This window comes from Actibacterium atlanticum, from assembly GCF_000671395.1.
Classification (GTDB): domain Bacteria; phylum Pseudomonadota; class Alphaproteobacteria; order Rhodobacterales; family Rhodobacteraceae; genus Actibacterium_D; species Actibacterium_D atlanticum.
In genome coordinates this window covers 1-57430 of the sequence record NZ_AQQY01000003.1, presented here as the reverse complement: position 1 = coordinate 57430, position 57430 = coordinate 1, and the positions used below count along the sequence as shown (strand labels likewise).

Annotated in this window: 53 protein-coding genes (1 of these 53 cut by a window edge); 33 read left to right on the top strand and 20 right to left on the bottom strand. The window is 55.0% G+C overall.

Annotation, left to right across the window (positions count from 1 at the left end; translation table 11 throughout):
* Both ATO10_RS06060 and ATO10_RS06055 read left to right on the top strand, forming a co-directional pair.
* Positions 1–985: the 3' portion of a hypothetical protein gene (locus ATO10_RS06060; RefSeq protein WP_155886704.1), read on the top strand. 38 nt of this gene lie to the left of the window's left edge; only the last 985 of its 1023 coding nucleotides appear in the window; its start codon lies off the left edge, out of view; its stop codon occupies positions 983–985.
* 18 nt (positions 986–1003) lie between these two features.
* Complete coding sequence (locus ATO10_RS06055; RefSeq protein ID WP_035249411.1) at positions 1004–2557, top strand: phosphate ABC transporter substrate-binding/OmpA family protein; 1554 nt, start codon at positions 1004–1006, stop codon at positions 2555–2557.
* A 3-nt stretch (positions 2558–2560) separates the two neighbouring features.
* Here the strand turns inward: ATO10_RS06055 and radC are convergent, their stop codons facing one another.
* The 3 genes from radC to dnaK form a co-directional block, all read right to left on the bottom strand.
* Positions 2561–3319: a RadC family protein gene (radC, locus tag ATO10_RS06050; protein WP_035249409.1), complete on the bottom strand. Its 759-nt coding sequence runs from the start codon at positions 3317–3319 to the stop codon at positions 2561–2563.
* 48 nt (positions 3320–3367) lie between these two features.
* The gene (gene dnaJ / locus ATO10_RS06045) at positions 3368–4516 is read right to left on the bottom strand and encodes a molecular chaperone DnaJ (RefSeq protein WP_035249407.1); all 1149 of its coding nucleotides are present in this window, start codon (positions 4514–4516) and stop codon (positions 3368–3370) included.
* Between the two features lie 75 nt (positions 4517–4591).
* Positions 4592–6511 (bottom strand): molecular chaperone DnaK, encoded by a 1920-nt coding sequence (dnaK, locus tag ATO10_RS06040; RefSeq protein ID WP_035249404.1) that lies wholly within the window; start codon positions 6509–6511, stop codon positions 4592–4594.
* A gap of 166 nt (positions 6512–6677) precedes the next feature.
* Here dnaK and ATO10_RS06035 point away from each other — a divergent pair, with 166 nt between their 5' ends.
* The gene (locus ATO10_RS06035; protein WP_051597979.1) at positions 6678–7319 is read left to right on the top strand and encodes an alpha-ketoglutarate-dependent dioxygenase AlkB family protein; all 642 of its coding nucleotides are present in this window, start codon (positions 6678–6680) and stop codon (positions 7317–7319) included.
* Between the two features lie 13 nt (positions 7320–7332).
* Here the strand turns inward: ATO10_RS06035 and ATO10_RS06030 are convergent, their stop codons facing one another.
* Complete coding sequence (locus ATO10_RS06030) at positions 7333–7593, bottom strand: YMGG-like glycine zipper-containing protein (RefSeq protein ID WP_035249402.1); 261 nt, start codon at positions 7591–7593, stop codon at positions 7333–7335.
* 132 nt (positions 7594–7725) lie between these two features.
* A complete protein-coding gene (locus ATO10_RS06025; protein WP_035249400.1) occupies positions 7726–8547 on the bottom strand; it encodes an ABC transporter permease in 822 nt (273 codons plus the stop codon).
* Positions 8548–8673: 126 nt separating this feature from the next.
* Between ATO10_RS06025 and cysQ the strand changes: the two genes are divergently transcribed.
* The 8 genes from cysQ (at position 8674) to ATO10_RS05985 (ending at position 17692) form a co-directional block, all read left to right on the top strand.
* Positions 8674–9471 (top strand): 3'(2'),5'-bisphosphate nucleotidase CysQ, encoded by a 798-nt coding sequence (gene cysQ, locus ATO10_RS06020; protein ID WP_035249398.1) that lies wholly within the window; start codon positions 8674–8676, stop codon positions 9469–9471.
* Entirely contained in the window at positions 9471–10271 is an 801-nt protein-coding gene (locus tag ATO10_RS06015; protein ID WP_035249396.1) for a 3-deoxy-manno-octulosonate cytidylyltransferase, read from the top strand. Before cysQ ends, ATO10_RS06015 begins: the two co-directional genes overlap by 1 nt.
* Positions 10272–10464: 193 nt before the next feature.
* Positions 10465–11361, top strand: a complete 897-nt coding sequence (galU, locus tag ATO10_RS06010) for a UTP--glucose-1-phosphate uridylyltransferase GalU (protein WP_035249393.1) — start codon at positions 10465–10467, stop codon at positions 11359–11361.
* A 15-nt stretch (positions 11362–11376) separates the two neighbouring features.
* Positions 11377–12360, top strand: coding sequence for a UDP-glucose 4-epimerase GalE (galE, locus tag ATO10_RS06005; RefSeq protein WP_035249391.1), 984 nt, complete (start codon positions 11377–11379; stop codon positions 12358–12360).
* Positions 12320–13390: a glycosyltransferase family 2 protein gene (locus ATO10_RS06000; protein WP_051597978.1), complete on the top strand. Its 1071-nt coding sequence runs from the start codon at positions 12320–12322 to the stop codon at positions 13388–13390. Before galE ends, ATO10_RS06000 begins: the two co-directional genes overlap by 41 nt.
* A gap of 205 nt (positions 13391–13595) precedes the next feature.
* A complete protein-coding gene (locus ATO10_RS05995) occupies positions 13596–14582 on the top strand; it encodes a glycosyltransferase family 2 protein (protein WP_035249388.1) in 987 nt (328 codons plus the stop codon).
* Positions 14579–16276: a DUF5927 domain-containing protein gene (locus ATO10_RS05990; RefSeq protein ID WP_035249386.1), complete on the top strand. Its 1698-nt coding sequence runs from the start codon at positions 14579–14581 to the stop codon at positions 16274–16276. Before ATO10_RS05995 ends, ATO10_RS05990 begins: the two co-directional genes overlap by 4 nt.
* 6 nt (positions 16277–16282) lie before the next feature.
* Entirely contained in the window at positions 16283–17692 is a 1410-nt protein-coding gene (locus ATO10_RS05985; protein ID WP_035249384.1) for a sulfotransferase family 2 domain-containing protein, read from the top strand.
* On the opposite strand, the gene ATO10_RS05980 is transcribed toward ATO10_RS05985, so the two are convergent.
* The 8 genes from ATO10_RS05980 to ATO10_RS05945 form a co-directional block, all read right to left on the bottom strand.
* Positions 17689–18153 carry a PTS sugar transporter subunit IIA gene (locus ATO10_RS05980; RefSeq protein ID WP_035249381.1) on the bottom strand — a complete coding sequence of 155 codons (465 nt, stop codon included), beginning with the start codon at positions 18151–18153 and terminating at the stop codon, positions 17689–17691. The genes ATO10_RS05985 and ATO10_RS05980 overlap by 4 nt on opposite strands.
* Positions 18154–18207: 54 nt before the next feature.
* A complete protein-coding gene (gene hpf / locus ATO10_RS05975; protein WP_035249379.1) occupies positions 18208–18771 on the bottom strand; it encodes a ribosome hibernation-promoting factor, HPF/YfiA family in 564 nt (187 codons plus the stop codon).
* Positions 18772–18835: 64 nt separating this feature from the next.
* On the bottom strand, positions 18836–20140 hold the full coding sequence (gene rpoN, locus ATO10_RS05970; protein WP_035249376.1) for an RNA polymerase factor sigma-54: 1305 nt from the start codon (positions 20138–20140) through the stop codon (positions 18836–18838).
* Between the two features lie 12 nt (positions 20141–20152).
* The gene (gene lptB / locus ATO10_RS05965; protein ID WP_035249369.1) at positions 20153–20914 is read right to left on the bottom strand and encodes an LPS export ABC transporter ATP-binding protein; all 762 of its coding nucleotides are present in this window, start codon (positions 20912–20914) and stop codon (positions 20153–20155) included.
* On the bottom strand, positions 20911–21414 hold the full coding sequence (locus tag ATO10_RS05960; RefSeq protein ID WP_035249362.1) for an LptA/OstA family protein: 504 nt from the start codon (positions 21412–21414) through the stop codon (positions 20911–20913). Before ATO10_RS05960 ends, lptB begins: the two co-directional genes overlap by 4 nt.
* 10 nt (positions 21415–21424) lie before the next feature.
* Positions 21425–22027 (bottom strand): hypothetical protein, encoded by a 603-nt coding sequence (locus ATO10_RS05955; protein ID WP_035249843.1) that lies wholly within the window; start codon positions 22025–22027, stop codon positions 21425–21427.
* A 4-nt stretch (positions 22028–22031) separates the two neighbouring features.
* A complete protein-coding gene (locus tag ATO10_RS05950; RefSeq protein ID WP_035249359.1) occupies positions 22032–22997 on the bottom strand; it encodes a KpsF/GutQ family sugar-phosphate isomerase in 966 nt (321 codons plus the stop codon).
* Between the two features lie 4 nt (positions 22998–23001).
* Positions 23002–23613 carry a ribonuclease D gene (locus tag ATO10_RS05945; protein ID WP_035249357.1) on the bottom strand — a complete coding sequence of 204 codons (612 nt, stop codon included), beginning with the start codon at positions 23611–23613 and terminating at the stop codon, positions 23002–23004.
* A 185-nt stretch (positions 23614–23798) separates the two neighbouring features.
* Between ATO10_RS05945 and ATO10_RS05940 the strand changes: the two genes are divergently transcribed.
* On the top strand, positions 23799–24947 hold the full coding sequence (locus tag ATO10_RS05940; RefSeq protein ID WP_035249355.1) for a tyrosine-type recombinase/integrase: 1149 nt from the start codon (positions 23799–23801) through the stop codon (positions 24945–24947).
* 107 nt (positions 24948–25054) lie between these two features.
* On the opposite strand, the gene dcm is transcribed toward ATO10_RS05940, so the two are convergent.
* Together dcm and ATO10_RS05930 are read right to left on the bottom strand one after the other, a co-directional pair.
* Positions 25055–25900 carry a DNA (cytosine-5-)-methyltransferase gene (dcm, locus tag ATO10_RS05935; RefSeq protein WP_051597976.1) on the bottom strand — a complete coding sequence of 282 codons (846 nt, stop codon included), beginning with the start codon at positions 25898–25900 and terminating at the stop codon, positions 25055–25057.
* A 305-nt stretch (positions 25901–26205) separates the two neighbouring features.
* Positions 26206–27411, bottom strand: coding sequence for an NAD(P)-dependent oxidoreductase (locus ATO10_RS05930; RefSeq protein WP_035249354.1), 1206 nt, complete (start codon positions 27409–27411; stop codon positions 26206–26208).
* Positions 27412–27721: 310 nt separating this feature from the next.
* Here ATO10_RS05930 and ATO10_RS05925 point away from each other — a divergent pair, with 310 nt between their 5' ends.
* The gene (locus ATO10_RS05925) at positions 27722–28462 is read left to right on the top strand and encodes a helix-turn-helix transcriptional regulator (protein WP_035249353.1); all 741 of its coding nucleotides are present in this window, start codon (positions 27722–27724) and stop codon (positions 28460–28462) included.
* A 285-nt stretch (positions 28463–28747) separates the two neighbouring features.
* On the opposite strand, the gene ATO10_RS05920 is transcribed toward ATO10_RS05925, so the two are convergent.
* Complete coding sequence (locus ATO10_RS05920) at positions 28748–30301, bottom strand: recombinase family protein (protein WP_035249352.1); 1554 nt, start codon at positions 30299–30301, stop codon at positions 28748–28750.
* A 457-nt stretch (positions 30302–30758) separates the two neighbouring features.
* Here ATO10_RS05920 and ATO10_RS05915 point away from each other — a divergent pair, with 457 nt between their 5' ends.
* From ATO10_RS05915 to ATO10_RS05905, 3 genes are all read left to right on the top strand, one after another.
* Positions 30759–31103: a helix-turn-helix domain-containing protein gene (locus tag ATO10_RS05915; RefSeq protein ID WP_035249350.1), complete on the top strand. Its 345-nt coding sequence runs from the start codon at positions 30759–30761 to the stop codon at positions 31101–31103.
* Between the two features lie 16 nt (positions 31104–31119).
* Complete coding sequence (locus tag ATO10_RS05910) at positions 31120–31554, top strand: hypothetical protein (protein WP_035249349.1); 435 nt, start codon at positions 31120–31122, stop codon at positions 31552–31554.
* Positions 31555–31639: 85 nt separating this feature from the next.
* Positions 31640–32170: a DUF3768 domain-containing protein gene (locus ATO10_RS05905; protein ID WP_081806442.1), complete on the top strand. Its 531-nt coding sequence runs from the start codon at positions 31640–31642 to the stop codon at positions 32168–32170.
* Between the two features lie 31 nt (positions 32171–32201).
* Here ATO10_RS05905 and ATO10_RS05900 read toward each other — a convergent pair whose 3' ends face one another.
* Positions 32202–33341, bottom strand: a complete 1140-nt coding sequence (locus ATO10_RS05900) for a type IV secretory system conjugative DNA transfer family protein (protein WP_238323409.1) — start codon at positions 33339–33341, stop codon at positions 32202–32204.
* 391 nt (positions 33342–33732) lie between these two features.
* On the opposite strand from ATO10_RS05900, the gene ATO10_RS05895 reads away from it, so the two are divergent.
* Entirely contained in the window at positions 33733–36939 is a 3207-nt protein-coding gene (locus tag ATO10_RS05895) for a metallophosphoesterase (RefSeq protein WP_035249347.1), read from the top strand.
* A gap of 318 nt (positions 36940–37257) precedes the next feature.
* On the opposite strand, the gene ATO10_RS05890 is transcribed toward ATO10_RS05895, so the two are convergent.
* Positions 37258–37860 carry a tyrosine-type recombinase/integrase gene (locus tag ATO10_RS05890; protein ID WP_035249346.1) on the bottom strand — a complete coding sequence of 201 codons (603 nt, stop codon included), beginning with the start codon at positions 37858–37860 and terminating at the stop codon, positions 37258–37260.
* Between the two features lie 285 nt (positions 37861–38145).
* Here ATO10_RS05890 and ATO10_RS05885 point away from each other — a divergent pair, with 285 nt between their 5' ends.
* The 5 genes from ATO10_RS05885 to ATO10_RS15910 all read left to right on the top strand — a co-directional run bounded on the left by ATO10_RS05885 (position 38146) and on the right by ATO10_RS15910 (position 42827).
* On the top strand, positions 38146–38478 hold the full coding sequence (locus ATO10_RS05885; RefSeq protein ID WP_035249345.1) for a hypothetical protein: 333 nt from the start codon (positions 38146–38148) through the stop codon (positions 38476–38478).
* 266 nt (positions 38479–38744) lie between these two features.
* Positions 38745–39323 carry a hypothetical protein gene (locus ATO10_RS05880; protein WP_155886701.1) on the top strand — a complete coding sequence of 193 codons (579 nt, stop codon included), beginning with the start codon at positions 38745–38747 and terminating at the stop codon, positions 39321–39323.
* A 169-nt stretch (positions 39324–39492) separates the two neighbouring features.
* Positions 39493–39852 carry a hypothetical protein gene (locus ATO10_RS05875; RefSeq protein WP_035249341.1) on the top strand — a complete coding sequence of 120 codons (360 nt, stop codon included), beginning with the start codon at positions 39493–39495 and terminating at the stop codon, positions 39850–39852.
* Positions 39852–41927, top strand: coding sequence for a type IV secretory system conjugative DNA transfer family protein (locus ATO10_RS05870; RefSeq protein ID WP_051597975.1), 2076 nt, complete (start codon positions 39852–39854; stop codon positions 41925–41927). The genes ATO10_RS05875 and ATO10_RS05870 overlap by 1 nt, the downstream gene beginning before the upstream one ends.
* A gap of 18 nt (positions 41928–41945) precedes the next feature.
* On the top strand, positions 41946–42827 hold the full coding sequence (locus ATO10_RS15910) for a replication-relaxation family protein (protein WP_081806440.1): 882 nt from the start codon (positions 41946–41948) through the stop codon (positions 42825–42827).
* A gap of 63 nt (positions 42828–42890) precedes the next feature.
* On the opposite strand, the gene ATO10_RS05860 is transcribed toward ATO10_RS15910, so the two are convergent.
* Positions 42891–43070, bottom strand: a complete 180-nt coding sequence (locus ATO10_RS05860; RefSeq protein WP_035249339.1) for a helix-turn-helix transcriptional regulator — start codon at positions 43068–43070, stop codon at positions 42891–42893.
* A gap of 355 nt (positions 43071–43425) precedes the next feature.
* Positions 43426–44238, bottom strand: a complete 813-nt coding sequence (locus ATO10_RS05850) for a DeoR/GlpR family DNA-binding transcription regulator (protein ID WP_051597972.1) — start codon at positions 44236–44238, stop codon at positions 43426–43428.
* 261 nt (positions 44239–44499) lie between these two features.
* Here ATO10_RS05850 and glpD point away from each other — a divergent pair, with 261 nt between their 5' ends.
* The 11 genes from glpD (at position 44500) to gap (ending at position 57379) form a co-directional block, all read left to right on the top strand.
* On the top strand, positions 44500–46092 hold the full coding sequence (glpD, locus tag ATO10_RS05845) for a glycerol-3-phosphate dehydrogenase (RefSeq protein ID WP_035249336.1): 1593 nt from the start codon (positions 44500–44502) through the stop codon (positions 46090–46092).
* Between the two features lie 10 nt (positions 46093–46102).
* Positions 46103–47191 (top strand): ABC transporter ATP-binding protein, encoded by a 1089-nt coding sequence (locus ATO10_RS05840; protein WP_035249335.1) that lies wholly within the window; start codon positions 46103–46105, stop codon positions 47189–47191.
* A gap of 12 nt (positions 47192–47203) precedes the next feature.
* Positions 47204–48280, top strand: a complete 1077-nt coding sequence (locus tag ATO10_RS05835) for an ABC transporter ATP-binding protein (protein ID WP_035249333.1) — start codon at positions 47204–47206, stop codon at positions 48278–48280.
* A complete protein-coding gene (locus ATO10_RS05830) occupies positions 48280–49149 on the top strand; it encodes a carbohydrate ABC transporter permease (protein ID WP_035249332.1) in 870 nt (289 codons plus the stop codon). Before ATO10_RS05835 ends, ATO10_RS05830 begins: the two co-directional genes overlap by 1 nt.
* 3 nt (positions 49150–49152) lie before the next feature.
* Positions 49153–50013 carry a carbohydrate ABC transporter permease gene (locus ATO10_RS05825; protein ID WP_035249331.1) on the top strand — a complete coding sequence of 287 codons (861 nt, stop codon included), beginning with the start codon at positions 49153–49155 and terminating at the stop codon, positions 50011–50013.
* 22 nt (positions 50014–50035) lie between these two features.
* The gene (locus ATO10_RS05820; protein WP_035249330.1) at positions 50036–50308 is read left to right on the top strand and encodes a DUF2160 domain-containing protein; all 273 of its coding nucleotides are present in this window, start codon (positions 50036–50038) and stop codon (positions 50306–50308) included.
* An 82-nt stretch (positions 50309–50390) separates the two neighbouring features.
* Complete coding sequence (locus ATO10_RS05815; protein ID WP_035249329.1) at positions 50391–52112, top strand: ABC transporter substrate-binding protein; 1722 nt, start codon at positions 50391–50393, stop codon at positions 52110–52112.
* A gap of 150 nt (positions 52113–52262) precedes the next feature.
* Positions 52263–53750 (top strand): glycerol kinase GlpK, encoded by a 1488-nt coding sequence (glpK, locus tag ATO10_RS05810; protein ID WP_035249328.1) that lies wholly within the window; start codon positions 52263–52265, stop codon positions 53748–53750.
* Positions 53751–53753: 3 nt separating this feature from the next.
* Positions 53754–54911 (top strand): iron-containing alcohol dehydrogenase, encoded by a 1158-nt coding sequence (locus tag ATO10_RS05805; protein WP_035249327.1) that lies wholly within the window; start codon positions 53754–53756, stop codon positions 54909–54911.
* Between the two features lie 9 nt (positions 54912–54920).
* Positions 54921–56339 carry a pyruvate kinase gene (gene pyk, locus ATO10_RS05800; protein ID WP_035249326.1) on the top strand — a complete coding sequence of 473 codons (1419 nt, stop codon included), beginning with the start codon at positions 54921–54923 and terminating at the stop codon, positions 56337–56339.
* 38 nt (positions 56340–56377) lie between these two features.
* On the top strand, positions 56378–57379 hold the full coding sequence (gene gap / locus ATO10_RS05795) for a type I glyceraldehyde-3-phosphate dehydrogenase (protein WP_035249325.1): 1002 nt from the start codon (positions 56378–56380) through the stop codon (positions 57377–57379).
* Positions 57380–57430: the final 51 nt, after the last annotated feature.

The following is a 57430-nucleotide window of genomic DNA, read 5'->3' as shown; positions in this document are numbered from 1 at the left end:
GTTGCTGATCGCCTTTGTGGCGGGGCAGTTTGTGCAAAGCAGCGATAAGATCGTTGAAAGCGCGCATAAACCCGTGTCTGAAACGGTGACCCCCTATGCTGTGAAAACGGTTGTACCGCTGTCGACGGCCACGGCCGACGTCCATCTAGCCGCTGCACATGTTGATCAGGTTCCGGGCCTTCCCGTCGCACCGACGGCCGTGCGAAACCTGCCCGCATTGGCTGTTCAAAACGACGCCATTCGCCAACGTTTGACTGCGTTGGATGATGCGCAGGAAAAACCCGAACCCGAAGGCCGTGAACTGAACGCGTTTGGTCAGCCTTGTGAAACATCGTTCCGTGCCAAGGCTATGGACGATGCGATGGTTAAGCTAAGCCTGCGTGCGACCTGCCATTCCAATGAAGTCGTTGAGTTCTCGCAAGACCGACTGCGGTTCTCTTATCTGCTGCCCGAAACTGGCGAGATGGAGCTGATGGTGCCTGCGCTGTCAGACCTGTCGGTTTTTGTCGCTGAAATGCGCAACGGCGATGTTCTGACTGCGCCGGTACAAGTGCCGGATGCGTCGCTGTTTGAACGGGTAGCGCTGCAATGGCGCGGTGAAACTGGTCTCCAGCTGCATGCGTTCGAATATGGCGCTGCCTATGGCGAACTCGGCCATGTCTGGGCCCAAGCCCCGCAATCGGGTGATCAGGGCGGCTTTCTGACCCGCATTGGCACCGCATTGCCGTTGGGTGGCTGGCAAGCCGAGGTTTATAGCTTCCCGCAAAAGACCGACACGGTGCCTGGCGCGGTCCGTTTGAACGTCGAGGCAGAGGTCACCCAATCCAACTGCAACCGCCAGATTCTTGGCGAAACATTGCAAGTTGATGCCGCTGGGCAGATGCAAGCGGTAGAGCTGAGCATGTCTGTGCCCGCTTGCGATGCGGTTGGTGAATATCTTGTGTTGAAAAACATTCTCCGAGACATGAAGATCGCGCAGAACTGACGCGACCTTGTTGGACCTATGATCCGGTTTTTTGTTGGCGCGGCGATCTTCGCCGCGCTTGTCTTTGTACGTGCCCCTGCAGCCCAAGCGCAGGACGTAGCGCTGACGTCCCGCGATGGGACGATTTCCGTTAGCGGAACGCTGCTGTCGTTTGACGGCGAGTTTTACGAAGTCGACACTGCCTATGGCCGCCTTGTGTTGGATGGCCAAGGGGTGCGCTGCGCCGGGACGGGTTGCCCGGATTTGAACGCTTTCGTTGCAGAGTTTTCTTTTGCCGGAGCGCCCGCGATGGGCACGGCGTTGATTCCCGCCCTGCTGGAGGACTTCGCGCATCGGCGCGGATTGCGCGTGCGGCGCGTTGCGCGTTCTGACACCGAGTTCAGCTATGAGCTGCGCGCGGCTGACATCGATCAGGTCGAGGCGCGGGTTGGTTTCAGGCTACATTCCACCGGCGAAGGATTTGCGGACCTGTTAGCAGGGGAAACAAGCATCGCCATGGCGCTGCGCGAGATTCGCGCGGATGAGGCTCAGTTGATGCGCGACGCCGGGTTGGGCGACGTGACCTCGGCCGCGCAGGCGCGGATTGTGGCCTTGGATGCCTTGGTGCCGATTGTCGCGCCGGGCAACCCCTTGCGGCGGATCAGAGTGTCTGATCTTGCGCATATTCTGGCGGGGGACATCACGGAATGGCCGGGCGGGCGTGGGCCCATTACGGTGCATCAGCACGCCCGGGATTCAGGGATGCGCGAAGCCATTGCAGATTTGCTTTTGGCCCCGATCGGGCTGAAACCCATGGCTGCGCCCAAGCTGCCCCTAGATCATACCGGCCTGACTGACGCTGTGGCGCGCGATCCTTTTGGGCTTTCTGTGGCACGTTTTTCAGACCCGGGCAGCGCGCAGTTGGTCTTGCTGGAAGACAGCTGTGGTATCGCCCTGCCTCTCAGCCGTCAGGCATTGAAGGCGGAGGATTATCCTTTCACCGCGCCACTGTTTTTGTACCTGCCAAAGAAGCGGTTGCCGCTGTTGGCGCGCGAATTCCTGCGATACCTGGACACAACCGCCGCGCAGCGGGTTATCCGGGACGTCGGTTTTGTGGATCAGGGCCGTGAGCAAATCACGCTGAACCAACAGGGTGAGCGTCTGGCGGCGGCGATCTCGAAAATCGGAGAAGACATGCCCGCGCCCGAGGTGCAGCGCCTTATTGAAACTCTGCGTGGCGCGGTACGGTTGACCAATACTTTCCGGTTCCGCGGGGGCTCCAGCGATCTGGACGCGCAATCGGTTGGCAATGTGAAAGCTCTGGCCGACGCTTTGGAGCGCGGAGAGTTTAATGGAAAAACGCTGGTCTTCATCGGTTTTAGCGATGGCGAGGGCGGCTGGGAGGTCAATCGACGCATCGCGCGTGAACGGGCCGAAGCGGTGCGCGCGGCGGTTCGTAAACTGGCCAAAGCTGCTGATTTCAACGACGCGTCTTTGGCCGTTGAAGGGTTTGGCGAGGCAATGCCGGTGGCGTGCGATGACACGGACTGGGGCCGTCATGCGAACCGCCGTGTCGAAGTTTGGCTGCGTTAGAGCCTAAAGGTACCCCTGCGAGCGAAACGACAGCTCCTGCGATTGGCCGATGATGATGTGATCATGCAGGGTTAGTCCCAACGCCTGCGCCGCGTCATCAATCTGCGCCGTCATGTCGATGTCTGCTTGCGATGGCGTTGGATCGCCCGAAGGATGGTTATGCACCAAGATCAACGCACTGGCGTTCAGTTCCAGGGCGCGTTTGACGACCTCGCGCGGATAGACGGGCACGTGGTTGACGGTGCCGCGCGCCTGATCCTCATCCGCGATCAGGATATTTTTGACGTCCAGATACAAAACCCGGAACTGTTCAATTTCAAGATGCGCCATGGTGGCGCGGCAGTAATCCAACACCGCTTCCCAACCGGACAGGACATGACGTTGCCGCACCTTTGATTGCGTCAGGCGATGCGCGGCGCTTTCGACGATCTTGAGTTCCAGCGCAACAGCGTCACCCACACCGTCGACTTCTTTTAACCGCGCGACCGGGGCAGAGAGCACCCGGTTAAAGTCACCGAACTTATCCAACAGCCGCCGCGCCAGTGGTTTGACATCCTGCCGCGGGATCGCGCGAAAGAGAACCAGTTCCAGCATTTCGTAGTCCGGCAAGGCATCGGCCCCGCCGTCCAGAAATCGGGCGCGCAGACGTTTGCGGTGATCTTTGATATACGACGGAAGCTTGGAACCGGGCGTCAGAACAGGCGCAGCCTCCGCGGTAAACAGCGGCAGGGGTTGTTCTGAGAATGCATCGGGCCGGCTCATGGGCCGACCCTTGCAAATCTTGCTGAATGAATAGTTAACCCGAGGGGATTAAGGCTTCATCTGCTCCCAGAAACTTTTGACCTTGCCGAAGAAGTCCGAGCTTTCGGGGCTATTGTTTTCCGAGGCGTCGGCGAATTCACGCAGCAGCTCTTTCTGGCGGCTGGTCAGATTCACCGGTGTTTCAACGGCCAGTTCAATGAACATGTCGCCCTGACCAGCACCACGCAGGGCGGGCATGCCCTTGCCACGCAAGCGCATTTGTTTGCCAGTCTGGCTGCCCGCAGGGATTTTCACGCGGCTGCGGCCACCATCAATCGTGGGTACTTCGATGTCGCCGCCCAAGGCCGCAGTGGCCATTGGCACCGGAACCAGACAGGACAGATGCACACCATCACGGTCAAAGATCGGGTGATCGACCACCTGAATAAAGATATAGAGATCGCCCGTCGGGCCGCCACGCAGCCCGGCCTCGCCCTCGCCCGCCAGACGGATGCGGGTGCCGGTTTCGACGCCAGCAGGAATATTCACGCTAAGTGCGCGGTCTTTTTCGACCCGGCCCGCGCCGCCGCAAGAGTTGCACGGGTTCTTGATAATCTGGCCCAAGCCTCCGCAGGTGGGGCAGGTGCGTTCAACGGTAAAGAACCCCTGTTGGGCGCGCACCTTACCCATGCCCGAGCAAGTCGGGCAGGCGGTTGGCTCTGCGCCGCTTTCGGCGCCTGTGCCATCACAGACAGAGCAGGCGACCGAGGTCGGCACGTTGATGGTTTTTTGTAGCCCCTGATGGGCCTCTTCCAGCGTGATCCGCAGGTTATAACGCAGGTCCGAGCCACGCGCGGCGCGTTGACGACCACCGCCACCCCCACCGCCGCCGCGACCACCCATGAAGTCGCCGAACAGATCGTCGAAAACGTCGGAAAACGCGTTGGCGAAATCACCCTGCCCGCCGCGTGGACCGCCACCGCCCATGCCGCCTTCGAAAGCTGCATGACCAAAACGGTCGTAAGCTGCTTTTTTCTCGGCGTCTTTCAGGACGTCATAGGCCTCGTTCACTTCTTTGAACTGCGATTCGGCGTTGGGATTGTCGGAATTCCGGTCGGGGTGAAGTTCCTTGGCCTTTTTGCGATAGGCCTTTTTCAGCTCGTCGGCTGAGGCACCTTTGCTGGCACCCAGAACCTCGTAATAATCGCGTTTTGCCATTGGCTTACCCTGTAAAAAGGGGAACACATTCAACCGGCCCGGCATGTCCGGACCGGTTGATGAAGTTCCGGCGCTTTAGCGCTTTTCGTCGTCGAGATCTTCGAAGTCGGCGTCGACGATGTCATCGTCGACACCACGAGGCTCTTCAGCACCTTCAGGAGCGGATTCACCCGCATCTTCCTGCTGTGCCTTATAGATGGCCTCGCCCAGTTTCATGGCCGACTCGGTCACGTTCTGGATACCAGCTTTGATCTTGTCCGACGAAGAACCTTCGTCTTCGAGGGTTTCTTTCAGAGCACTGATGGCCAGTTCGATGGCCTCGATGGTGGTCGGGTCGACCTTGTCGTTGTGCTCTTCCATCGACTTTTCGGTCGAATGGATCAGGCTTTCAGCCTGGTTGCGGGCTTCGACCTGCTCACGACGATCCTTATCGGCCTCGGCGTTGGCTTCGGCGTCCTGAACCATCTGTTCGATGTCGTCGTCCGACAGACCGCCCGAGGCTTGGATGGTGATCGCCTGCTCTTTGCCGGTGCCTTTGTCCTTGGCGCCCACGGTCACGATGCCGTTGGCGTCAATGTCGAAGGTCACTTCGATCTGCGGCAGACCACGCGGTGCCGGCGGGATTTCTTCCAGGTTGAACTGGCCCAGAATCTTGTTGTCTGCAGCCATTTCGCGCTCACCCTGGAACACGCGCAGGGTCACGGCGTTCTGGTTGTCTTCGGCGGTCGAGAAGATCTGCGACTTCTTGGTAGGGATCGTGGTGTTGCGGTCGATCAGGCGGGTGAACACACCGCCCAGGGTCTCGATGCCCAGCGACAGCGGAGTCACGTCCAGCAGAACCACGTCTTTAACGTCGCCTTGCAGAACACCGGCCTGAATGGCGGCGCCCATGGCAACCACTTCGTCCGGGTTCACGCCTTTGTGGGGCTCTTTACCGAAAAACTTGGTGACCTCTTCGATCACTTTCGGCATCCGGGTCTGACCACCGACCAGTACGACCTCGTCGATGTCGTTGGTCGACAGACCGGCGTCTTTCAGAGCAGCCTTACACGGCTTGATCGAGTTCTTGATCAGGTCGTTGACCAGCGATTCCAGCTTGGCACGGGTCAGTTTCATAACCATGTGCAGCGGTGTGCCGGTGTTCGGGTCCATTGCGATGAACGGCTGGTTGATTTCGGTCTGCTGGCTCGAGGACAGTTCGATTTTGGCTTTTTCAGCGGCTTCTTTCAGACGCTGCAGGGCCATCTTGTCCTTGGTCAGGTCAGTGCCGTTTTCCTTTTTGAACTCGCCCGCCAGATACTGAACGATGCGCATGTCAAAGTCTTCACCACCCAGGAAGGTGTCGCCGTTGGTCGATTTCACTTCGAACAGACCGTCGTCGATTTCCAGAATGGTGATATCGAAAGTACCGCCGCCAAGGTCATATACGGCGATGGTTTTGGTTTCTTTCTTGTCCAGACCGTAGGCCAGCGCAGCAGCGGTGGGTTCGTTGATGATGCGCAGCACTTCCAGACCGGCGATTTTACCGGCGTCTTTGGTGGCTTGGCGCTGAGCGTCGTTGAAGTAAGCCGGAACGGTGATCACGGCTTGGGTAACGTCTTCGCCCAGATAGGATTCAGCGGTCTCTTTCATCTTTTGCAGGATGAAGGCCGAGATTTGGCTGGGGCTGTACTTTTCGCCGTTGGCTTCGACCCAGGCGTCGCCGTTGCCGCCATCCACGATGGAATAGGGCACGTGTTCCTGATCTTTGGTAACAGCCGGGTCGTCAACGCGGCGACCGATCAGGCGTTTCACGGCGAACACGGTGTTTGCCGGGTTGGTGACAGCCTGCCGTTTGGCCGGCTGGCCGACAAGGCGTTCACTGTCAGTGAAGCCGACGATCGAAGGCGTGGTACGTGCGCCTTCGGCGTTTTCGATAACACGGGGTTGCGAGCCGTCCATGATGGCAACGCACGAGTTGGTGGTCCCGAGGTCGATACCGATTACTTTGGCCATATTTTCTACCTCTTCATTAGGCGATATTTTGAGTGCGGACCCAGATTGAGGCTTCCGCACTCTGATCCCAAAAGGTCCGGTCAAGGATTCCCCGACCGGGGTTCTCGGCGTATATAAGGAGGGCGAATAGGCGCTGCAAGCGGTGGCCTTGACACAAATGTGAACGATGACCCCGAAAAACGACCAAGATAGCGATAAACCCCCACTGCCCAGTGCCGTGATCCGAGATTTTAAGCTCTTCGCGGGTTTTCTGGATGTTCAGGCGCAGCAGCGGATGGTCGAAGACCTGCGGGGCGTGATCGCGCAGGCTCCGTTGTTTTCGCTGATGACTCCTTATGGCAAACCCATGCGCGTGCGGATGAGTTCAGCCGGGCGATATGGCTGGTTTTCGGATCAGCGGGGATACAGGTATGAACCGCGTCACCCAGACGGGGGCCCTTGGCCGCCAATTCCTGACAGCATCAGGGCCCTTTGGCACCGGATCACCGGCTTGGAGCGGTCTGCGGATTGCTGCCTGATCAACTTTTATGGCGCTGATGCCAAGATGGGGATGCACCAAGACCGGGACGAGGCCGATTTCAGTTGGCCGGTGTTGTCGATCTCGCTTGGGGATGATGCGCTGTTTCGGATTGGGAATACCACGCGCGGCGGCAAGACCGAGAGCCTTTGGCTGCGATCAGGGGATGTGATGGAGATGGGCGGGAAGGCACGGCTTACCTATCACGGGGTGGATCGGATCAAGCCGGACACCTCTACTCTTTTACGGTCGGGTGGGCGGATCAATTTGACGCTGCGCGTCGTTGACTGATCCGCGCCAAGGCTTATTGCGGGCAATCGGCCACGTATTCCGTACCATCCGGATAGCGGTAGCGGCATTGTGGTGCCTGCTGCGTCCCGCCCAGGGCGGCGCCTGCTGCTGCCCCTGCAATCGCGCCGATCAGCGCACCTTTATCTTTGTTTTTGCCAGAGGTTTCGGCCCCAATGGCGGCCCCCGCTGCAGCGCCTAATAGGGCGGATTGCTCGGGCGTATCACAGGCGGCCAAAAGGCCTGCGCAGCTGAGTATGATCATGAATTTTTTCATGTTTTGTCCTTTCCGGTAAAGACCCCGCGACTCGGGGAGGTCATGGAAAGGGTTGCGGCTTCAGGGCCGCTATACGATAGCCGCCACCCGGTTTCGGGCTGCTATGCGATAACAGGTTGGCTTGCGGGCGGATTACCGCGCGGCGTTCCAGCTGATAGAGGCATGTTTCCGCGTATAGGACTCTCCCATAAGCCCGATCATCAGCAAAACGACGGACAGGACCAAGGGATAGACCGTGTTGGAATAATGCGGGTTGTAGTTCAGAAATGCGAAACCACGGGCCTGATCAATCGTGTGAAACAGTGGGTTCCAGTCAAACATCACCAACATAAACCCCGGAAGCGTATTGGCGACAAACATCTTGCCCGATGCAATCATATTTGCCCGTTGATAAATGGCAGACACGATGGACACAAAGCCAGGAAACCAGGGTTTCAGCGCCAGAAAGACCGTGCCGATGGCCGCGCCTGAAAACCATGCCAGCAATACCATCCCCATCGCGGGGATCGGTCGGAAGATGGTGATCGGGGTCACCACGGCATGATAAATGAACAGCACCACGCCCATGGCCAGCAATTGCAAATAGAGCGCCGATAGCGCCGCCGCTGAGATCGATACCATCGTGTTCATCGGCGCGTGTTTCATCATCGCAGAGGCGGGCCCTTCGGACCCTACGACCGCGCCAAGTGCTTTGTTATGGGTCAGGAACAGAAAAATGCCCGACATAATATAAAGCAGGAAGTCCCCGCGGATTGCGTTTCCCTTTAGGCCCAGAACGGTGAACATGAAGTAGAAGGCAATCACGAAAAGCGCGGTCTGCATGATGTTCATCAACAGACCAATCACCGCGTTCCCGTGGGTTTTGCGGACATCGCGCACCGTGGCGTGATAGATCAGCGACAGCAAATGAAGACCGCCGGTAAGATTATTTTTTGGTCTGCTCGGCTCGAACATTATGGGACTGCCTGTTGTGAAGGCTGAATAAGGGGCGCACTTGCTTGCGTTCTTGTTGCACTTGATCATAAGGGAATTGCCGAATTCTTACAACGCCCGCTACCGGGTCCGAATGGAGTGCAGAAATTGGATTTCGAGAAACTTGAACAGGTCAGCCGCCGTGCCGCTTTGTTGGCAGGCGACAAGATCATGGAAATTTACAACGCAGATGATTTTGAAGTGAAGTCAAAGTCGGACGACAGCCCGGTGACCGAGGCGGATGAAGCGGCAGATGCGCTGATCTCGGAGATTCTGGCCGAGGCCTTCCCCGATACGCTGATCGTGACCGAAGAACAGGCCGACAGCCACAAGGAAACCGCCGATACCTTCCTGATCGTTGACCCGCTGGACGGCACCAAAGAGTTCGTAAAACGCCGTGGTGAGTTCACTGTGAACATCGCCTACGTCGAAAACGGCACCCCGATCCGTGGTGTGGTATACGCCCCCGCCAAGGACCGCCTTTTCTATACCGACGCTTCGGGCCAGTCGGTCGAAGAGCTGGGCGATCTGGCCGTTGATACCGTAGGTGAGGTCAAGCCGATTTCGGTGTCCGAGCCTGATAACAGCGCGCTGATGGTCGTGGCCTCGAAATCGCACCGCGATCAGGCTACCGATGATTACATCGCCAAATACGCCGTCAAAGACATGACCAGCGCCGGTTCTTCACTGAAACTGTGCCTGATTGCCACGGGTGAGGCTGATATTTACCCGCGTCTGGGTCGTACGATGGAATGGGACACCGCCGCAGGTCACGCCGTTGTGCTGGGCGCCGGTGGTCAAGTTGTGCGTTTTGACGACCACACTCCGCTGACCTATGGCAAGCCGATCTATGAAAACCCGTTCTTCATCGTGATGTCGCCGGGTGTGGAGCTGAAAGAAGCTTAATGTCGGTTCTGGTTGTCATCCCCGCGCGCTATGCTTCGACCCGCTATCCCGGCAAACCGCTTGTCGCGCTGAAGGGCGCAAGTGGTGAGTCCCGTACGCTGATTCAGCGTTCTTGGGAGGCCGCAATGGCGGTTCAGGGCGTGGACCGCGTGGTGGTGGCAACCGACGACAACCGTATCAAGGACGCTGCCGAAGCTTTCGGCGCTGAGGTCGTGATGACCTCTGAAAGCTGCGCCAATGGCACGGAACGCTGTGCCGAGGCATTTGATAACATCGGCGGTGGGTTTGACATTGTGGTTAACCTGCAAGGCGACGCGCCGCTGACGCCGGCTTGGTTCGTCGAAGATCTTGTCGCTGGGTTGCAAGCCGATCCTGTGGCCGAGGTAGCGACGCCCGTGTTGCGCTGCGAAGGTGAAACGCTGAATGCCCTCTTGGCAGATCGCAAAGCCGGGCGTGTGGGTGGTACGACAGCCGTGTTCGATGCGAACCGCCGTGGGCTGTATTTTTCGAAAGAGGTAATACCGTTCACCTCGGAGTCCTACGCTGACGAGGCCCCGACTCCGGTCTTTCATCACGTTGGCGTTTATGCCTATCGCCCTTCTGCGCTTGCGGCCTATCCGCGCTGGGAAGCGGGCCCGTTGGAACAGCTCGAAGGGCTGGAACAGCTCCGCTTTCTGGAGCGGGAACATCCTGTTCTGTGTGTAGAAGTCGAAGCACGCGGGCGTCAGTTTTGGGAACTTAACAACCCAGAAGACGTACCACGCCTTGAAACCATGATGGCTCAGATGGGTTTGGCCTAGCGTATGCCGGTCCGGAACCCAGACTGCGGAATTGCTTAAATTTGCTGCATTGCGGCAACAAGCCGCCTGCTTTTTGAGCGCACCCGCCGATTGGTTCGAGTTTTTGCAATTCTGAAGTATAACAGGGCTAAAGACCATCCGAGTACTTCGCTGTATTCAGGCAGCCACAATTTAGAGAGGTTAGGCACAAATTATGGATCGCAGGATCACCAAGGCAATTTTTCCGGTCGCCGGCCTGGGCACACGTTTTCTTCCTGCAACCAAGTCTGTCCCCAAGGAGATCATGACCTTGGTAGACCGCCCCTTGATCCAATACGCGATCGACGAAGCGCGGGCCGCAGGGATCAAAGAATTCATTTTTGTTACCTCACGCGGTAAAAGCGCGCTTGAGGACTACTTTGACCACGCGCCGCATCTGCAGGCGGAACTGGAAAAGAAGAACAAGACCGACCTTCTGAAGGTTCTTGAAGATACCAACATGGAAAGCGGCGCAATCGCTTACATCCGTCAGCAAAAGGCTTTGGGTCTGGGCCATGCGGTTTGGTGCGCCCGTCGTCTGATTGGTAACGAGCCCTTTGCCGTGATCCTGCCAGATGATGTGATCGCTGCCGAAAAACCCTGCTTGCAGCAGATGGTCGAAGCCTATGAAGAAACCGGTGGCAATATGGTTGCCGCAATGGAAGTTCCGCGTGAAAAAGCCAGTGCCTATGGGGTGCTGGACGTGCAGGAAGACCTTGGCAGCATCGTTTCTGTTAAGGGTATGGTTGAAAAACCTAAAGCCGAAGAAGCGCCTTCAAATCTGGCGGTTATTGGTCGCTATATTCTAACCCCTAAAGTGCTCGCGAACATCTCGACCATGAAAAAGGGCGCGGGGGGCGAAGTGCAGCTGACAGATGCCATCGCAGACCAGATCAACGACCCCAGTGGCGGCGTTTATGGCTATCGTTTCCGTGGTCAGCGTTTTGACTGCGGCTCGAAGGCTGGGTTCTTGCAAGCTACGGTTGCCTTTGGTCTGTCGCGTCCAGATCTGCGCGAAGAGTTCGGCGACTATATTAAGGCGATGGCGGCTTCACAGGAAGCTGCCCAATAAGGTAACAACCATTTCATGGTGAATGTGATTGTAACGGGCGGCGCGGGCTACATTGGCTCGCACGCCTGTAAGGTGTTGCGGGACTCGGGTTTTACGCCGGTGACCTATGACAATCTGTCCACGGGTTGGGCCGATGCCGTTAAGTTTGGTCCGTTTGAGCAGGGCGACCTGATGGATCGCGCCCGTTTGGATGAGGTGTTTGCAAAGTACCAGCCTGTTGGTGTCATGCACTTTGCGGCTTTCAGCCAGGTCGGCGAAGCCATGCGTGAGCCGGGCATGTACTGGCGCAACAATGTCTGTGGGTCGCTGACGCTGATTGAGGCCGCCGTTGCCGCTGGCTGCCTGAACTTTGTGTTCTCATCGACCTGCGCCACCTATGGTGATCAAGACGGGGTGGTGCTGGACGAAAACAGCGCACAATACCCGCTGAACGCATATGGTGCTTCGAAACGCGCCATCGAGGATATCCTGACCGATTTCAAAGCCAGCCATGGTCTTGAATCGGTGATCTTTCGCTATTTCAATGTTGCCGGCGCTGATCCGGATGGCGAAGTCGGCGAATTCCACCAGCCCGAAACCCATTTGATCCCGCTGATGCTGGATGCGATTGATGGCAAACGAGCGGCATTGACGGTGTTTGGCACAGATTACCCTACGCCCGACGGCACCTGCATTCGCGACTATGTTCATGTGATGGATTTGGTCGACGCCCACGTGCTGGGTGTGAAGTGGTTGCAGGACGGGAAAGGGAGCCGCGTCTTTAATCTGGGCACCGGGAAAGGTTTTTCGGTGCGCGAAGTGATTGATCACTCGAAATCAGTGACCAACCGTGAGGTGCCCTATGAGCTGGGCGAGCGTCGCCCCGGTGATGCGGTCAAACTTGTTTCCGGTAGCACGCGTGCCGAGGCCGAGCTAGGGTGGAGCCCGAAACGATCCACTCTGGAGACGATGATCGCAGATGCCTGGCGCTGGCACCAAAACGGACATTACGACAAGTAATCCTGCGCCCGAGAGCCTGTGGCTGCGGCTAAAGCGTGCCTTCAAGGCGCGCTGGTACCGGCGTCAATTGATGTGGCGGGCATTTCGAAAACGGCGTGAGCTGACCCTGCTGAAAGATTGCACCGCGCAGATTCAGCGCTCAGATATATTGCTGTTTTCCACCGTAAGAAACGAGCGACAACGCCTGCCCTATTTCCTGACGCATCACCGCGCATTGGGCGTTGATCAGTTTCTAATGGTCGACAACGGCAGTGACGATGGAACCGTCGAGTACTTGTTGGACCAGCCCGATGTTTCGCTTTGGCAAACCAAACACAGCTACAAGGATTCCCGCTTTGGGGTGGATTGGCTGAATTGGCTTCAGACCCGTTATGGCACCGGGCATTGGTGTCTGGTGCTGGATGCGGACGAGCTGTTGATCTATCCGCAACACGATACAAAAGACCTGAACCAGCTGACTGCCTGGTTGGATGAAAATGGTCAAAAACGCCTGCGCACGGTGATGCTGGAGTTGTACCCCAAAGGCCCGCCCTCGCAGCAAAGGCACATGCCGGGCCAACACCCGGCCGAGGTATTGCAATGGTTCGATGCCGACGGGTTCGTACCTCTGGACCAGCCAGGGCTGCGCAATGAGGTTTTGACCGGCGGACCACGCTTGCGGATGTTCTTTCAGGACAGCCCGCGCAAAGCGCCGACTTTGTCAAAGATGCCCCTGATCAAGTGGCATTGGCGCTATGCTTATGTCAGCTCGACCCATTCTTTGTTGCCGCGCGATTTGAACCATCCGTCGGGGGCACCCGAGGATGCCGTGACCGGCGTTTTGCTGCACAGCAAATTCTTGCCCGATATCGTGGATCGTTCCGCGGATGAAAAACAGCGTGCTCAGCATTTTGCCTATAGTGATCAGTATGGTGACTATTACGACAGTCTGATCGAAGACCCCGATTTCTGGCATGAAAAGGCTCACAAATACCAAGATTGGCAACAATTGGTGCACTTGGGTCTGATGCGGGGGAAAAACTGGGGCTAAAACCCCGCAATTATAAGCATTTCTATGGTTTACGCAGATGGCTGGGATTCGTATTGTTGCTCAACAATTGGTCCCAAAGTGCAACTTTGGATGTTAATCATAAACAATAATTTGCTTGGGCCGGGTCTGCTTAACGCCTTCGCAAAACATCTGATATAGGCCCGAGGGGACAGGAGGCAGGTTGGGCGCGATATCATCATATCGAATGCGGCTGGAGCGCAAGCGCTGGCAATTTCGCGCCTTTCGAAAGCGGCGCGAATTGACGAGCGTTGCAAACCGGACTGCGGCAATCAAACGTGATGACCTGCTGGTGTTTTCGACCCTGCGCAATGAACGCAAGCGCCTGCCTTATTTTCTGGATTACTATCGTGACAAGGGTGTCGGACATTTTCTCATTGTCGACAATGGCTCGGATGATGGCTCGGGCGCGTACCTGAAAGATCAGGATGACGTGTCGCTGTGGTTTACCAAACGCAGCTATCGCAAGGCCAATTTTGGCGTCGATTGGCTGAACTGGTTGCAGCGAAAGTATGGCCATGACCACTGGACACTGGTTGTCGACCCAGATGAATTCTTTGTCTATCCGTTTTGCGACACCCGCCCGATTCCGGCGCTGACCGACTGGCTGGATGCTTCAGACGTGAAGTCATTCAGCGCAATGTTGCTGGATATGTACCCCCGTGGCCCGATTGATGCTCAACCGTATCAAGAAGGTCAGGATCCGCTTGAAATTGCCAGCTGGTTTGACAGCGGCAACTATATGATCTCGAAGAACCACAAGTACCATAACCTTTGGATACAGGGCGGGCCTCGGGCACGACTGTTCTTTTCGGATGATCCTTATCGCGCACCTGCGCTGAACAAGACGCCACTTGTTCGGTGGAACCGTAACTATGTCTATATCAGCTCCACACATATGATGCTGCCGCGCGGGTTGAACCACGTCTATGACGAAGGCGGGGGCGAAAAGGCGTCTGGCTGTTTATTGCATGCCAAGTTCCTGAACACCTTCGGTGAGAAAGCCGCCGAAGAGACCGAGCGCGGTGAGCATTACGCTGAATCCGCCGAATACCTTGCCTATCACGAGACCCTGAAAGACCGCCCGGTGATCTGGAACCGTTGGTCCGAAAAGTACATCAACTGGCGCCAGCTGGAAATTCTGGGTCTGATGTCCAAGGGGAATTGGGCATGAGCGTCGGGTTCATCATGCTTGTGCACACCGCGCTGAACCGTGCAGGTCAGGTGGCGCGGCACTGGGCTGAAAGCGGGTGCCCGGTGGTGATCCATGTCGACAAGGCGGTGGATCGCAGAACCTGCAAGGCCTTTACCGACAGCCTGGCCGATCTGGAAAACGTCAAGTTTTGCAAACGCTACAAGGTGGAGTGGGGGACATGGTCACTCGTCGCCGCCACCCAATCAGCGGCGGAACTGGCCTTGGAGAGCTTTCCTGAAATCCGTCACGTCTATCTTGCGTCGGGTTCCTGTCTGCCGCTGCGTCCGGTGCAGGAACTGTGCGATTATCTGGACAGCCGCCCCCAAACGGACTTCATCGAATCCGTCACCACAGACGATGTCCCTTGGACCGTGGGGGGATTGGATCGCGAAAGGTTCACCCTGCGTTTTCCGTTTTCATGGAAACGCCAGCGCCAGCTTTTTGATGGCTATGTGGCGCTTCAGCGTAAGATTCGGTTCAAACGCAAAGTGCCTTCGGGCTTGGTGCCGCATCTTGGGTCGCAATGGTGGTGCCTGACCCGTCGCACCTTGTCTGCCATTTTGGAAGACCCTGACCGGGAGGTGTATGACCGTTACTTCAAGCGCGTTTGGATCCCGGATGAGAGTTACTTCCAATCCTTGGCGCGGGTTTATGGTCAGCAAATTGAAAGCCGCTCTTTGACGCTTTCCAAGTTCGACTTTCAAGGCAAACCCCACATTTTCTACGATGACCACCTTCAGCTGCTGCGCCGGTCAGATTGTTTTGTGGCACGCAAAATCTGGCCCAAGGCTGATCATCTGTATTCGTCGTTCCTGTCCAACGATCCCGCCGTGACCAAGAACGCCGAGCCAAACCCGGGCAAAATCGACCGTCTGTTTACCAAAGCGGTGGAGCGTCGGACGCTAGGTCGTACCGGCCTGTACATGCAAAGCCGCTTTCCCCACGGCGGGTGGGACAGTGGCCGCACCGGCGGGCCCTATTCGGTGTTTGAAGGCTTCTCAGAGCTGTTTGAGAATTTCGAAACTTGGCTGGGCAAGGCTGCTGGCGGGCGAGTGCATGGGCACCTCTTTGATCCGCAACGTGCATTCTTTGCTGGCGGCGAGACCGTGTATAACGGTTGCCAGTCCGATAGTGCCGCGTTGCGCGATGCCGATCCAAAGGCGTTTGTCACCAACCTGATCTGGAATACCCGTGGTGAACGGCAATGTTTCCAGTTTGGCCCTATGGATCAGCAAGAGATCAGCTGGTTCGTCGCCACGGACCCAAATGCGCAGATTTCCGTCATTACGGGCGCTTGGGCCGTGCCTTTGTTCCAATCCAATCGGAATTTTTCGTCGATCCGACGCGAGGCAGCGGCGCTGCAAAAGGTCGAATCCCGGCATCTGGATATCCTGCGGTCGCAGAATACAAAGGCGCGGGTACGGATTTGGTCGATGGCGGATTTCGTGCAAAACCCGATGGAACCCCTGCAGATCATCATCGACGAGATCGCTCCGCGCGGCCATCGCCGACTGACAGAGGCCCCTCGGATGAAAGACCTGACCGGCTTTGGACAGTTCTTGCAGAACCTACGCAACCAAGGCATGCATCCTTACCTGATGGGTGACTTCCCTGTGGGGGATGACCCACAAAACCGGCCCGCCGCGCGGCGGCGGCCCTATTTGGTGAAATAGAGACTTATGACCGGAAAATTCGATTCTTTCGTAATTTTTGCAGCGATGCGCACGGGTTCGAACCTGTTGGAAGCACATCTGAACACGTTTGGCGATATTCAGTGCCATGGCGAGGCTTTCAATCCGTTCTTCATCGGAGATTCCGAGACAGATCATATGTTCGGGTTCACCCTCTCCAAACGCGAGGCAGACCCCAAGGGGTTTCTTGCCGCCATGCGTGCGCAAGAGGGGCATGTATCCGGGTTTCGCTTCTTTCAGGATCACGACCCCCGTGTGCTGGACCTTGTGATGGATGATCCGCGCTGCGCCAAGATCATCCTGACGCGCAACCCGCTGGAAAGCTTTGTGTCGTGGAAAATAGCCGAGCAGACAGGACAATGGCGCCTGACAGATATGAAGGACCATGTGGCCGGGCGTGCCTACTTCAGCCCGCAGGAGTTTGAGGTCTATCTGAATGATTTGCAGCAGTATCAGCTGATGCTTTTGCACCGCATGCAGTCTTCGGGCCAAACGGCATTCTATCTGGCGTACGAGGATATTTCTGATCTGGATGTGATCAACGGGCTGGGGGCGTTTATTGGCTCGCAGGAAAAGCTCGAAGATTTGCCAAAGAAGCTAAAGAAACAGAACCCGTCGCCGCTCTCGGATAAGGTCATTAACTTTGAAGAGATGCAGGAGGCGCTGTCCAAGCTTGACCGGTTTGACCTGACCCGGACCCCCAATTTTGAGCCGCGCCGTGGCGCGCAGGTGCCAACTTATGTTGCTGCGGCGAAATCGCCGGTGTTTTACATGCCGATCTTCGGTGGGCCCGAACAGGTCGCCAAGAATTGGCTGGCCGATCTGGATGGGGTGAGTGAGGATGCTCTGCAATCGGGGTTTAACCGCAAATCCCTGCGTCAATGGCGCCGAAAAAACCAGCTTCACCGCAGCTTTACCATTGTCACCCATCCGCTGGAACGCGCGTGGAACGTCTATTGCCACAATCTGGTGGCGGCGGGCGATGGGGAATACAACACCATGAAGAAACACATTGGGAAGCTGTATAAAGTTCCCTTTCCTGAACCCGATGCCGATGCCAAAGCCTTTCGCGACGGGTTTCTTGAGTTTCTGTATTTCCTTAAGGGGAATTTGACAGGCCAGACCAGCGTTCGGGTGGATCGGTCCTGGGCGTCACAGGACAATGTGTTGATGGGAATGGCGCGGTTTGCGCAGCCTGACATGATTTTGCGGGCCGAGTCGTTAGAGCAAGGCCTGGCTCAACTTTCTGAACAGGTCGGGATCGACAGTGCCCCGTTGCGCCCGGGTGACAGCTCGTTCCCAGCGTTGGCCGACATCTATGACGCCGAGCTGGAAGCCGCAGCGAAGGATGCCTATCAACGGGATTACGTGGTTTTTGGCTATCGGGCTTGGGCTTAGGCTGCCTGAGACGAGGGGCTTTCCGTCAGCAAAGCATGTAGGGTTGCGGCTTGGTCATTGGCGCGCAGCTTGGCGCAGAAGGCCTCGTCTCGCAATGTACGCGACACAAGCGCCAGCGCTTTCAGGTGATCGACCCCGGATTCAAGCGGGGCAAACAGTGCAAAAACCAAATCTACCGGTTGACGATCGACCGCGTCGAAATCCAGCGGCTTTTCCAGACGCAGAAAGGCCCCAACAACCGAGTTGACGCCCGACAGGCGGGCGTGGGGCAGGGCAACACCGTGCCCAACCCCGGTCGGTCCCAGGTTCTCACGCTCTTGCAAGGCTTCGACAACATCGTTGGGACGCAGGCCATAGGCCGTTGCCGCGATCTCGCCGAGGTCCTGAAACAGGCGCTTCTTGCTTGAAAGAGTTCCGAAAACCTTGACGGCTTCGGGCTTCAGAATGCTCGAAAGTTCCATGGTACCTTGTTTCGTTTCTGCGCAGGGTTCGCCCGCACGGGTCCGTTTAGACCATCAGGTGTCAATCCAGCCCACATTGCCGTCATCACGGCGGTGGACAACATTTACGCCCCCGGTTTTCTCATTGCGGAACACCAAGAGTGCGGCCCCTGCCAGCTCCATCTGCATCACGGCTTCACCGACCGACAGAGAAGGGATTTGAGTCTCCATCTCGGCGATGATCATCGGTTGCAGGCTGGCGGGTTCCGATTCCTCGGCGTCCTCGGTTCCGGCAAGGATATACGAGGAAGCCCCGACCAGTTCAACCGGCTGCGCGCGTTGCTGGTGATGGTCCTTAAGACGCCGCTTATACCGGCGCAGCTGTTTTTCCATTTTGTCGCGGCAAAGATCCAATGCCGCATAGATCTCGGTCGCGCTTGCCTTGGCCTGTGCGGTCAGACCGGTGGACAGATGAATCGTCGCTTCACACACATATTCATGAGCGTTCCTTGAGAATATCACACTCGCATCGGTTGGGCGCTCGGCATATTTTGATACAGTTTCGTCAAGCTCGGTTTTGACATGGTCTTGCAGGGCTTCACCAATATCAATCTGTTTGCCGGTAATTTGGTAGCGCATCACGCCTCCTCCTATGTGTTATGGCGACAAGCGGCAAAGCGGCGGGTGCCGTCTTTGTCATATGTCAGGTTGTGTTGGAAGGATCGCTGCCCGGAAGGTCCGGACGGTGCTGTTGCGTCGTCTTGGAGCGGCGACGTTCGAACGATGATGGAATGTTCATGCATCCCCTGTATTTGGCGACAGTTCGACGTGCGATGTCAACGCCCTGTGCCTTTAGAATGTCAGCAATTTGCTGATCAGACAGGATCGCGTCGGCGGATTCCCCCGATACAAGGCCACGAATCTGGTGTTGGACGGCGAAGGCGGAAACCTCTGCGCCGTCCTCCGTTCTCAGGGCGCCGGTCAGAAACAGGTCCAGCGGATAATGCGCGCCATTGAAGCTTAGGTATTTGCCCTGGACGGTGCGTCCGATGGTGCTTGGATGCAGATCAAGCGTGGTTGCCAGTGCGGCACGCGACAACGGGTTCATGTTACTGGGACCGTTGGTAAAAAAGCTGTGCTGATGGGCGACGATTGCTTGCGCAACACGCGCGATCGTGCGCGAGCGAAACGAGTACGCCCTGACCATTGCTTTTGCACGCGGGTAGTACTCTTGAGCCAATTTGGAATCCTGCTCGATGTGATCAAGCAAGGTCGTATCAATTTGCGGGGTCGGCAACATATCTGTGTTGGCTGAAACGATCAGGTTGCCGGCATTGTCCTGCTCGACAAGAATTTCTGGAATAATGTTGTGCGAAAGTTGCGCGAACCCGGCGCCGGGCAAGGGGTTGGTGGTTTTTAAAACCGAGTTCAGAGATTCGATTTCTTGCTGCGGAATGCCAGTGGCCCGGCTGGCTGCGGCCCAGTCGGATGTCGCGAAAAGGGACAGATGCGCGCAAACTGCGCGAGCTTTGTCTGCCGCGATGCCCTTGGCGACCAATTGCAGGGTCAGGCATTCCTGCAGGTCGCGGGCCCCAACCCCGACCGGATCACAGGCTTGGATCACCTCTATGGCGTCCTGGATTTTCTGTTCGGGCAGGTTCAGAACATGGGCAAGTTCGGCGTTGCTGCTGCGCAGGTAGCCATCTGGCGAAATGTCGCCCGTCAGGAAACGCGCCAGCGCCGCCAGATCGGGGTCAAGTTGCATCAAGCTGATCTGATTGTTCAGCGACAGGGTCAAGCTGTCGGGCTGGGCCACTTCTGACGTATCGTCATAAACCGGGGTGTCAGGCTGACTTAGGTCCAAAACCGGGTTTTCAGCGGCTTCGCGCTGCAAGTCGGCGATCATATCAATGGTGGGGTTTTGCAGCATGGCAAGGCCCTGACGCAGCTCGGGCGTCAGGGACAGGCGGGTTTCAAGCCGAGCAGTAAGCTGTGGCTTCATACCCATCGGGCGATGCCTTTAAGAGATGCGGAAGTTTTGCCCCAGATAGACACGGCGCACGTTTTCATCCTGAATCACCTCATCGGCCGTACCGCTCATCAGCACGGTTCCGTCATGCAGGATATAGGCCCGGTCGACGATTTCCAACGTTTCGCGAACGTTGTGATCGGTGATCAGAATGCCGATGCCCCGGTTGCGCAGGTCGGCTACAAGGCTGCGGATTTCACCAACAGCGATTGGGTCAACGCCGGCGAAGGGTTCATCAAGCAACAGATACTTGGGGTCAGCCGCAAGGCAGCGGGCGATTTCGGCCCGCCGCCGTTCGCCGCCTGACAAAGACAACGCCGAGGCCCGGCGCAAATGCCCAATAGAGAACTCAGACAGCAGTTCTTCGAGTTTCTCGCGACGTTTGTGGCGGTCTTTTTCAGAAATTTCCAACACAGAAAGAATGTTGTCTTCGACGCTGAGGCCGCGAAAAATGCTGACCTCTTGCGGCAGGTAGCCAATGCCAAGCTTGGCACGGCGATACATGGGCAGGTTGGTCACATCGCGCCCGTCGATCATCACGGCGCCGCCTTCGGGGCGGATCAGGCCTGCGATGTTGTAAAAACACGTGGTCTTGCCCGAGCCGTTGGGGCCCAACAGTGCAACGACTTCACCGCGTTTCAGCTCCATGCTGACATCGCGGATCACCGGGCGGCGGCGATAGCTTTTGCGCAGGTGTGTCACCTGCAGCCCCGGCGCGCCGGTTTCGACCTTGAGCTCCGGCTTGGTGGTCATTGGGCGTTGCCCGTCTGGAATATGGTTTTTACCCGGCCTTCCATACGGCCGGTGCCGGACCCAAGATCAACGACAAAGCGTTCCCCCGATAGGGCGTTCTGCCCCTGTGTCAGCAAGACAGAACCCGACATCACAATCGAGCCGCGATCGACCGCGTACACAGCCTTCTGGGCTTCGGCTGCTTCTGCACCGTTGACCAGCAACACATTGCCGGTGGCTACCATGTTAGAAATACGCCCGGTCGGGTCACCGTTTGAGCCAGCATAAGACACTTCGACCCGGTTGGCAGACAGGCGCATGCTGCCTTGCCCAACCAGAACGTTTCCGCTGAAAACGGCGGTGCCTGCCTGTTGGTTTACTTCAAGCTGATCTGCGGTGACTTCGACGGGAAGCGTGCTGTCATGGGTCAGGGACCCAAAGGCAACATCCAGACCCTGCGCTGTGACGGATACAGGCAGAAACGCGATGGACAAGGCAAACAAACCGGCGAGCAGACGCATGAACACTTCCTCAGTTGCCGGGCCGGTATATCAGTTTCACACCTTGGTTGAAAACAAGAACATGGCCCTTCTCGGCATCTCCGGTGATCTGCATCTGTCCGGCGCTGAGTTCCCCCAGAGGGCTTTCAACCTGAACGGCGCCCGAGGCCTTGATATCGGTGCGATCCAGCGCTGTGATGATTTCGTTTGTCGAAATCCGAAACCCATCTGAGGTGGTCATCGCCACGCCGCCGGTCAGTCGGGTAAACCATTCAGTTGTGTCGACAACGCCTGTATCGGATCGAATTGTGGCCTGGGTGCCATCTCTGAACTGCAGTTCAGCTTCGATCTTGCTGGCTTCGGCCCGTCCCGGCGTGTTCGCGCTTGGACGGGCAGTTTCGGCCGATACCCGAATTTGCATCCCATCCTGTGTGACACCCGCAAACGCTGGGGCCGTGACACGTTGATCTTCGGCCAGTTGATCTATTTCCACCTGCGAGTAAGGCAGAGAGGCCTCGGTGTCGATTCGCTTTGAAAACAGAAACAAAGTCGACAACAGCGCGATCGCGGCAAGCGGCAGGACAATCTTGGCCAGATTCACGAATCGCGAATAAGTATTGTCGGTTGCCACCATGCGGTCAGGCCACACCGGCCCGCAGACAGTCATGGATGTGCAGAATACCCTGCGGTGTGCCGCCGTTTTCTGGATCCACCACGAACAGGCAGGTGATTTTGCTGTTGTTCATCAGAGCCAACGCCTCTTCGGCCAAGGCATCCGGAGAGATGGTCAGCGGGGATTTGGTCATGACTTCGTCTGCGGTCAAATCCAGCAGCCCCTGCATGTGACGGCGCAAGTCACCGTCGGTTACGATCCCGATCAGCTTACCATCAATGCCGGTGACCCCAACAACGCCAAAGCCTTTCTGGCTGATTGTCAGCAAGGCTTCGCTCATAGCGGAACCGGTGCGGATGACGGGCATCTCGGCGGCGCCATGCATCAGGTCGCCCACTTTTGACAGTTGCGCGCCCAGTTTGCCGCCGGGGTGGAATTGGCGGAACAGTTCTGGGGTGAACTTGCGGTGCTCCATCAAGGCGATCGCCAAGGCGTCGCCCAACGCCAATGTCATGGTCGTCGATGTGGTGGGGACAATTCCGGTGTCACAGGCCTCGGGCGCATTGGGCAGCAACAGGGCCACATCCGATTCGCGCAACAAGGTTGATCCTTCGCGCCCCGCGACCCCGATCAGGGGGATGCCAAAGCGGCGGGTATAGGCGATGATATCGGCCAGCTCGGGTGTTTCGCCCGAGTTGGACAGCACCAAAGTGACATCGCCCTTGGCCACCATGCCCAGATCGCCATGGCTGGCTTCGGCAGGGTGCACAAAATGTGCGGGTGTGCCGGTCGACGCCAGCGTGGCCGCGATTTTACGGCCGATATGGCCGGATTTTCCCATGCCTGAAACGATCACCCGCCCGGGAGCGCTTAGAATCAGATCAACAGCTTGGGCAAAGGTTTCACCCAGCGCGTTTTCCAGCAGGGTCAGGGCCTCGGCCTCGCGGCGAATCGCGCGGCGTCCGGTGGTCAGGAACGTATCGTGGGTCATGGGTTCAATGCGCAAAAATGTCGATTTCAGGCCAGCCGGCCAAGTCCAGCTTGGCACGGGTCGGCAGGAAATCAAAGCAGGCCTGTGCCAGTTCTGTCCGACCTTCGCGTTCCAAGCGCTCATTCAGCTTTTCGCGCAGCGCATGCAGGTACAGCACATCCGAGGCCGCGTAATCCAGTTGGGCAGTGGTCAATTCAGCCGCGCCCCAATCGCTCATTTGCTGCTGTTTTGAGATGTCGACGCCAAGCAGTTCCTGCAACAGGTTCTTCAGCCCGTGACGATCCGTATAGGTGCGGATCATTTTGGACGCGATCTTGGTGCAATATACCGGCGCCGTCAGCGCGCCAAAGGCGTTGTACATCGCTGCAATGTCAAACCGCCCGAAATGGAACAGCTTCAGCACATTGGGATCTTCCAGCATGCGGCACAGGTTGGGGGCGTCAGTTTGCCCTTTTTCAACCTGAACCAAATGGGCATTCCCATCGCCGCCCGACATCTGGATCACGCACAGGCGATCACGATGCGGGTTCAGACCCATGGTTTCACAGTCAATCGCAACAATCGGACCCAAGTCCAGATCATCGGGTAAGTCGTTTTTATACAGGAAATTCGCCACGTTGGCCCCTTCGTCTTAGAGGGGGTTGGTGCCCAGAAGAGGCAAAACCCAAGATTTTCAGGGCGACGCATAGCAGCACTAAGTACATAAATACAAGGCGTTTTTCTTTTCACCCTTGCATCATGCTTCCACATCGGAGAGCATAGCTTCACGCCATAAAAGGTGGTTTAAAAGGTGGCTATAAAATGACGGTGCACAATGTGCTGACTTACATGAAGGCTAAGTCATTGGGACAAGGGAAGTATGCCGATGGCCAGGGCCTATGGTTAGTCAAAACTCGGAAAGACACTGGCCGTTGGATGCTGCGCTTGGTCGTAGGTGGCAAACGTCGAGAGATGGGATTGGGGTCATGGCCAGATGTATCCATTGCTGAGGCGAGAGAACGTGCTGCCCTGGCTCGGCGCCGACTTAGGGATGGCGTTGATCCAATCCTAGAGCGGCAGCAGCAAAGACATCGAACACGTCGTCTTACCCTATCTGATGCTGTTGAAGGCTGTTTTGAGGCTCGGCAAGCTGAACTCAAAGACGATGGTAAAGCGGGCCGTTGGCTTTCCCCCTTGAAACTGCATGTGCTGCCAAAACTAGGAAGAATGGCAGTTGCAGATCTCGATCAACACGAAATCAAGAAAGTTCTAGAACCTATTTGGCATACCAAGTCTGATACAGCTCGCAAAGCAATGAACCGCCTGAACCTGACCTTACAGCATGCGGCCGCGCTCGGGTTAGATGTTGATCTGCAGGCGACATTAAAAGCTAAAGCGCTTCTTGGAAAACGTAGACATGTAACCCAACACATTCCATCTCTACCCTATGCGGAGATTCCAGATTTCTATAGCTGGTTGCGCGAGAAGTCTGACTTGACGTCGGCTTTGGCTTTAAGGTTCCTCATTATGACAGTAGCTCGGACAAGCGAGGTTCGTTTCGCTACTTTTCAGGAGATTGAGGGGGACACTTGGTCAATTGCCGCAGCCCGGACAAAAACCAACCGCGATCATCGGATTCCTCTTTCTGACGAGGCACAAAACATAATTCGATCGGCGCGCGGAGATACCAGGCAGTCATTGGTATTTGAAACGAGCAAAGGAAACCCATTATCTGACGCTGCCATGAGCTCGTTCATGAAGCGGGAAGGCTTCGATGCGCGACCTCATGGTTTTCGAGCGACCTTCCGTACTTGGGTGGAGGAGCAAACCGATACACCGTTTGAAGTGAAAGAAGCATCACTTGGGCACAATGTGGATACAGGTGTCGTAGGTGCATATCAAAGGTCGGACCGATTGGAAAAGAGGGCTGTTTTGATGCAGCAATGGGCCAACTTTGTTCTAAGCAAGTAATGAACTAGCCAGCCTTCAAAAGTGTTGGAAGGCAAGAACAAACACAAAAACAAAGACCCAGCCAATATGACTGAGCCTAAGTTCATATTCACGATGTCTTGGATTCGCTACGAGACAAACAACCTAGCGCAAATTTGCCGAATGACTTCCGGGGAAACAGCGTTTCCGATGCAATGGTATCGCTGGTTACCAGAGAGACCCTCGGTCCACCCGTCCGGGAAGCCCTGAACGCGCTCGCATTCGAGCGGGGTCAGGCGGCGAATGCGGCAGTCGGCTGGTTGTCCCAGTTCAGCTTCACGGCCCGTCTTAGGACAGCTCTGCACTGATCTGAGGAAAGGAAACACTTGGGATCTGGAGCAGGCTCGAGAATGTCCGACAATGAAGATGCGTTCGCGGTTTTGTGGTAGGCCGAAATCCTTGCTGTTAAGCACTTGCCATTCACAGTCATACCCCAAGTCATCAAGGGTTTCGAAACAGCGCTTCGCCGTACGCCCGTGGTCGTGAGACAGAAAGCCTTTGACGTTCTCAAGCAGCAGATGGCGTGGCTGTTTGCTCGCGATGATCCGAGCGATTTCAAAAAACAACGCACCTCGCGGGTCTTCGAAGCCTGCACGATGTCCTGCGTTTGAGAAAGACTGGCAAGGAAAGCCGCCACACAGGAGGTCGAAATCCGGCAAGGTTTCCGGGTCGATGCGGGTGATGTCACCGAGGCACGGATGGTTTGGGAAGTGCCTTTGGTAGACTTGGAGTGCGTAGCGGTTGATCTCGCTGTAACCAACACAGACGGCGGTCGGATCGTTGCCACCAGACAGGGCGACAGGCCTTGCGCCAGATAGAGCCGCTGCGTTTGTTGCCTGGCGCCGGTGACTTCCAAGATCCGAGCAGGCTTGATGGATCCCGAGTTCAAATCCGCCGATGCCGGAGAACAGTGAGAGATACTTGATTGATCGCATGACATGAGGGGTCCTCTAATTGATGAGGTCTCTCATGATTCACATATATAAGCATCTGTAACCGTGCGGTATTTTCAGAGAATCTCACATGTGGACGGCGATGAAGCTCTATGTACATGGGGAATTTATTTGCGGTTCATGCGAAGAAATTCCGGATGTTCAGCAATGGTCACGTGTCTTGCGCCTATCGAACCGATATTTCGGGGAGTGGGAGGTGCTTTAAAGCGGGGTTATTCAACGCGTGTAGAAACCGGCCAAGAGGGTCCGGCTGCAGCTAAGCGTGCAGCCGGTAGTAAAGCCGAAATTCAGTTTCTCTCGTAAGTCCCTCTTTGGAGCCACTTCGCTGCAATTTCTTTTCGACTCTCGTCACTAAGCTCGCTTAGTACTGACTTTGGTAAGTCTGTTGACAATGTAGCCATGCAAGCAACGGTTTCGGCAAATACCAAATCCATAACTTCGTCGGGGCAACTTTGAACATGGAAATTCACGGCTTTTCCCATTCGCAGAACTTTGAGTTTTGTTCCACCAGCGTAAGTCAAACAGGATATACCGTCACTGTCTATTGCGGCGGTTTCCGCGGCATCAACTAGTCCATCAATATCAAACTCATTTGCTTTTGAGCCCACGCTTACCAAGACTAAACCGTTCTGGAAGTGTTTGAGGTCGGCAACCTCGACCGCGCGAGTTGCAGTTGCTGAAAAGACAAAATCGCAATTGCCGAGCAAATCTTGCTTGGAGCTAGACACGCCAAAACCTTCGAGTTTGGCGGCTACTCTTTTTATCGGGTCTGTATCAAATACAGTGACCAAGTGACCTTTTGAGCGAAGTGCTTTTGCTGTCGAATGACCAATCGCCCCAAATCCTAAGACACCGACTTTCGAACCTACAAAGAGATATCCGTTCTCTCTTAAAATAAGATCGGTAGCAAGTGTAGCACTTTCCCCTACTATTAGGGCTTCTGCGTTCTTCAAAGGGCTCTTTGCTAGCGAAATTACCGGGTGCGCTAGGTACTTTACCTTTGCGGAGTAACGATTGTGCCCAAAGGTAGTTACTTCGACGACGCCCTTGAAATTTGGTAACTTTTTTGGAGAGAGCCTTCTTAATGGTTCGCAAAAGTATCCTCCCACGTCCACACAAACGAGCTGCTCTTGGTATTGCACCGCGAGGGCATGTTCTTGCAGAATGGCTTTATCCAGAACTTCGGTACCTTCCATCTCGCCATAGTCGAGACAAGATACCGCGAAGCCTTCGTCAACAAGTGTTTCGAGGCTAGGTTTGTGGATGGAGTTTGGTTTCGCGAACACCTTAGCCACGTTGATACCTGCATTTCGGGCCATTCTGAGAAAGGTTACCGTGTCGGGTAGAATGTGTTGAAGGATGATCAGTCTGTAACTTTGACCAACAAGCTGCTTCTGTAGAATTTTCTTTGTTGCTTGAAGCAGTTCGTCTCGGTCGCTTCCGACATCTTTAAAGTTTACGTCTATTGCAGTTCCGCAAGACTGGATGTGCATCTTCGTCTCCTATCTTTCGTTTCTCGCGGCTGCACAGTGTCCATATTGTTGCAATATCAACAACTTATGGGTATAATCAGGCAGCTCTGAGAGCTTCGTTTAAGGTTTGTTCAGAGCCTGCCCCGCGCCCCTCCCAGCCGTCACTGGGAATTGGTCGCGGGGCTTTTCTGTATGTAAAACATTGCAGGATCGAAGGGGTGTGTCAATATAGATTGTCTAAAGGGACAATCTATACAGATACTGATAAGTGTGATTGAAATGGAGTATCTGGAAATATAAGCTGAGTCGAGAAGCCGAAAGGATAGCTGTTGTGAATGATATTCTTAAGTTCAGTGCGAGAATGCGGACGTCCGCAAACCTTGAAGAGCAGATTTCGTGCTTGCTAAAAGTTTTAAAGCAGTACGATTATCAGGAGTTCATTTTTGGCGCCGTACCTTCATTAACTACAGGTCGTGCTCCAGCATTGCTGTTTGTAGATAACGTCAAAAAAGAGTGGCGCGAAGAATACAACACCAATGGGTACGCACAGTATGACTTGGCAGTTCAGCACTGCCTGACAGAGGAAGAGCCGCTTTTATGGTCGTCAGTTAACGAAGCTGAAGATAGCGGTCTCATTCCGGCACCCTTCAAGCATGTGGGTGAAAGAGCGCGCTTTCACGGATACACCAACGGAGTCACAATTCCGCTTTTTACATATTGGAGCCCTCTACGATTTGGAATGTCGTTGATACGTCTATCTGACAATGACACAGCAAAGCACGATCGTGAGTTTCGGGCGAATTCGGACGGTTTGGTATTGATTAGTCAGATATTTTTTACATATGCGAGACTAAAAGAGACCATTACAGCTCAGTACGGGTTGAGCGACGAAGACTTGGAGCTGATGTCTCGCTTAGCTGCAGGTGAAACTCGAGCTAGCATTGCAGCCAGTGAGCGAAGTCACGCACACAATGTAAAGTATCGCCTGAATCGAATCTTTAAAAAGATGGACGCTCGCAACGCTGAACAAGCCCTTGTGCTTTTCACACTGCTTGGCCTGCATGAACAGTAGTTGAGCAGGCCTTTCAAACCGGGTATCAGTTGCAAATGCGTCCATGCTAGGTGCGGAAAACACTGCGTTGGCTCAAGATCGCACTGCCCAGATGTCTGTTAAGGCTCGCTTTCACCAAGTATAAAACAGCCAGTCGAGGAGGTGAAACCATCTCCCCATTTCAACTACCGTCTCGCTAATTGGTTATTGAAAAGAGCAGCCAATGCTTCGAGATTGTTGTGCCCATGGAAGATGGCGGGCACGGTTGTATCTTCGTTTCGATGTGACGCATAGTGGGAGAAATTCTCAACTAACATTGCCTGAATCCGGCTTACCTGAGCTTCGATTCATTATTTTCATGAGTTCGAGAAGCTGTCGTTTCTTGTCGTCACCCTTCTCGAATTCTCGAACTTCAGTTCGATCCCTGTCTCGGTGTGGGGCACCAAAGGGGACACCTGAGCCTGTTTTGGCATCCAGAAGCCAAGAATATGGCTCTAGTATTGTCTTTTTTCCGACAACCCTGCGGTTCGAGAAGGCGTTTTCAAGGAATGCCCTTTTTTCGTGCGGTTTTAGGTTTTCGTAAAGCCCTATAAGGCTTTTTAAGAGTTCGATGAACTGAATGGTGTTTGCCTTGATTTCATCGAGATCAGGAAGGTTTTGCAGCTCCTCGCGTAAATGGGCGATGGTAAGTGTCACTTGCCTTTTCTTGGCGAGATAGGTCTCGTTGTCGAGAGTACCCTCAATCAATAGGTCAGCAGCACGGCTTAGTGCCTGTTCTGCAGAGCTGATACGAAGCTCTATGGAGTTTCGCAGATCTTTTTGGGCTATTCGATCTTGTGAGTTCAGCCATGCCTTCTCCAAGGCTTCTCCCTCCTCAGGTGCAATTTGATATTTGGTCAAAGCACAGCGTACGGAGGCATTCAGAACGTCTTCGCGGATGGTTTTCGTTTCGCAGTCGCTCCGTTGGCAGCGGTAATAGACATGCTCTTTTTGCAGTTCCGGCGACATCGGGGCCTCGCAAAGACCGCATCTAAATAGCCCCTGAAATAGGTGGTTGTGTCGGGTGATCTTGGGCCCACTGCGTCCCGTCTTGATGTCCTGCACCCGTCGGAACAAAGATGGTGATATGAGCGGTTCGTGGATCCCTTGATAGACTTCACCTGACCGCTTGATCTCAATAATACCTGTGTAGAACCGATTGTTGAGAATGGTCTCAACACCACGCATGCTGACGGGCTTGCCCCCATGATTGCGTAGGCCGCGCTGATTCATCTCGGAACATAGGCTGCGCAACGAGTGTTGACCGGTTCCATAGAGCTCGAACATTTCTTTAATCAAGGGTGCTTTCTGGGGGCATGGTGTTTTGGGCTTGCCTTTGCCGTTGTTTTGATAGCCGACAGGTGCCTGGAAAGGGAAAAGCCCCTGTTTAAGACGACCGTCTATGCCTTTCTTGGTTTCTTCACGCAGATTGCGAATAAAGTCAGAAGCGATTACGGCCAACATGTCTGCTGTGAGCCGCCCGCCTCGTGTCGTGAAGTCCAGACTTTCGGTTGCGATGTACACATCAATCCCCTGGTCGGGGAGCTCAGACACGATTGACCAGTCCTTCAGGTTGCGCGCAGAGCGGTCGATCTTGTGAATAATCAGCCCGGACGCTTGCCCCCGTTTGAGTTGGCGCAGCATCTGATTAAACACAGGCCGCCCGCTCTTGGCAGCGGTCTCTTTTTCTTCAAACCAATCGGTAACATCGAGATTGTGGCGACTCGCAAAATCTAGGATTGCATCCTTTTGCTCTTTCAGGGAGACGCCCTCACCTTGCTTGAGGGTACTAACCCGGATGTAGCCAAAGCAAGTTTTCATAGGTCATTGGGAGTATTTTCAGACTCTACCAGATCCTCGGGATCTGTCGAATCCGGCTCAACCTTCCAAGGCCAGGACCCTTCTGCCAGCATGCGTTGATACACTCGGCGGCAGAGTTCAAGGTGGCGTTCCAAATGTTCATCTTTATCCATACTCCCAAGCCTACGTGGGTGCGGTAATCCAGCAAGATACCAGCCTTATGCACAGCTGGGTATCCGCGTGGGTCTTGCATGGATATGCGACTGGCGTAGGATTTCTTGCGGAAGATCTTGATGCTTGAGCTTAGCCTTACCACCGGATCGGGATCGGGGCTTGGAGGGGGTTCCCCCCTCCATCGCCTGCACCACGATCCCGATCCGGTGGAGGAAGAGGTATGAGAGAGGTTCAAGCGGACCAGCGTAGAGCAATCTGGTGACCTGCGGGTCATCGGCTTAGCAAGTTAGTTCATTTGATCTTTATGCAAGAATTTTCACAGTGCCTGGCACAGAGCCGCCACAAGGCGGGCCTGAGCCAGGCTGACTGCGCCCACCTGCTGGGCGTGTCCCAAAGCCGAATATCCCGGCTGGAGCTGGGCGAGGTGACGCCAACAGCGATGGAACTTTGCGGTGTCGCGGTGCTCTTTGGCCGTTCAATGGAATATTTGGCCGAACCCCTGTTTCAGGACCGGGCCTTGGTCATTCGACAACGCCTCCTTGACCTGCCCGAGGTTCGAACCGGTTGGCTGGGTCGTTTTGCCAGAAACAACATGCTGCATCAGCTCGAAGAGCGTGTTGAACGTATTCTCTCTGCCTATGAGACCTAAAGGACGGATCCTCGCCATGGCTGTGGCCAGTGGTCGGGTTGGGCACGTGCTGATTGAACGCGGCCAGGTGATCGATAAGGGGATGTCCTCCACAGCTAGCCAAGACATCGCAGAGGTTCGGAGGTTTGCTGCCCGACGCATTGAGCTGTTGCGACCCGATATAATTGTGACAGAGAGGCTTCCAAACGACTCCAAGAAGGGCCTTAAGACCCGCATGGTGATCACTGCGATGACGGCCGAGGCTGAAGCTTCTGAGCCGCCCAGTCTGGTGGTTGAACGTGTGCGTCGCACCCACAACCGGTTCGAGGAAGCCGCGCAACTCTGTCGCGTCTATCCCGAGATGCAAATCCTACTGCCGCGCAAACGCAAACCCTGGGAATCTGAGCCCAAAGCCCTGATCTATTTCGAGGCCCTGGCTTTGATTGAAGCAGGCTTCGCGCAATTGACCTAGGCCGGACCGTTTCAGCTGCCAACTCGCCCTTCGTGGGGTGCGTCCGAGATGGTCTCGGGCGACCACCCCATCGGAGGATTGCGAGATGGAGAAAGAAGACAAAGTAGATGCTGGCTCAATCGGGTCTGTACCGGTCTGCGCTGAGTGTGGTTCAGAGCGGGTGGTGACGGATGCCTGGGCCTGTTGGAACCGGGTGTCGGGCTTGTGGGAGCTGGAGAACAGCTTTGACGAAGCCTATTGCTATCAATGTGACGCTGCGACCCGAATACGCTGGATACGGCCTGAAGAGCCGCCAAACCGATTGGTGCGGGATCTCAATGATGCGTTCCGACAGCACGGGTCAGGCAAAGGCTCGATCATGGTGACACAAGGCATATCTCGTCTTGGAGCCGAGTTCGTTGCAAGGGTTATGAAGGCTGTGCAGCAGTACAACGATTACTCGGAGGACAATGATCCGTGGGGAGAACATGATTTTGGTGCGATTGAGATCGAAGATCTGAAAATCTATTGGAAGATTGATCCCTATGATCTTGAGCTCAAAGAGCTATCGCCCAATCCGGCTAATCCTGAGGTCACACATCGTGTGCTGACCGTCATGCTGGCCAGCGAGTATTGAAAATAGACCGCCTCTTTCGAGAGGCGGTTTTCTATTGCAAAGGCAGCGTATCCACCGTGAAGGCCCGCCGACGCTCTCCGTCCTGCATCATGCGCAGATAGGCGCGGTGATTGGGTAGGTTGATCAGATCGCTATTGGTTACTGTCTCAAGCTGTGCGGCAAAAACTAGTGCATCTTGCGGCCCCACCCGAAACGCCATCAGACTGCCCACATTGCCCTGGATGGCCTGAAACACTTCCCGCTCGACCTGAGCGACATGTTGATGCACCAGTGTCAGTCCCAGCCCGTATTTGCGGGTCTCAGGCAGCATCTCGGCAATGGCTGAGGTGGTGAAGGCGTGGAACTCGTCTACGTGTACGAAGAATGGTCGACGTGACGCGGCATCTGTTCCCTGACGACTGAAGGCGGCGTTGACCATGCTGGCCACAATCAACCCGCCCAGAATGTTTGCTAGGCCCCCACCTAAGTGCCCCTTGGCCAGGTTCACAATCAGCACCTGCCCTTCATCCATGATCCGTCGAAACCGCAAGGGGGTCTTTGGTTCACACAAGGCCTGTCGCACCGTGGGGTGGGCCAGAAACGCTCCGAGCTTGTTGGCGATGGGTGCCACCCCATCCAGGGTGGATTTGTAGTTCATCTTCGGGAACTCTTCTTGCCAGAAGAAGCGCAGCTGCGGGTCCTGCACGTTGCTCAACATCTGAGCCCGCAGATGTTTGTCCAGAAACAGCGGCAAGACGTCCCGCAAATCGGCTCTGGGCTGATCCAGCAACGTCAAAACGGCATGGCGCATCAAATGCTCCATCCGCACGCCCCAGGCATCCGCCCATTGCTTCTTGAACGCATCGATCAAACCGGAGGCGACCAACGGGCGATAGCGCGAAGGCACTGACGTGAGCGGGTTGTATCCATAGGCGCAGTCCGGGTCAGCAGGTGCCCACAGCATTGCGTGATCCCCGAGCCGCGCAGCCAACGCTTCGGCCAGATCGCCATGGGGGTCTATCAAGCAAAACCCAATCCCATTGCCTGCGTCCTGCAGGGCCAGATTGGACAGAAGCGTCGATTTCCCAGTCCCGGTCTGCCCGACCACATGCAAATGCATCAGCCGATCTGCCAGTTTCATCCCAAACGCATATCCACCCGAGCGATCCCAGGCATGACCCAGGACGCTCACCTTTGTGTACACCGAACTCATCGGGTCAAGGATCACGTCGAAACGGTTGGTCCGCTAGGTGCACGACAGGGGGTATGGGCGGAAAGTGTGAATTCGCTGCAGGCGCAACAAGGGGTCTTGGAAACCGACTAAGCAGGCGCTCAGCATGATGCGTTTTAAGCCTTATCTGACGAGAACCGGGTAGTTTGGGTAGACGCCGAACTTCTTGATTTGCTCCAACCCCGGGCTCGAACAACGATAGGCCCTTACCGTGCTCTCGGTTAGGGGTATTGGTGTTGGGACTCACACAGCCCGGCCATCTGTGAGGAATTATCTCGATAAATCAGCTTGAAGTTGTGTTTGGTTTGCTTGACCAATGGCATATCGAGACTCGTAGGCAAGGCTACTCAAATTGACCAGTTCAAACGTCACTAATATTCTTCATCTGACTGACCTCCACTACAAGACCGACCGCTCATACGATCAAAACATTGTCCTTGGTGCTCTGCTTGCGGACATTCAGCTGCTAGCGAAAAATGTGGGGGAACCTGACCTGATCGTTTTTTCTGGTGACTTGGTTCATTCTGCTGACGACACCAATACTTATGACAAACTCTATGATGAGTTTATCGAACGACTTCTGAAAGTCACAAATTGTGATCATTCCCGGCTTTTTCTAGCGCCTGGTAACCATGATTTGCATAGAAGTGCCGTCAAAACAAATCGAGACCAGCAGGAAAAACTGGTGGTTGAATTCACTGACAGAAACAGCTTGAACGCCGCGTACCTTGGAGGTCAACTAACAAAGTTTGCACAAGATAAACTGTCTGCATACTTTGACTTCTCAGAGTTCTTTGAACGACCTCACGAACTCTATTCCAATGAATTTGGAAGTGCTCATGACATACCTGAATTAGGAATAACCGTAGTCAGTTTGAACACAGCTTGGCTCGGATGGGCCGGACTGGACAAATTAAGTGACGCAGGTCTGTTAGCTTTTCCTGAAGCGGTACTTACTGAAATTATAGCTGAAATTCAGAAAGATCGGTTTGTAGTTTTCAACTATCATCACCCAGATTTTTGGCAGAACGATGCTTCCAGCTCAGACTTCAAAGACCTACTCGATAAGACTGGCGATCTGCTTCTCTTCGGCCACGTTCACGATCCTAGACCAGCAACGGTCGGTCACAGCAAACAAAGTTTGGTTCAGAACCAAGCGGGAGCACTCTATACATGGCGGCAAGATCGCTATTTGGGTTACTCTATGATCCGGGTCTCGCCGAAAGAAAAATTCGCGCACGTCATTTTGCGATCATACTTTGATAAACGAAGAGCGTTCGACGCTGCGAGCAACATCAGTGATACTGGTGGAAACTATTACTCGTGCGATAGGGCCGAAACTTTTTTCAATAGCGTAATTGATGCAGGTAGACTCGCAACATTGAAAGCTTGGGTCGCCAACGAAGTCAAAACCAAAGCTACCGAAGATTACTCTGAAGGCGTTTTGGAAAAACCGACCCATGACGTTTTCGTGCCGCCCCCACTGGTGCGTCTCGTTCTAAAAGATTTAGACAAAGAGAATGATCGCCCGATTTTTGTTGAACAACCTATTAAATTCGCTCAAATAATTGATAGTGAACATAATTTTATCGTTGAATCGCTGCCAGAACACGGAAAAACATCGTTGCTTAACCAACTCTGCATCGATACGGCGGTACAGGCAGGTCAGAAAAACAGCCATCGCCATCTAATACCAGTAGTATTGCACTTTAACGACTTTTCACCCGGTACAAAGAGAGCGGAAAAGGCTGTTAGAGATTGTCTTCCGGGCTTACCGAACGGCTGTACTATTGAGAGCCTTTTGGCTGACGGTTGCTTCACACTCTTCATCGATGACCTTGCGCGAACTGATGGAAAACGCCTTGAAGAGCTCCGTAAGTTCATCTCAAAATACAAGAAGAACCGCTTTGTAATTACAACTACGGCTGTAAAACGAAAGGCTGGACTGGTCCCCGACTTTGGCTTTAGTGCGAATTTCGAGCAAGTGGTCCTTAAGCAGTTCCGCAGAACTGACTTAAGAAAACTCGTTCAAAAAATGGACGATGGAGGTGTTTCAGAAGAAGAGCTGCTAGATCGGGTTATAGCCAAACTAAGAGCAATCAATGTCCCTGCCACGCCGATAAATAGCTCACTATTGGCTGATATTATTTCTCGTGACAAATCTTTCTCTCCGTTAAATCGACCCACTCTCATTGAGAGATTCATTGAGACCCTTCTTGAGAAAAATTCCCTCGGTGAAGTTGAGCGGAAAAAGTTCGACTTTACGAACCAGGTTCACTACCTTGGTAGTGTCGCAGAGCATATGTGCCGCGAAAATAAGTATGTATTTCAGTACGATGAAATATTTCTCTTCACTGATAGCTACCTAAAAGGTTTGGGGCTGAACTTTGGAGCGAAAGATATAATAGACAATACAATTGCGTCCAAAATCTTCCTCAGTCGAAAAGGGAGTGACTTAATATCGTTCCGATTTAGAGCTTTTCTTGAGTTCTTTGTTGCCGCTCAGATGCGCAACAAAAAGTGTTTTCGAGATTGGGTGCTGAATGACCAGCGTTATTTAAGCTATATGAACGAGATTGAATACTATGCAGGGTTGGCAAGAAATGATCTTGAGCTCCTTCAATTCGTATCAAGTAAACACATTGAATATCATGATGACCTATTTGGAGCGGACTTCCAGAACTTATTCAAGAGCATAGATACCACAAAGCTACCATTGACTTTGGAAGACAACGAAAAGTTCGCGGAAGAGTTGGCTGGGCAATTACAAGAAGCTCCTATGTCTCAGTCTGAAAGAGATGAAGTCTTGGATGCAGAGCTGCCGCGAGACGCAGAAGGTAGGCAAGAGGTCTTTCGACCTCAGGCCGACGACATTCCTTCCAAGTATATGATATCACTATTTATTTATACAGCACTGGTTAAGAATACTGAGCTAATCGAGGATACTGAAAAGCGACTACATCTTGCGAATGTGCTTAAGAGCTGGGCTTCGACTATCTTGACGTCATTTTTCCTCATACCGAACTTGGTGAAGAACAGAAAGATGACGATCAACGGACTATCCTACATCGTGTCGTATCCTCATGATTACACCGACGATCAGGTTGCAAAAAGCATCGCGATCAATCTGCCCAAAGAGGTTGGTCGTCTTGTATTCTTGCTGCTTGGCACTGGCAAGTTGGAAGTTCAGCTTTCGCAAAAGACTATGCAGGAGACCGATGAACCTGACTTAGTCGAGTTCCTAAGGTGCTGCCTCCGTATTGATCTACGGTTGGGGGAATGGTGGAAGCTTCCACGACAGTTCTCGGACCGGGTAAAAGGCAACAAGTCCTTGCAGGAGACGATGCTGAGTAAGGCGACAGAGGTGTATCGGTTGGGATCAGATCCACAACCCATTCAAAACGAACTGGAGGATGAGATTGTTGATATTTACTCGTCCGTATATGCCGTTTCCAAGGGCAAGCGTGCGGAACTTCGAAACCGAAAGAAGAAGTCCATGCAACGAAGTAGGAATCTCAAGCGCTTGACCGCGAAGTTGCCCGGCTCTGACAATGATTAAGATGCGTCACTCCAAAGACTGCCTTGCATCGATGTGAACCGTGCTGAGCTTGCCGAAGGCTGATTGATCTTCGTTACACGGCCATGTCTGACCTTTCCAGAGTTGCGTGAGAGTTCACTTCCGCTTCGGGGAATCTGCGGTGTGGCACTGTATGGCAAGTTCAAAGTCCGGAAAGGGCCGTCTGGCGCGAAGCTTTCGCAGGCGCAACGAACGTCTTCTTCCCGCCCCTGGTGTGCCGATCGTCCATGTCCGCTTCGGGCTGGGAGGTGCCATTGGGCGCGGGTCGCACGAATGTCTGCAATGGGCCGCTCCCTCCCATCACCACATCCTATCCGCAATTGCCATTTCCTCAGCTCCGACGGCGTTCGCATAGATCGCTGTGGTGCTCATGGAGGCGTGTCCCATCCACTTTTGCAGCATGTTGAGCTGAACGCCTGAACTCAAAGCATGGATGCCGTAGCCGTGGCGCAACCCCTTGGGGCAGGCCTGCTTGCCTTGGATACCGGCTCGTCGCATGACAGACTTCACCCAGCGATAGGCGGTGGCGCGATTGAGGGGATGCCCCGGAGGCCCCCAGAGGGGCCAATCGGGATACGCAATGGGAAGATTATGAGCCCGACCAATCAGCTCAGCCAGATCCGGCGGAATGGGGACTTCCCGATAAACCTGAGAGTTGCGACGCTTAAGGGTGCGGAACGTAAGGACCCGAGCCTCGAGTTGCACTGCGTTAGTAGTCAGTTCCAATGCTTCAGAGATGCGACAGCCGGTATAGAGCAAAGTTAGACAGAGGCTGGCAATCTGTGGCTCGCACGCGAAAGCAACATTCGTAAAACGGCGACGCTCTTCCGCGTTGATGTAGAGCCTACGATGGGCGTGATCATAGAGCCGCATTTGCGACGACTGATGGCGTGACGTGGACATGGAATGGCCCCGGCTGACCCCTGTTGCGAGGATCGCATTCTACGCTAAATCGCGCCTGCAACAGTATTCCCAATTCTGTTGCACGGGTTGAATTAGAACGTATTTACAGAGGCTTATGGCCGGATAGTATTCAGTTTAGCGCCGGATCTCCATCCGCACAACGCCAAATCCCGTGCAAAACCAGGGGTGTCCAAAATTGGGAATACTGGTGCAGCCCGAGAGGGGGTGAGTTGCGCGTGTTTCTGGGGCGAGGCCTTCCTTTTTGCTATCTCAATGAGGCGCCTCATGCGTGTTTATCTGCCCCTTCCTTCATTTTCTCGATCCGTCTTCAAGGCGCCTATTCCGACCATTCTTGCTCTGTCGCTCAGTGGCTGTGCCGCTGCCCCATTGCTCAGTGTCGGGGCCACCACCGCAGCTATGGTGGGTGAGCGTCAGGCTATCGTAAAGACCCATACCAGTTATAAAACTGAGGTCATGAGCATGAACTGCACGGCCCTACGTGACGAGTATGCCAAGCTAGGCCGCAATCCCTTGGGAGCCTTATCTACCTCCAATACGAACCGCAAAGTCATGGTCTATGAACGGATGCGTCAGCGTGGGTGTCGTTTGCCTAAGTAATTGGAGCGGTGCGTGTCTCTGGACTGAGCTTCAGCCAATTCACGCGTCATCCCTTTAGTACGCAATCTGCTTTTCAGATGAAGTGTTGTGGCGAAGGTCGCGAGCCGACCGTCACTGTGACCGCGTCGATAGAGCGAAGGCATCCGTCCAGACCCAGTGCTCATACCTATGGGTGATTTGGCTGTTCGATCACACAACCCTTGAGTGCTCTCCGCTTCCGGTGCAGGATGACTGGGATCTCAGGGGGACATTGGTGGAGAAAGACATTGGCTGAGCAAATGCGTTCCTACGCGACAGCCCGCACGCTGTTTTCCATTGCGGAAATGGCGGGCTGGATAGTCGTCGGTTTGAGTTTTCTGATCGGGTTGACCCTTGCCGGAACGGCGGGAAGGTATGCTTCTGGGACGGAACGGTTCTTGCTCTTTTTGGCGGGAGCCAGCGGGTCTGTGGTCGGCATATTAATTGTGGCTGCGGTACAAAACTGGCGCGCTGGCGTTGATACGGCTGAATACACCCAGCAGATGCTTAAGATCGCCCGAGACCAGCTTGACGTGTCGCGTCAGTCTCTCAAATCCAATGCGCCTCCTCAAAGCTTCTTCGACGCACAGGCAGACCAGACGCCCGCTGCCCCGCCGACAAGGTCGAGCTTCGCGTCTGCCCCGGCCCCTGCCAAACCAGAACCGTCCCTGGCAATAGAGTCGTCTTCGCCAAGCCCTGACAAGATTGAACAGATCGACGGCAAGTACACCTACAACGGTATCCCCTTTGACAGCCTTGAGAAGGCGGAGCGCTATGTGGAGCAGTTCGGTCGCAGACCTTTGCCTGGAGTGACCAGACCCGGATGACCCCCATAGGACCCCCCAACCTCTATGGGGGTCGTGTATGGGGCGACATACCCGAGCACTCCTGAACATAACTTCACAAATAGGGGCGACTTTTCTTCATGACTTTACCTGCTCTCGCAGCTTCACCCACCACCCCAAATGCAGATTGTCGTCTGCCCGGCATTCCCTGATGCGTGTCACCATAGATCATCAAACGATCCGCAAGGGCGTGCTCTTAAAGACCACCTATTACGAGGTTTCTCTCACGGTGGCTTTCACCCATGAAGAAAAGCAGATCATTCGGCAAAGGGGCTTGCTTAAGACCAAACTGGTTGATCGCCGCCCGGCCAATGCGAAGGTAGATGATCGGGACGAGAAGTTCGAGCTGAGGGTCGAACACTTGATGGACGGCAGAGCGGACCGCTTTCTCTGTGCAACACCGTCAAAGTCCAAGATCTATGAGGAAGACCTGCTGGCTGTGCTTGAGCAGATGAAGCGTTGGCTGGACGACAATGCCGAGACGGGCTCCCGAACCGTGGTGGAGTTTTAATGGCGCGTACCAGCGGAGATGACTTCTTTGGGGTCTATGCCTCTGCGGTCATTGTGGCGTCTTTTGTCGGTCTCGCACTTTTTGTGACACCCTTTTTGATCCTGGGCGCTGCACTGTATCTCGGGATCCGGATGTACCGCGAGAGCCCCAAACGGCTGGAGCGACTGGCCCGCGAAGAGACCGAGCTCCTCTACAATCACGCCCGATCGGGTACGGTGCGGCTCACAGAGTACGAAGTTGAGGAGGCCCTGTCTCAACACTGGCCCAAAGATGTCCCGGTCGCCTTGACGATCCAACTTTTAGACGTGGGCAAGGCGCTCTTCGCCCAAGAAGGGCTCTCGCCCGAGATCCCACCACCACCGTCCTTGTGCAACACCGTCGAAGGCGCGCGCTATCGCGATAGGTTGGCACGGATAGGCCAGGCGCGAAGTGACCGGTCAATGGTGCTCTCGGCCTTGGAAGTGATCTCACAAAGCCTGGCCCCAATTGCACGGGCTGTGCCACCGCTTGATGGTGATGTGCTTGTGGAGGTCACGCAGTTTGTGCAGCCGCTCGGACAGGCCGCGCAGGAGGTCGTCGCACCATTTTTCCAGGAGAATGAGTACAACCACTTCAAAGCCCTGCGCACGCAGCTGGACGCGAACCTGCAAAAGACCCACCGGACGCAACCGATCTTTCCACGAGACTACAAGGCGGACGATGTGGTTGAGACCTATCTCGCCGGAACTCTGCTCAAAGAGCTCTTCGCGCTGCGAACCCCGTTCACAATCCCCGAGGCCCGAAGGTTCGAACACACCCATATCGTGGCAGGCTCGGGTCATGGCAAAACACAGACACTCCAGTATTTCATCGGGAAAGACTTGGAAGACGTGGTGCGGCGCGACAAGTCGGTCATCGTGATCGACAGCCAGGGTGATCTGATCAACACAATCCTTAGGGCCAAAACCTTGCCTCCGCATCGGGTTGTGCTGATTGATCCGGAAGACATCGAGTATCCGGTCAGTTTGAACCTCTTCTCGGTCGGTCAGGAGCGGCTGAACGGATACAGTGCTTTGGAGCGTGAGCGCCTGACCAACTCGATCATTGAGCTTTATGACTTTGTGTTGGGTTCACTTCTTTCGGCAGGGATGACGGCAAAGCAAAGTGTGGTGTTTCGCTATGTCACCAGACTGATGTTCCATATCCCCGACGCCACCATCCACACATTGCGAGAGCTGATGGAGTCGGGCGGTACGGAGAAGTATCGCGACTATATCGAGAAGCTCGAAGGTACGCCGCGCCGATTCTTTGAGACCGAGTTTGACAGCAAGGAGTTTGCCAACACCAAGACGCAAGTGCTGCGCCGTCTTTACGGTGTGCTGGAGAACCAGACCTTTGAACGGATGTTCTCGCACCCGGTCTCGAAGTTCGACATGTTTACCGAGATGAATGCAGGCAAGCTCATCTTGATCAACACCTCCAAGAGCCTGCTGAAGGAACAAGGTACCGAGATTTTTGGGCGGTTCTTCATTGCCCTCATCGCCCAGGCCGCACAAGAACGTGCAACCTTGCCTGACAGTGACCGACTGCCGGTAATGGTCTATGTCGATGAGGCTCAGGACTATTTTGATCAAAACATCGGTGTGATCCTCAGCCAGGCCCGTAAATACAAGGTCGGCATGACACTGGCCCACCAGTACCTCGGTCAGCTGTCAAACGGGCTACAAGAGGCCTTTGAGGCCAATACATCCATCAAACTGGCAGGGGGTGTCTCCGCTCGTGATGCGCGAGCTTTGGCAGGACAAATGGCGACGGAGCCCGGTAAGATCCAAAGCCAGCCCAAGGGCACCTTCGCCACCAATATTCGTGGCCTGACCCAAAACGCGGTGCCGATCAGCTTCCCGTTCTTTGTTCTGGAGAACTTGCCACGTGCGACAAAAGAGGAGGTCGCGACATTGCGGCAACACAGCCGCACCGCCTATGCGGAGCCATGGCAGCCCATGGAAGAGCAAGAGGGCACGCAAGGCGACGACCCGGCTGAGCCACCTTCCAAAATCGACAGTCAGGACCCCACAAATCTCTCCAGTGAGCTATAGGCGCCCTACAATTGGGGCATGCAAAGTTCAGATCGCCTTGGCCGCGCCACGTTTTACCATATCGCCCCGCAACACGATGTACGCCCCACTGAGCGCGAGATCCGCTGGCTGCAACATATCGAGCGTCACGGTCCTCAAAACTCCATGTATCTCTGCAAGCTCACATCTGACACGCATCGCTGTAAGGATACGGGGCTCAGGCAACTGCAAAAGCTGCGGGCCGGGGGCTATCTGTGCCTGCCACCGCAGCAACGGGCGACGGAACGCGCGGCGTTCAATCCCTATATCTATGACCTGACCGAGCAGGGACGCTGTCATCTCATGGATCAGGGCCAGCAGACCGCTTCAGTGCGTCCCACCGGGCATTGGTGGCATGGCTACACAACGTCATGCGTTACGAGTTCCATCGATATCACCGCATCAAAGCTGGGGATCGACTACATCCCGGCCCATGAGATTCTAGCCAAACGCAATACCAATTTGGCCATTCCTGTTGGGAGCGCCCGATTAATACCAGACCAGCTCTGCGCCCTGAACTATGGTGGTGCCTATCTGGCTTTCGCCTTGGAAGTGGATCGAGGCACAGAACCCAAAACATCACCTGCAAAACGTAAAAGCTATGCTCGTTCGATCGCGCTTTACCGCGAACTCATAGCAGGCAATATCTACAAGTCGCATTATGGCCTGAGCGCCAACATGCTGGTGCTATGGGTGTTCAGGAACCTCAGCGATGAGGCCGCGTTTCAAAGCTTGCTGCAGAACGAAAGCCCCTACTTAAGGCAAGCGGTGTTGACAAAGACTGTCAGTAAGAAGCTTCTCTTTGGCCCACCGGATGAGAGTCTGCTCACCGAGCCCTGGAACCGCTGTGGGTACCCAGCCTTTATCTTAGCCAATCCATAAAAAGGGCGGCTGAAGTGTGCACCTCCAGCCGCCACGTGCTCCCAAAGAGGAGCGTCGTTCAGGTCACTTGCGGTCTTCCAGCCGACGCTTGAGCCACTCCAGCACTTCGTCTTCAACCCATCCCACTCTGTTAGGGCCAAGCTGTACCCGTTTGGGGAATAAGTCGGCCTTTTCCAGACGTGCAATATGCTGCGGCGAGTACAGGACCAACTCCTTCAGCTGGCGTTTCGATAGTATCCTCATCACGATCTCTCCTTGATTGAAGAGCATCGCGATGCCCAGGGTGAACAAAACCTAGGTGGAGCAAAAGCTATCAGTCTTGGGTGAATCGTCAAAGAGATTTGACAACTATGAATAGAAACGCCGAGGCTGTGACTGGCCTTAGCGGGAAACTGGATCTTCACAAGTTAGACGAATTGGGATTTATCCGCGGTGATGGCTGCGGCGATACCTCACAAAGTCACGATGGCGCCTCCTCCCAGATCGATGAGGATGTCGCTTCATGCGCTATGCTCGTGTTTCTTTCAGGTGCAGAAATAGCTTGACGCATTGGAGCCGACGTAAAGGTCGCGGTCCGCTTTGACGAGATTGGCACAAACTAGTTTTGTGTCGCTGAGGTCGCGGTCTTCGCTGTTCTCGTAGGATGTGTAGATTCAGCTAGAATAATTTGCGTCGCGGAGCGCTTGCACAGTTCTACGCTTGCCGTTGGCGGGGTCTTTTCGGTGATGAAGGTGTCAATTTCCGATAGTGTTGCGATTTGGATGGGCGCCTTGCGTTCAAACTTGGAACTGTCGGCAGCAAGTATGACTTTGTCGCTTCTACGAATAATGGCCTTACTGACTCCGACTTCACGAATGTCAAAGTCAAGAATTTCACCTTCCATGTGCAACGCTGAACAACCGATGACGGCCAGATCGAAACGAAACTGAGAAATTGTTTCGCGTGCCAGAGCGCCGATCAATCCCCCATCGCTAGGGCGTAGATTCCCACCTGTTACGACGACCTCGACACTTGGATGATCGGAAAGAATGTTCGCAATGTTGATATTGTTCGTCACGACCAGAAGGCCACTGTGATTGAAGAGTTCTGCGGCAACAGCCTCGGTGGTCGTACCAATGTTCAAAAACAACGAGCAATCGTTGGGGATGTGCTGTACGCACTCCCTTGCGATGTCGAATTTTTGCGGTTGGTTCAGTTCGCGACGATCAACATATCCGATGTTGGATGTGTTCGATGGAAGGATAGCGCCGCCATGCACCCGCTCTAAATCTCCGGCATCGGCGAGTTCTGTCAGGTCGCGGCGAATGGTCTGCGGCGTAACTTGAAAGTGCTCGACCAATTGATCGACTGTCACTTTTCCTTCGCGCCGAGCGATGTCGATGATTTCCGGTTTTCTAAGTGTTTGAACCATTGGTCTTCTCCATGCTCCTACCAGGGAGCGGCCCGTTCAGGGTAGTACTGTTGGTGCGCGAATCGCAAAAAGAAATGTTCGAATACATTCATTTATAGCGCCAACGTGGCAAATTTCTTTCGATTCCCAAGATTCTTTCCTTTACCAATCAATGTCTTGGCGCAATATGTGCTGCAAACGAACATATTTGTGTTCCATATGAATTCGTTTTTTGTAACAAATGGCCTGCATCTCGGAGGAACGGTGCGTGGGAGGAAATCAATGAAACGGTCTTTCGATCTCCTAGTGATCGGTGGTGGGATAAATGGTTGTGGTATCGCTCGTGATGCCGCAGGCCGCGGCCTGAATGTCGGATTGGCGGAGATGAATGACATTGGCTCGGCGACCTCGGCTTCCTCGACGAAATTGTTTCACGGCGGGCTGCGCTACCTAGAGTATTTCGAGTTCCGTTTGGTACGTGAAGCGCTGATTGAACGCGAAACCCTCCTGCGAGCTATGCCGCATATTTCTTGGCCGATGCGGTTTGTGCTTCCATACCATGAAAGCATGCGGTTTGACGCCACCACACCTACGTCGAAATTACTGGGTCTGGTCATGCCTTGGATGAAGGGGCGCCGCCCTGCGTGGCTGATCCGTCTGGGCCTGTTCATGTATGACCATTTGGGGGGGCGCAAGATTCTGCCCGGCACCTCGAGTGTCGATCTACGTAACAGCGCAGAGGGTAAACCGCTGAATGCGAAGTTCGAGAAAGCCTATGAGTACTCGGATTGCTGGGTTGAAGATTCCCGTCTGGTGGTCCTGAATGCCCGCGACGCCGAAGCACGCGGCGCTACGATCATGGTCAAAGAGAAAGTTGTTTCTGCCGATACAGTCGATGGCATGTGGCACGTAACCTTGGAAAACACTGAAACTGGTGTTCAGCGCATGGTGCATGCCAAACTTTTGGTGAACGCAGCTGGCCCTTGGGTGGGCGACGTTCTGCGTGGTACGTTGAAAAGCAACCATCAGGGCGGTGTACGTTTGGTCCGTGGCAGCCACATCGTGACAAAGCGCCTGTTCGATCACGATAAATGCTATTTTTTCCAGGGCACCGATGGGCGGATCATTTTTGCGATTCCCTATGAAACGGATTTTACGTTGATCGGCACCACAGATGCCGAACATAAGGACGCCTCGGTCAAACCCGAATGCACCCCTGAAGAACAAGACTACCTGATCAATTTCATCAATCAGTATCTCGATGCTCCGATTGCGAAGAAGGATGTGGTATGGACCTACTCTGGTGTCCGCCCGCTGTATGATGATGGTGCGTCTACCGCAACGGCGGCAACGCGGGATTACGTGATCAAAATGGATAATAGCCGTGCGGCACCTGCGCTGAATGTGTTTGGCGGAAAAATCACCACCTATCGTTGTTTGGCCGAAAGCGCATTAGAGGAGATTCAGAACATCTTCCCGAGCATACCTGGCCCTTGGACGGCTGGTGTTGCATTGCCCGGCGGAGATTTTCCTGTGGATGGCGTTCAGGAGTTGATCGGCCACTTACAGCAGAAATACAGCTTCTTGACTGAACGCTGGGCTACGCGCCTTGTGCGAGCCTATGGAACCGAAGCGGCGGTGATGTTGAAAGACGCAACCGCCAAAGAGGACCTTGGCGAGGATTTCGGCGCAACGCTTACGCAGCGTGAAGTCGAATGGCTGATGGATCACGAATACGTGCACGAGGCGGCAGATGTCGTTTGGCGCCGTAGTAAACTTGGGCTGCGCATGAGCGCACCGCAGATCGCAGAGCTGGATGCGTGGATAAAGGCGCGTCTGAGCAAGACGCAGTCTGCCGCCGCAGCAGCTGAATAAGGGGGAAGGGATGGCGTTAGAGCTAAAGAATGTGTCGAAGATCGTGAATGGGGTGACGCATATTTACCCGACCGATCTGACACTAAGGAAAGGGACGATGAACGTTCTTCTGGGGCCGACCTTGTCGGGCAAGACGTCGCTTATGCGTCTGATGGCCGGGCTGGATGCGCCAACCGATGGACAGATCCTGTGGCATGGGGACGACGTTACCGGGATGCGCGTGCAGGACCGCAAGGTCGCCATGGTGTATCAGCAGTTCATCAACTACCCGTCGATGACAGTGTTTGAAAACATCGCGTCGCCGCTGCGCCTGTTGGGCAAGTCGGAGACAGAGATCAAAGCAAAGGTTCAGCAGGCAGCTGACCTGATGCAGCTTGGGCCAATGCTTCAGCGTAAGCCCCTGGAACTGTCTGGTGGTCAGCAACAGCGCTGCGCCTTGGCGCGCGCGCTAGTCAAAGACGCCGGTCTGGTGCTGCTGGACGAGCCTCTGGCCAACCTAGACTATAAGCTGCGCGAAGAGCTGCGGGTTGAAATTCCGAAGATCTTTGAAGAGTCGGGCGCGATCTTTGTGTACGCTACCACTGAACCCGAAGAGGCACTTTTGCTGGGCGGGAATACCGCCGCGATGTGGGAAGGCCGTGTGACCCAGTTTGGGGTGACACCGACCGTCTATCGTCAGCCGATTGATGCCACGACCGCGCGCGTCTTCAGCGATCCGCCAATGAACTTCTTGAAGGTCAGCAAGGCTGGCAACAAGATCATGTTTGGCGATGGCCAAACGGCGCTTGCGACCGGTCAGATGGCGGCGTTGACTGACGGGCGTTACATCGCGGGCTTCCGGCCAAACCATGTTGAGATCATTTCGCACACCGAAGGTGCGATGGAGTTTGACGCACAGCTGATCGTGACAGAGCTGACCGGCTCGGAAACCTTCGTTCACCTGGATCACCACGGTGAAAAATGGGTTGGTCTTGTGCACGGCGTGCATGACCTTGAATTGGGCGCGCCTCTGAAGGTCTATCTGGATCCGAGCCATGTCTACATCTTCAGCGAGAACGGCGATCTGGTCGCACCCGCATCGTACGCGTTAGCGGCATAAGGAGGAACGCAGATGGCTAAAATTACACTCGATAACCTCGCGCATTCCTATTTTCCAAATCCGCGAAGTGAAGATGACTTTGCATTGAAGGAACTGAACCACGTTTGGACCGATGGCGAGGCTTACGCCCTGCTGGGGTCGTCTGGCTGCGGCAAGTCCACGCTGTTGAACATCATTTCGGGTCTGTTGACCCCAAGTCAGGGCCGCATCCTGTTTGATGATCTGGATGTCACCGGCGCTTCGACTGCTGATCGTAACATCGCACAGGTGTTCCAGTTCCCGGTGGTCTACGACACGATGACCGTGCGTGATAACCTGGCGTTTCCGTTGAAAAACCGGGGGGCCAGCGCACAGTATATCGCCAGCCGCGTACAGCAAATCGGCGAGATGATCGGCATGGAGGCCGAGCTGGACAAACGCGCGCGCGGCCTTACGGCGGATGCCAAGCAAAAGATCTCGCTTGGGCGGGGCATGGTGCGTGAAGACGTGAATGCGCTGTTGTTTGACGAACCGCTGACGGTGATCGACCCCCATATGAAGTGGGAGCTGCGCACGCAGCTCAAATCACTGCACCACGAGTTCGGTCACACCATGATCTATGTGACGCATGACCAGACCGAAGCCCTGACCTTCGCCGACAAGGTGGTTGTTATGTACGACGGTCGCGTGGTTCAGATTGGCACGCCCGAAGAGCTGTTCGAGAAACCCGAACATACGTTTGTTGGGTATTTCATCGGCTCGCCCGGGATGAATGTGATCCCGGCCACGGTCGAAGGGAACACGGCGGTTGTGCATGGCGCGACGGTCAAAATTGGTCAGGCATTTGGATCGCTGAACGGCAAGGTGGAAATTGGGGTGCGCCCTGAATTTGCCAAGCTGACAGATGGCGAAGGCCTGCCTGTGAAAGTGCGCCGCGTCGAAGACGTTGGCCGACATAAAATTGTGCGCGCCGACCTGTTTGGCAACGACATCAACATCGTGGCCAGCGAAAGCGAAGTGATCAGCTCGGATATGAACCGGGTGACCTTCGATCCGGCCCGCGTGAACGTTTATGTAAATGACTGGCTTCAGGAGGGGGAGGCAGCCTGATGGATAAGACACTCAATCAAAAGGCATGGTTCCTGGTACTACCGGTTCTGGTGCTGGTCGCCTTCTCGGCGGTGTTGCCGGTGATGACGGTCGTGAACTACTCGGTTCAGGATACGTTCGGGAACAACAAGTTCTTCTGGGCGGGTCTGGAATGGTACGCTGAGATGCTGCAATCGGAACGGATGTGGGATGCGCTGGTGCGTCAACTGATGTTCTCGGGCATCATTCTGGCCATCGAAGTGCCGTTGGGTATTTTCGTTGCGCTGCACATGCCCAAAAGCGGGTTTTGGTCCAGCTTTTGTCTGGTGCTGATGTCCTTGCCGCTGCTGATCCCGTGGAACGTTGTTGGCACGATTTGGCAAATCTTTGGTCGTGTCGATATTGGCCTGCTGGGCTATACGCTGGACCTGCTTGGGATCGAGTATAACTATACACAGGATATATTCTCGGCCTGGGCGACGATCATCGTTATGGATGTGTGGCACTGGACCTCTCTGGTCGCTTTGCTCGCTTTTGCCGGCCTGAAATCCATCCCGGATGCGTACTATCAAGCGGCCAAAATTGATCAGGCGTCACGTTGGAATGTATTCCGCTATATCGAGTTGCCCAAGATGATGGGCGTGCTGATGATCGCCATCCTGCTGCGCTTTATGGACAGCTTCATGATCTACACAGAGCCGTTCGTCGTGACCGGCGGTGGCCCCGGCAACGCTACAACCCTGCTGTCGATCGACCTCGTGAAAATGGCACTTGGTCAGTTCGATCTGGGCCCGGCTGCTGCGTTCTCGATCATGTATTATCTGGTCATTCTGACGATCTCGTACGTGTTCTACACCGTCATGACCGCCATGGACAAAAAGGAGGGCTGATCAATGACTGACGCAACTATTCAAACCCTGACAGCCCCCAAAAGGCGCGCAAAACCTCGGTTCAGGGTCAAGACCTCAACGGTCGTGATGAGCCTCTATCTGCTGTTCATGTTGTTGCCGATCTACTGGCTTCTGAACATGAGCCTGAAAACCAACACAGAGATCCTGAACACCTTTACCCTATGGCCTAATGATCTGACATTGGCCAACTATGCGACGATCCTGACGGATCCGGCCTGGTACATGGGGTATGTGAACTCGCTGATTTATGTGGTGTTGAACACCGCGATCAGCCTGATGGTGGCGCTGCCTGCGGCTTACGCTTTCAGCCGGTATACCTTCATGGGTGACAAGCATTTGTTCTTCTGGTTGCTGACCAACCGCATGGCTCCGCCTGCTGTGTTCGCCTTGCCGTTCTTCCAGCTGTACTCGTCTGTCGGCCTGTTCGATACACACATTGCTGTGGCGTTGGCGCACTGTTTGTTCAACGTGCCTCTTGCTGTATGGATCCTTGAAGGCTTCATGCGTGGAGTCCCCAAAGAGATCGACGAGACGGCGTATATCGATGGTTATTCCTTCGGAAAGTTCTTCGTCAAAATCTTCATGCCCCTGATTTCGTCAGGTATTGGTGTGGCTGCGTTCTTCTGCTTCATGTTCAGCTGGGTTGAGTTGTTGCTGAGCCGCACCCTTACCACTGTGGACGCCAAACCAATCGCGGCCATCATGACTCGGACCCAAGGCGCAGCCGGTATTGACTGGGGCGTATTGGCCGCCGCCGGTGTCCTGACGATCGTGCCCGGCGCCTTGGTCATCTACTTCGTACGTAACTACATCGCCAAGGGCTTTGCCCTAGGCCGCGTGTAACCGGAAACAGGAGGACAAACACATGGATTGGATGGCTTGGACTTGGCCGACCGCCGCGTTCTTCATCATCATCGTCACGACGCTGGTTATCTTCAGCGTTCTGGCTGTCAAATTCCCCGAAACACCCCGCAAGGGCGTGTTGGGAATGGAGACGACGAGAGGAGATCGTCTCTTTATCACACTGCTCGGCTCGGCCTTTATCAATTTGGCCTGGCTGGGAGTGGTCAGCGTAAACCAACCATATGCGCTGGCAGTTTGCATCGCTTATGCGCTCGTCGTTTTTCGGTGGGTCTAAGAGAAGCAAGGCGGCACCCCTCGGACGTAGCGGGTCTTCGGGGTGCCTTTTAGAAACCAGAGTTTCCGATAGGGAGGAAATAATGAAATTATCGCTTAAATCAAGCACAGCTGTGGTCTTGGCCACTGGTATGCTAAGCGGACCTGCTTTTGCAGACATGGATGCCGCAAAAGCGTTCCTGGATGGTGAAATTGGCGGCTTGTCTGTGTTGTCACGGGCCGAGCAGGAAGCTGAGATGAAGTTTTTCATCGACGCAGCTGCTCCGTTTGAAGGCATGGACATCAAAGTGGTCTCAGAGACCATTGCGACCCATCAATACGAAAGTGAAGTCCTTGCACCTGCATTCGAAGCCATCACTGGTATCAAGGTCACTCATGACCTGATCGGCGAAGGTGACGTTGTTGAAAAGCTGCAAACGCAAATGCAGTCGGGTGAAAACATCTATGACGCCTATATCAATGACTCCGACCTGATCGGTACTCACTGGCGCTACAAGCAGGTGCGTAACCTGACTGACTGGATGGCTGGCGAGGGTTCTGAAGTGACCCTGCCGACACTGGACCTCGAAGACTTTATCGGGACCAGCTTCACCACTGGCCCCGATGGTAAATTGTACCAATTGCCGACCCAGCAGTTCGCGAACCTTTACTGGTTCCGTTACGATTGGTTCAACGATCCCAAGAACCAAGAAGATTTCAAAGCCGCTTTTGGCTATGATCTTGGTGTTCCGGTCAACTGGTCCGCTTATGAAGACATCGCAGAGTTTTTCACCGGACGTGATCTGAGCCACCTGGGTGTGGATGGCGAAGTCTTTGGTAACATGGACTACGGTAAAAAAGACCCGTCGCTGGGCTGGCGTTACACTGACGCGTGGATGTCCATGGCTGGCATGGGCGACGCAGGTGAGCCGAACGGCCTGCCTGTCGACGAATGGGGTATTCGTGTAAACGAAAACTCGCAGCCAACCGGCTCTTGCGTGGCGCGTGGGGGTGCAACTAACTCGCCTGCTGCTGTTTACGCTGTGAACAAAGCGATCGAATGGCTGCAAAAATACTCGCCGCCTGCCGCTGCTGGTATGACGTTCTCTGAAGCGGGCCCAATCCCGGCGCAGGGTAACGTAGCTCAGCAGATGTTCTGGTACACTGCCTTTACTGCGGCCACCGTAGAGCCTGATCTGCCTGTGATGAACGAAGATGGCACGCCCAAATGGCGTATGGCACCTTCGCCGCACGGGGCATACTGGAAAGAAGGCCAGAAGATTGGTTACCAGGATGCAGGTTCGTGGACTCTGATGGAATCCACCCCGGTGGATCGTGCCAAAGCGGCTTGGCTCTATGCCCAGTTCGTGGTTTCGAAAACCGTCGACCTGAAGAAATCGGACGTAGGTCTGACCTTCATCCGCGAGTCGACCATCGACAGCCAGCACTTCACCGATCGTGCTGACAAGCTGGGCGGTCTGGTAGAATTCTACCGTTCGCCTGCCCGTGTTCAGTGGTCGCCCACCGGTACCAACGTTCCTGACTACCCCAAGCTGGCACAGCTGTGGTGGCAGAACATTGGCGACGCAATGTCGGGTGCCAAGACCGCACAAGAAGCTTTGGATGCACTGTGTTCCGATCAGGAACGTGTTCTGAGCCGTCTGGAACGTGCGGGTGTTCAGGGAGACCTTGGTCCCAAACTGAACGACGAACAGGAAGCCGACTACTGGTTCTCGCAGCCTGGCGCACCTTACGCCAAGCTGGACAACGAGGACGAGACTCCGGTCACCGTCTCCTATGACGAGCTGATCAAGTCTTGGCAGTAAGTCTCCTCCCCGACGCGGGGCGCACACCAATCGTGTGCCCTGCGTCACTCATACATCTATCTCACTGACGGCGCGTAGCCAGACTGAACCTTGGGGCGGTGTTGCCACCGCTCTCTTTTTCGACGCCCTTTGCACTGACGAGACAGCGAAATGAAATACGTAATGGCGATTGATCAAGGCACCACGTCCACCCGGGCCATCTTGTTTGACGAAGCGCTGACCCCGGTCGCAACGTCGCAAGAAGAATTCCCGCAAAATTTCCCGCAATCGGGTTGGGTGGAGCACGACCCCGATGACTTGTGGGCCACCGTTGCCGGCACCTGCCGTGCAGTGATTGAACGCGCCGGGGTTGATGCAAAAGACATCATTTCCATCGGAATCACCAACCAGCGTGAAACAACCGTGGTTTGGAACAGATTCACCGGTCAGGCCATTCACAATGCGATTGTCTGGCAAGACCGTCGCACGGCGGATTATTGCAAGAGCCTCCGCGAAGCGGGCCATGCTGGTATGTTCGCCGACCGCACCGGGCTATTGGTCGATCCCTACTTTTCCTCGACCAAGTTGAAATGGATTTTGGATCATGTCGACGGAGCTCGTGATCAAGCGCGTCGAGGAGAACTTCTGTTTGGCACGGTCGATACCTATCTGATTTGGAAGCTGACCGGCGGTAAAGTTCACGCAACTGACGCCACTAATGCTGCACGCACGATGCTTTATGACATCCGAAAGGGTCGCTGGAGCCAGACCATCTGTGACCTTTTTGACATCCCGGTCGAAATGCTGCCCGAGGTCAAAGACAGCGCCGCCGATTTCGGTTCCAGCCGAGCAGATCTGTTCGGTCGTGAAATCCCGATTTGCGGCGTTGCCGGGGATCAGCAGGCGGCTACTTTAGGGCAAGCTTGTTTTGAGCCAGGTATGTTGAAATCCACCTACGGCACAGGATGTTTCGCGTTGTTGAACACAGGCAACACGCCGGTGCAGTCAAAAAACCGCTTATTGACGACCATCGCCTATCAGCTGGACGGTAAACCGACCTATGCTTTGGAAGGGTCGATCTTTATCGCGGGCGCCGTGGTGCAATGGCTGAGAGATGGGCTGAAGATCATCCGCGAGGCTTCCGAAACCCAAGGATTGGCCGAACAGGCTGACCCGGCGCAATCGGTGGTTCTGGTGCCTGCCTTTACCGGACTTGGCGCGCCCTATTGGAACCCCGAGTGCCGGGGTGCGATCTTTGGCTTGACGCGTAATTCGGGGCCAAATGAACTGGCCAAAGCCGCGCTGGAGAGCGTGGCCTATCAGACGCGCGATCTGTTGGACGCCATGAAGGCTGACTGGGTACCCAAAGGAACGCGCCAGGTGCTGCGCGTCGATGGTGGCATGAGCGCTTCAGATTATGCCATGCAGTTTCTGGCTGACATAATCGGCGCGCCAGTGGACCGGCCCAAGGTGCTGGAAACCACGGCGTTGGGCGTGGCCTGGCTAGCTGGCATGAAGATAGGGGCGATGCCCAGCCAGCAAGAATTTGCCAATGGCTGGGCGCTGGACCGAGAGTTCCGCCCATCAATGGCACCTGATGAACGCGATGCCAAACTGGACACATGGCGTCGTGCTGTTACCTCAACTCTGGGGTACTAACATATGTTACCCGCTACACGGTTTTCGATTTCGCTGCCTACAAGGGTGCAGTTTGGCGATGGTCAGCGTACGGCGCTGGTACGGCACCTGCCAAAGGCCGAGGGTGTGGTGGCGTTTGTGCGCGGGCAATCCGGGGCGGCTTCGAATGAGGTTTCCAAGGATCTGCGCAATCACGGCTTCGTCTTGAATGAAGTCATTTGCCCCAAAGAGCCAACAGTGGCGTCTGTCAACAACGCCGTTCGCTCGCTGGAAGGGTTGAACGTAGTGGCGGTCGTCGCCTGTGGTGGAGGATCAGTCCTGGACACCGGGAAAGCACTCAAGCTGTGCTTGTCTGCGGGGGTGTCCCTTTCAGATGATCTATCAAATGTACCTGAGAGCGTTTTGGAACGATCTTGGCCGTTGCCCTTGATTGCCGTGCCTACAACGGCTGGCACAGGGGCCGAGGTCACTGCCAATGCGGTTCTGGGGCTACCCAGTGCGCAAACTAAGCTGAGCCTGCGTGGACTTGCACTTTGCCCTGATGTCGCCTTGGTGGATCCACTGCTACTACAGGGAGCACCTGTAAACGTTTTGCTGCATGCCGCGCTGGACGCTGTTGTTCAAAGTATCGAGGCCTTCTGTTCGTCACATGCGACGCCGTTCACTGACGGTCTTGTAGCCTCTAATCTAGAGCTAAGTCTGCGTGCTATGCGGAGTGTCCAAGACACGAACGCTACGGGTCCGCGCCGGAATTTGGCCTGGACAGCCCTTTGCAGCGGAATAGCTCTGGCCAACGGTGGATTAGGAGCTGTGCACGGTTTGGCTTCCGTTTTGGGAGGGCGCTATGACGCACCGCACGGTGCACTTTGTGGCCGACTTCTGGCGCCAGTGCTACGTCGCAATTTGGCAAAGACCGCTCCGGGATCTGTCAACCATGTGAAGATTGATCATTGCGTCGAGGCGATTGGACAAGTGTATCCTCCGCATGCTGGAGCCGATGAGTTGTCCGGTTTTGAGGCTTGGCTCGCAGCTAACAACTTGCCACGTCTGCGTGCTTTCGGGCTTCGCAAGCAAGACTTTGAAGATATCAGTGCCAAGGCGATTGCAGCTTCCTCCAGCAGGAAGAATCCGGTCACCCTGGAGGCTGAAGACTTTCAAATCATTCTCGATGCCGCTCACTAGGAGACACACATGTCTAAGCCCCCGCGCAACACAAAAATCGTCGCCACCCTAGGTCCGGCCTCTTGCGATCCAAATGTCGTCCAGAGCTTAGCTGAGACAGGCGTTAACGTCTTTCGTCTGAACATGAGCCACGGTGATCACAGCACGATTGCTGCCATGCACAAAGCGGTTCGTGATGCTGAGCGCGTCTTAGGACGTCCAATCGGAATTCTCGCGGATCTACAGGGCCCTAAAATTCGTTGCGGCGAGTTTTCCGAAGGGCCGTATTTGCTGCGTCCCGGGCAGGAGTTTACCTTTGATACGGAGTCGCAGCTAGGAAGCGCTGAACGCGTTCAGCTTCCGCATCCCGAGGTCATCTCCGCTCTACGTGAAGGGTCTGCTATTTTGGTGAATGACGGCAAGATAGAAATGCGTGTGGAGAAGGCACACAAGGAACACGTGCTCTGCAAGGTTGAGATCGGGGGTGAAATCTCGAATCGCAAAGGTGTGAATCTGCCAGATGTGATGCTTCCCCTGAGTGCGCTTAGCTCCAAAGATCGTGCAGATCTAGAGTTTGTAAGTGACCTGGGGGTGGATTGGCTGGCCCTGTCTTTCGTGCAGCGCGCCGAAGATGTGGCCGAAGCTCAGGCTCTACTCAAAGGGCGCGCTAAAATTGTCGCCAAAATCGAGAAACCCGCTGCTGTCGAGAATTATTCGCAGATCTTGCGGCAAGCCGATGGGATAATGGTTGCACGCGGGGACTTGGGGGTTGAGATGCCTGTGCAGGAAGTCCCGCGCATTCAAAAGAGTTTGCTTGCGCAAGCCAAAGCCGCAGGCAAACCCGTCATTGTTGCAACGCAAATGCTGGAAAGCATGATTGAAGCACCTGTGCCGACACGAGCGGAAGTGTCAGATGTTGCCACGGCGATCTATGATGGGACGGATGCCGTCATGCTGTCGGCCGAAACCGCAGCGGGGAAATTCCCCCTTGAGGCAGTGCGTGTCATGGTCGCAGTTGCCCATGAGACGGAAAACGATCCAAGATACGCTGCGCTGATGAAAGAGCGCAGTGACGATCTGGACGATCTTGATACTTCCCACGCCATCGCTGCGGCTGCGCGAGAAATCTCAGACCGCGCTCGTGTTTCAGCGATCTGTTGCTTCACCCAATCAGGGACGACAGCGTTTCTGGTGGCGCGTGAAAAGCCCGCAAAACCGATTGTCGCGATGACGCCAAACGTCCAAACCGCGCGGTTACTCACACTTGTCTGGGGGCTGCGAAGTGTTGTCGTTCCTCAGGCGGAACATTTCAGAGACGCCGTTCAGTCAGCGTCTGAGCAGTGCAAACAATTGTCATTGGCTCAGCCCGACGATGAGGTCGTTGTTACCGCTGGCGTCCCGATTGGTCAGGCCGGCACAACCAACATCCTAAGGGTCACCCGCATATAAATGCCCTAAGGAGTTAAGCAATTAAAAGGAGAGTCTCCATGACCGTAAAAGTAGCCATCAACGGCTTTGGGCGGATTGGGCGTAACGTTCTGCGGGCGATCGTGGAATCGGGTCGCACGGATATTGAGGTCGTTGCGATCAACGATCTGGGTCCGGTGGAAACCAACGCGCATCTGGTGCGGTTTGACAGTGTTCATGGCCGCTTTCCCGGCCAGGTCACCAGCGGCGATGACTGGATCGACGTCGGGCGCGGCCCAATCAAGGTCACGGCCATCCGCAACCCGCAGGATCTGCCTTGGGGCGACGTCGACATCGCGCTGGAATGCACCGGCATTTTCACCGCCCGCGACAAGGCCGCGTTGCACCTGGAAAACGGCTCCAGCCGGGTGCTGGTTTCGGCCCCCGCAGCGGGCGCCGACAAGACCATCGTTTTCGGCGTCAACCACGACAGCCTGACCGGCGACGACGTGGTGGTTTCGAACGCGTCCTGCACCACCAACTGCCTGTCTCCGGTGGCCAAGGCTCTGAACGATGCCATTGGAATCAAACGCGGATTCATGACCACGATCCACAGCTATACCGGCGATCAGCCGACGCTGGATACGATGCATTCTGACCTCTATCGCGCACGTGCTGCGGCGATGTCGATGATCCCGACCTCGACCGGCGCGGCCAAGGCGGTGGGGCTGGTTCTGCCCGAGCTGAACGGCAAGCTGGACGGCGTAGCGATCCGCGTTCCGACCCCGAATGTGTCGGTCGTAGACCTGACGTTTGAAGCCACGCGCGACACCACAGTCGACGAGGTCAACGCAGCGATCAAAGCCGCCGCAGACGGCCCTTTGAACGGTGTTCTGGGCTATACCGAAATGTCCAACGTGTCGGTCGATTTCAACCACGACCCGCATAGCTCGATCTTCCACATGGATCAGACCAAAGTCATGGACGGCAACATGGTCCGCATCCTCAGCTGGTACGACAACGAATGGGGCTTTTCAAACCGCATGGCCGATACAGCGGTCGCACTGGGCAAACTTACCTGAGGGACTACCATGAGCATCATCATCGACATCATCGGCCGCGAGATTCTGGAC

Coding starts and splice junctions, on each gene's coding strand:
- ATO10_RS05805 (WP_035249327.1), top strand. CDS start 53,754: ATGTTACCCGCTACACGGTTTTCGATTTCGCTGCCTACAAGGGTGCAG.
- ATO10_RS05950 (WP_035249359.1), bottom strand. CDS start 22,997: ATGACCCACGATACGTTCCTGACCACCGGACGCCGCGCGATTCGCCGC.
- ATO10_RS05815 (WP_035249329.1), top strand. CDS start 50,391: ATGAAATTATCGCTTAAATCAAGCACAGCTGTGGTCTTGGCCACTGGT.
- ATO10_RS06015 (WP_035249396.1), top strand. CDS start 9,471: ATGTCGGTTCTGGTTGTCATCCCCGCGCGCTATGCTTCGACCCGCTAT.
- ATO10_RS05885 (WP_035249345.1), top strand. CDS start 38,146: ATGCGTGTTTATCTGCCCCTTCCTTCATTTTCTCGATCCGTCTTCAAG.
- ATO10_RS06030 (WP_035249402.1), bottom strand. CDS start 7,593: ATGAAAAAATTCATGATCATACTCAGCTGCGCAGGCCTTTTGGCCGCC.
- dnaJ (WP_035249407.1), bottom strand. CDS start 4,516: ATGGCAAAACGCGATTATTACGAGGTTCTGGGTGCCAGCAAAGGTGCC.
- ATO10_RS05910 (WP_035249349.1), top strand. CDS start 31,120: ATGGCTGTGGCCAGTGGTCGGGTTGGGCACGTGCTGATTGAACGCGGC.
- ATO10_RS05820 (WP_035249330.1), top strand. CDS start 50,036: ATGGATTGGATGGCTTGGACTTGGCCGACCGCCGCGTTCTTCATCATC.
- ATO10_RS06055 (WP_035249411.1), top strand. CDS start 1,004: ATGATCCGGTTTTTTGTTGGCGCGGCGATCTTCGCCGCGCTTGTCTTT.
- ATO10_RS05980 (WP_035249381.1), bottom strand. CDS start 18,153: ATGGAACTTTCGAGCATTCTGAAGCCCGAAGCCGTCAAGGTTTTCGGA.
- glpK (WP_035249328.1), top strand. CDS start 52,263: ATGAAATACGTAATGGCGATTGATCAAGGCACCACGTCCACCCGGGCC.
- ATO10_RS05890 (WP_035249346.1), bottom strand. CDS start 37,860: ATGTCCACGTCACGCCATCAGTCGTCGCAAATGCGGCTCTATGATCAC.
- ATO10_RS05905 (WP_081806442.1), top strand. CDS start 31,640: ATGGAGAAAGAAGACAAAGTAGATGCTGGCTCAATCGGGTCTGTACCG.
- ATO10_RS05840 (WP_035249335.1), top strand. CDS start 46,103: ATGGCGTTAGAGCTAAAGAATGTGTCGAAGATCGTGAATGGGGTGACG.
- ATO10_RS05850 (WP_051597972.1), bottom strand. CDS start 44,238: ATGGTTCAAACACTTAGAAAACCGGAAATCATCGACATCGCTCGGCGC.
- ATO10_RS05990 (WP_035249386.1), top strand. CDS start 14,579: ATGAGCGTCGGGTTCATCATGCTTGTGCACACCGCGCTGAACCGTGCA.
- dcm (WP_051597976.1), bottom strand. CDS start 25,900: ATGCGATCAATCAAGTATCTCTCACTGTTCTCCGGCATCGGCGGATTT.
- ATO10_RS05930 (WP_035249354.1), bottom strand. CDS start 27,411: ATGCACATCCAGTCTTGCGGAACTGCAATAGACGTAAACTTTAAAGAT.
- ATO10_RS05915 (WP_035249350.1), top strand. CDS start 30,759: ATGCAAGAATTTTCACAGTGCCTGGCACAGAGCCGCCACAAGGCGGGC.
- rpoN (WP_035249376.1), bottom strand. CDS start 20,140: ATGGGTATGAAGCCACAGCTTACTGCTCGGCTTGAAACCCGCCTGTCC.
- dnaK (WP_035249404.1), bottom strand. CDS start 6,511: ATGGCCAAAGTAATCGGTATCGACCTCGGGACCACCAACTCGTGCGTT.
- ATO10_RS05920 (WP_035249352.1), bottom strand. CDS start 30,301: ATGAAAACTTGCTTTGGCTACATCCGGGTTAGTACCCTCAAGCAAGGT.
- ATO10_RS06035 (WP_051597979.1), top strand. CDS start 6,678: ATGACCCCGAAAAACGACCAAGATAGCGATAAACCCCCACTGCCCAGT.
- pyk (WP_035249326.1), top strand. CDS start 54,921: ATGTCTAAGCCCCCGCGCAACACAAAAATCGTCGCCACCCTAGGTCCG.
- ATO10_RS06025 (WP_035249400.1), bottom strand. CDS start 8,547: ATGTTCGAGCCGAGCAGACCAAAAAATAATCTTACCGGCGGTCTTCAT.
- ATO10_RS05870 (WP_051597975.1), top strand. CDS start 39,852: ATGGCGCGTACCAGCGGAGATGACTTCTTTGGGGTCTATGCCTCTGCG.
- radC (WP_035249409.1), bottom strand. CDS start 3,319: ATGAGCCGGCCCGATGCATTCTCAGAACAACCCCTGCCGCTGTTTACC.
- ATO10_RS05860 (WP_035249339.1), bottom strand. CDS start 43,070: ATGAGGATACTATCGAAACGCCAGCTGAAGGAGTTGGTCCTGTACTCG.
- ATO10_RS05955 (WP_035249843.1), bottom strand. CDS start 22,027: ATGGTGGCAACCGACAATACTTATTCGCGATTCGTGAATCTGGCCAAG.
- ATO10_RS05960 (WP_035249362.1), bottom strand. CDS start 21,414: ATGCGTCTGCTCGCCGGTTTGTTTGCCTTGTCCATCGCGTTTCTGCCT.
- galU (WP_035249393.1), top strand. CDS start 10,465: ATGGATCGCAGGATCACCAAGGCAATTTTTCCGGTCGCCGGCCTGGGC.
- ATO10_RS05835 (WP_035249333.1), top strand. CDS start 47,204: ATGGCTAAAATTACACTCGATAACCTCGCGCATTCCTATTTTCCAAAT.
- ATO10_RS05995 (WP_035249388.1), top strand. CDS start 13,596: ATGCGGCTGGAGCGCAAGCGCTGGCAATTTCGCGCCTTTCGAAAGCGG.
- gap (WP_035249325.1), top strand. CDS start 56,378: ATGACCGTAAAAGTAGCCATCAACGGCTTTGGGCGGATTGGGCGTAAC.
- ATO10_RS06000 (WP_051597978.1), top strand. CDS start 12,320: ATGCCTGGCGCTGGCACCAAAACGGACATTACGACAAGTAATCCTGCG.
- hpf (WP_035249379.1), bottom strand. CDS start 18,771: ATGCGCTACCAAATTACCGGCAAACAGATTGATATTGGTGAAGCCCTG.
- ATO10_RS05940 (WP_035249355.1), top strand. CDS start 23,799: ATGACGGTGCACAATGTGCTGACTTACATGAAGGCTAAGTCATTGGGA.
- ATO10_RS15910 (WP_081806440.1), top strand. CDS start 41,946: ATGCAAAGTTCAGATCGCCTTGGCCGCGCCACGTTTTACCATATCGCC.
- glpD (WP_035249336.1), top strand. CDS start 44,500: ATGAAACGGTCTTTCGATCTCCTAGTGATCGGTGGTGGGATAAATGGT.
- lptB (WP_035249369.1), bottom strand. CDS start 20,914: ATGACCACCAAGCCGGAGCTCAAGGTCGAAACCGGCGCGCCGGGGCTG.
- ATO10_RS05985 (WP_035249384.1), top strand. CDS start 16,283: ATGACCGGAAAATTCGATTCTTTCGTAATTTTTGCAGCGATGCGCACG.
- ATO10_RS05875 (WP_035249341.1), top strand. CDS start 39,493: ATGCGTGTCACCATAGATCATCAAACGATCCGCAAGGGCGTGCTCTTA.
- ATO10_RS05825 (WP_035249331.1), top strand. CDS start 49,153: ATGACTGACGCAACTATTCAAACCCTGACAGCCCCCAAAAGGCGCGCA.
- ATO10_RS05830 (WP_035249332.1), top strand. CDS start 48,280: ATGGATAAGACACTCAATCAAAAGGCATGGTTCCTGGTACTACCGGTT.
- galE (WP_035249391.1), top strand. CDS start 11,377: ATGGTGAATGTGATTGTAACGGGCGGCGCGGGCTACATTGGCTCGCAC.